The sequence below is a fragment of the Demequina sp. NBRC 110051 genome, assembly GCF_002090055.1.
Classification (GTDB): domain Bacteria; phylum Actinomycetota; class Actinomycetes; order Actinomycetales; family Demequinaceae; genus Demequina.
Window position 1 is genome coordinate 1 of record NZ_BBRH01000010.1, and the last position, 57671, is coordinate 57671.

Genomic DNA, 57671 nt, shown 5'->3' on the forward strand with positions numbered 1-57671 from the left:
ACCTAGAGGCGGCGCTCAAGCCGGGCGGCGAGGGCCGCGCGCGCGGCGGGCCACTCCGCCGCGATGATCGAGAACACCACCGTGTCGCGCAAAGTGCCGTCCCTCCAGACCTGATGCGCGCGTAGGACGCCGTCCTGCTTGGCGCCCAGCCGTGCGATGGCGGCGCGGGACTGGTGGTTGTGCCAATGGGTGCGGAATTCGACCGCGTGACAGCCCAGGTCCTCGAAGGCGCGGCTGAGGAGCAGCATCTTCGCCGCCGGGTTCACGCCGGTGCCCTGGACCTCACGCCCGATCCAGGTGGAGCCGATCTCGAGGCGGCGGTTGGGCTCGTCGAGGTGCAGGTACGTCGTCATGCCGACGGCTCTATCGCTGCGCGGGTCGACGATGGCCCACGCGGCGATCTCGCCCGCCCGCTGCCGCGCGATCCTGGCCGCGACCTCGTCGCTCATCTGGTCGGGCGAGGGGACCGACGTGACCCACGTGCGCCACAGATTGCCGGCGACCACCGCATCGGCCAGGTTGCTCGAGTGAGCCTGACTCAGCGGCTCAAGGCGTGCCAGGTCGTGGATCAGCGTGGGGGAGTCGGAGAAGGACATGCGCACACGCTAGCGGGCGACGCGCCCGGGGCCAGGCATGAGACGACCCCGGCGTCGCAAGGGGGGCTAGCGACACCGGGGTCGGATGCCATCGAGGCGCAGCTCGCATCGGGGGGGAAGCGGCGCGCCATTCACGCATCTGCACCATCATGTCACGAATGGGCGAATCTTGTCACGCCACGCCGCAGGATTTCGCGAGGAATTTTCGTGCCGCTCTGCCGCCACTCCACGAGGAGATCACCGACCCGCATCGCCCGCTTTACCAGACAATTCGTGCGCGATTGACGGCCCGCGGGTACACTCGGGCCTAGGTCTCGTCCGCGCGTGTCACTTCTCGCGCCGGCGATCGCGCGTCCAATGTCGCCTCGCCGACCACCCCAATCCCTCGCATCATGCCCTGAGGAGGACGCGACATGAGCACCCTGACCGCCCGTAAGGCAGCCGTTTCGTGGCTGACCTCTGCGCGCGGGCAGGACGCCATCGCGGTGTGGTCGATCGTGTTCTTGATGTCGGGGCAGGGCTTCCGATACCTGCTGGGCATGGCGCTGTACGGCGTGCTGGCGCTCGTGACGGTGGCGGCGGTCGTCATCGCCTTCCGGCCGTCCGCCGCGCGCATGAAGCTCTCGGTGGTGGTCCTCGCCTTCGTCGCATTGACGGCGGTGAGCGCGATCTGGTCGGCGACGCCCACCGTGACGGTTCTGGCCTCGATTGTCACGATCGCGACGACATACTGCGCGATCGTGACCGTGCAGCAATTCGGGACGTCGCGATTCCTTGAACTGCTGTACCGGGGCCTGCAATGGTCGCTCCTGCTCGGCATTGGCTTCGAGCTGTATGTCACGGCGTATGTCCATCACGCCGTGCGCCCCCTGGTGGGCGATCTGGACGCGATGGCGGGGCTGGACGAGAGTTCGTCACCGTTCCTGTGGTCGGAGAACAACCTCATCGACGGCGGCCCCATCCAAGGCTTTGTGGGCAACCGCAACCCGTTCGCAGCGATCGCGCTCCTCACGGCCATCCTCGCGCTGATCCTGTACCTGGAGCGTCGCGTGAGCAGGCGCAATGCCTTCATCACGCTCGCGGCGTCCGCTGCGGTGCTGCTTCTCACTCAATCCGCGACCGTCGCCGTGATGGGGCTCGTGGTGGCGGTGCTGTTCGGCTGCGCCGTCGTGGTGCGCGCCGCCGACACCCATGCACGCGCCAAGCTCTCCATGTACGTCCTGGGCGTGGCGAGCCTCGCGGGTTGGTTCGCGCTGCGCTACAAGGACCTCGTGCTCAGCATGCTCGATCGCGACTCCGACCTCACCAATCGCACCGAGATCTGGTCACGCGTCATCGACATTGCCTCGGAGCGCGTCGAGGGTTGGGGGTTCGTCGCCTACTGGCCCGTCTGGGCAGAGCCCTATTCGACAGTCGTCGACGAGACCACAGAGCGCGCCACGCACGCCCACAACGCTTTCCTCGATGCCTGGCTGCAGCTCGGTGTCGCGGGTCTAGTGATCCTGGTGTTCCTCGTCGCGTCTGTGTTCTTCAGGGCCTGGGGCGTGGTCCAGCGCGGCGAGAAGAACTCGTCGTGGATCCCCGTGGGCTGGGTGCTGCTCATCGCCGCGCTCGGCACGCAGGCCCTCTCGGAGTCCCGCCTGCTCGTCGAGGGTGGCTGGTACCTCCTGGTGGCCCTCACCTGCATGGTGCCGGGCATGGTGGCCATCACACCGCGCACGCCGCGCCTGGCCCGCACCGGTGCCGGGCAGCCGGTGCCGCGACGCACGGTGGGTCCGGTGCGGCCCCTGCCGGGGCACCGCCGTCGCCGGCGCGCGGCGCGCGGCCCTGACGACTCCAGCGAGGCTTGATCGAGCCCCGCTGCGTTTAGCGGGCGGAGGCCGCGGCCTTCTTCTCAGCCTTCTTGTCGGCCTTATCGGCCGCCTTGCGCTTGGCCTCGTCGCGCTGGAACGACTCGTGCGCGAAGGCTGCCGCGCCCACAATGCCGGCTCCATTGCGCAGCTCCGCGGGCACGATGGGTGCGCGCAGGGTGAGGTTCGGCAGGAACATGTGGTGCGACTTCGACACCCCACCACCCACGATGATGAGGTCGGGCCACAGGAGCCTCTCCATCTCGGAGTAGTACTTCTGGAGGTTCTTGGTCCAACCCTCCCAGTCGAGGCCAAAGCGATCACGGGCGGACTCCGCCGCCATGATCTCGGCGTCCTGGCCGTCGATGAGGATGTGGCCCATCTCGAGGTTGGGCACCAGCGTGCCGTTGACGATCAGCGCGGTGCCAATGCCCGTGCCGAGCGTCGTCATGAGCACCGATCCGTCGCGGCCGTGGGCGGCGCCAAAGTGGTGTTCGCCAAAGCCCGCGGCGTCGGCGTCGTTGAGCACATAGACGTCATGGCCGGAGTAGTCCCGAATGATCTGGCGCAGGTTGGTGCCGATCCACGAGTCATCCACGTTCGCGGCGGTCTTCACCACGCCGTCCTGGACCACACCAGGGAAGGCCACGCCCACCGCAGTCTTGCGGCCCGGTTCGAAGCGCGCGATGCACTTCGCGACGGTCTTCGCAATGGCCTCCGGTGTGGCGGGGTCGGGGGTGGGGATGCGGTAGCGCTCCTGGGTGAACTCGCCGGTCTTGAGGTTGACGGGGGCGGCCTTGATGCCGGTGCCGCCGATGTCGACGCCGAGTGCGATGTGCTTGCTCATGGCAGTGTCAGGACCTCCGGGCCTTCCTCAGTGATGACAATGGTGTGTTCAAACTGGGCGACCCACGAGCCGTCGTTCGTCGTGACGGTCCAGCCGTCATCCCACTCGTCGGACTCCTCGGAGCCCATGCACAGCATCGGCTCGACGGTGAAGACCATGCCGGGTTCGATGACGTCGTCGTGGTACGGCGCGGCGTCGTAATGGGGGATGACCAGGCCCGTGTGGAAGGCGGGACCCACTCCGTGGCCCGTGTAGTTGCGCACCGACTCGTAGCCGAACCGGGTCGCGTATTTTTCGATGACGCGGCCGATCACATTGACCTCGCGGCCCACGCGCGCGGCCTTGATGCCGCGCATCATCGCCTCGTGCGTGACCTCGACGAGTTGCTTGGCTTCGGGTGATCCCTCGCCGGCGATGAACGAGCCGCAGTTGTCGCCGTGCACGCCGTTCAGATAAGCCGTGATGTCGACCTTCACGATGTCGCCCTCTTCGATCACGGTCGAGTCGGGGATGCCGTGACAGATGACCTCATTCACGGACGTGCACAGCGCCTTCGGGAACGGCGGGCGACCGGCGGCACCCGGATATCCCAGCGTCGAGGGGTAGGCGCCGTGGTCCAGGACAAACTCGTGGCCTATGCGGTCCAGCTCATCGGTGGTCACGCCAGGCTCAACGTGGCGACCCACCTCGGCAAGCGCCTGCGCGGCGATCTTTGCGGAAATGCGGATCTTCTCGATGGTCTCGGGGGAGTGCACGTCGCCGCCGTCCCATGACGCCGCTCGCTTGCGACCCACGTACTCGGGGCGGGCAATGCCCTTGGGGACGTCCCTCCACGGCGACACCACGCCCTTGCTGATGTTCTCGCGCACGGGGCTCATACCTGGCAGTCTATTCATGGAGGCAGCAGACATGACAAGCGAAACCGAGTTCTGGTTCAACACGAAGACGCGCGAGGTCGAAGAGGGCAAGCGCAGCTCGTGGGAGAACCTGATGGGGCCCTACCCGACGCGCACGGAGGCCGAGCAGGCGCTCGAGAAGGCCGCGCAGCGCACCAAGGATTGGGACGAGGACGACAAGGAGTGGCGCGAGGGGTCGTAGGGCCCTCAGCGCGGCTACTCGCGCCCGTCCTCGAGAGGGATGAGCATGTCGCGGAACTCGCCGGGAACGGCGTGCAACTGCCAGACGCGCTCCGCGACATCGTCGATCCCGTTGTCGAGCTGCAGCTTGGGGATCGCGCCGGGGATCACCAGCTGGCGCACGCGGATGCCCTCGTCCGTGAGCGCCTCGTGCAGCATCTCGCCGTACGCGGTCTCCGCGGGGAACGCGATCGACGTGCCGGCGAAGCCCGCGCGCGACTTCACCGAGGTGCCGCCATTGATGAGGATGATCGAGCCGTCGCCGGTCTCGCGCATGGCGGGCAGCACCGCACGCGCGGCATGCATGAGTCCCAGCGCGGAAAAGCGCAGCGCCTCAAGGGCGAGCGCGGGGTCCGTGTCGAGCACCGGCTTGAGGTAGTCGCGCGAGGGCAGCGGGCTGTACTGCAGGGCGGTGATGGGGCCAAGCTCCTCTGCAGCGGCCGCCAACGCGGCCTCAAGCTGACGGCCGTTGCGCACGTCGGCCAGGTACGGACGCGCCTGGACGCCGTCGTGGCCGAGTTCGGCGACCAGCTCATCGAGCTTGGCCTCGTCGCGGGCGATGAGGGCGACCGAGAATCCTTCGCGCCCAAAGCGACGAGCGACCGCGGCACCGAGTCCGGGACCGGCTCCGATGATGGCGAGAGTGGGCATGATTCCTCCTTGTCCGTCGCGCGTCGATGCGCGAGCAGCGTGGGTGGGGACTACGAGTCGAACGTGTGCTCGGCGGCGGGAAATTCCCCGCCCTTGACGGCCGCGACGTAGTTCGCCGCGCCGTCGGTCATGGCCTGGCCCACGGCCGCGAATTGGCGCGAGAAGCGCGGGTGCCAGTCGCCCACGCCGAGCGCATCGAGCCACACCAGTACTTGGCCGTCCGTGCCGGAGCCGGCGCCGATGCCGATCGTAGGGATGTCGAGAGCCTCCGTCACCGCGCGAGCGGCGCCGTCGACGACCATCTCGAGCACGACCGCGAACGCGCCCGCCTCCTGGAGCGCGAGCGCATCGGCGATAAGGTCCTTAAGGCCCTGCTCGCCGCGGCCCTGGACCCGGTGACCTCCCAGGGCGTTCTCGGACTGCGGCGTGAAGCCCAGGTGGCCGCAAAAGGGGATGCCCGCATCGGTCACGGCCTTCACCTGCGCGGCGATCCGGCGGCCGCCCTCGAACTTGATGGCCTGGGCGCCGGAGAGCTTCATCATGCGGATCGAGGACGCGACCGCCTGTTCGGGGGAGACCTCGTACGTGCCGAACGGTAGGTCGGCCACCACAAAGGCGCGCTCGGCGCCGCGGGCGACCGCGCGGGCAAACGGAATCATCTCGTCGAGCTCGAGCGGAACCGTGGACTCCATGCCGAGGACGTTGTCACCCATCGAGTCACCCACGAGCAGCATGTCCACGCCGGCGGCGTCAAAGGACTTCGCGGTCGCGTAGTCGTACGCCGTGAGCATGGTGATCTTTTCGCCACGCTTCTTCATCTCGGCGAAGTGGTGAATCCTGACCTTCTTCATGGTCTCCACTCTAGGCCGCACAGGAGGGGCGGCCGATGCCGTGGTGGGCCTGGCTACACCTCTCGCCAGCGGCTCGTGATGGGCAGGCGTCGGTCGCGGCCGAACGCGAGTGCGGTGACCTTGGGGCCCGGCGGATACTGGCGGCGCTTCCACTCGGCGCGGTCCACCAGTTGCAGCACACGGTCGACGACGGCCTCGTCGAAGCCGCGGGCGAGCAGCTCCTCGCGGCCCTCGGCGTGCTCGACGTACGCGTCGAGAACCTCGTCGAGCAGGTCGTACGCGGGCAGGGAATCCTGGTCGGTCTGCCCGGGCCGGAGCTCGGCGCTCGGGGGCTTCTCGATCGAGTTGACGGGGATGGGCTCGACCTCGCCACGGGCGGCGGCGGCCGCGTTGCGCCAGCGCGCCAGCTCCCACACGCGGGACTTGTCGACGTCCTTGAGGGGAGCGAAGCCGCCAATGGAGCCCGCGTCGTAGATGGTCGCGTAGCCGGTGGCGAGCTCGGACTTGTTGCCCGGCGCGATGACCAGGTGGCCCTCGCGGTTGGAGATCCCCATGAGGATCACGCCGCGCACGCGCGCCTGCAGATTCTCCTCGGCCACACCGGTGAGCGCCAACTGCTGCTGGTAGGCGTCCACGATCGCCGCGATGGGCTCGACGCGATAGTCGGCGCCCAGGCGCTTCGCGAGGTCGGCGGCATCGTCTTTGGAGTGCTCGGACGAGAAGGACGAGGGCATGGACACGCCGACCACGTTCTCGCCGCCGATCGCGTCGGCCGCGATGGCTGCCGTGAGCGCCGAGTCGATGCCGCCGGACATCCCCAAAATGACCGAGCGGAAGCCGTTCTTGACGACATAGTCCCGCAGGCCCGTGACGCAGGCCCGGTAGACCTGCTCGGTATCCGTCGCAAACTCGACCACCTCGCCCTGGTGAGCCACGCCCGCCCCAGCCACGGCATCGGCCGCCGGAAGATCCCAGGTGAGCAGCGCGTCCTCGAAGCCGGGAGCGTTCGCCAGCCACGCGCCGTCGGCGCCCACGATGAACGAGTGCCCATCGAAGACGAGGTCGTCCTGGCCGCCCCACAGGTTGACGTACGCGAGGGGAGCGGCGACCTCGGCCGCGCGACGGCGGGCAAGGTCCGTGCGCACGCGTCCCTTGCCCTCCTCGAAGGGCGAGCCATTGAGGACGACCATGAGGTCCACGCCCTGTTGCGCGACCTGCTCGACGGGGCCGCCGTCGACCCAGATGTCCTCGCAGATCACGATGCCGACGCGCCGACCGTCGACGTCCACCACGCAGGGGTCCTCGCCCTGGGCGAAGATGCGCCGCTCATCGAAGACGCCGTAGTTGGGGAGGTGGTGCTTGTTGTAGCGGGCGATGATCTCTCCGCCACGCAGCACCGCGGCCTGATTGAACGGCCGTCCGGAGGCGGCCACACCGAGCGTGCCCACCACGACGGTCAGGTGGCCCAGGCCCTCCGCGGCGAGATCGGCGGCCAGGGATGCCACTGCGGCCGCCGCGGCGCGCTGGAAGCTCCCGCGCAGCGCGAGGTCCTCGATCGGATAGCCGGTCATCACCATCTCGGGGAACACGATCAGGCCAGCGCCGGCGGCATCGGCCGCACGCACCTGCTCGCGGATAAGCGCGGAGTTACCAGCAATGTCGCCCACACAGGGGTTGACCTGGGCGAGGGCGATGCGGAGGTCAGCCATGCGCCAACCCTATCCGCCGCGGTGCGGGCGCCACGCGCGTGCCAGGCGTTACGCGGATGTCACGTGGATAGGGCAGGATGGGCCCATGGACAAGCAGCAGGAATACGTGCTCCGCAGTGTCGAGGAGCGGGACATCCGGTTCATCCGGCTGTGGTTCACCGACGTGTTGGGTGTGCTCAAGTCGGTGGCGATCGCGCCCGCGGAACTCGAAAACGCCTTCAACGAGGGCATCGGCTTCGATGGCTCGGCCGTCGAGGGGCTGACGCGCGTGTACGAGGCGGACATGCTCGCCATCCCGGACCCGTCGACGTTCCAGATCCTGCCGTGGCGCGGCGCGCGTCAGGGCGCAGCCCGCATGTTCTGCGACATCCAGACGCCCGACGGCGAGGCGGCACTGTCCGACCCGCGTCAGGTCCTCAAGCGCACGCTGGACAAGGCCTCGGAGCAGGGCTTCACGTTCTACACGCACCCTGAGATCGAGTTCTACCTGCTCGAGAAGCCCGAGCCTGGCGAGGCCCCCAAGCCCGTCGACAAGGCCGGCTACTTCGACAACGTGCCGCGTGGCACCGCGCACAACTTCCGCCGCGAGGCGATCACGATGCTCGAGTCGATGGGCATCTCGGTGGAGTTCTCGCACCACGAGGCCGGCCCCGGCCAAAACGAGATCGACCTGCGCTACGCGGACGCGCTGTCCATGGCGGACAACATCATGACGTTCCGCACGGTCATCAAAGAGGTCGCGCTCGAACAGGGCATCTTTGCCTCCTTCATGCCCAAGCCGCTGTTCAACGGCCCGGGCTCGGGTATGCACACCCACATGAGCCTGTTCGAGGGCGACCGCAACGCGTTCTACGAGGCGGGCGCCGACCACAACCTGTCCCCGGTGGCGCGCCAGTTCATCGCGGGCCTGCTGAAGTACGCGCCCGAGATCACCGCGATCACCAACCAGTACGTCAACTCGTACAAGCGCCTGTGGGGCGGTGCGGAGGCGCCGTCGTACGTGTGCTGGGGCTCCAACAACCGTTCGGCGCTGGTGCGGATCCCGATCCACAAGCCAGGCAAGAGCCAGTCGACCCGCGTGGAGTACCGCGCGATGGACTCGGCGGCAAACCCGTACCTTGCGTTCTCGGTCCTGCTTGCCGCGGGCCTCAAGGGCATCGAGGAAGGCCTCGAACTGCCCGAGGGCGCCGAGGACGACGTGTGGGAGCTGTCTAACGCCGAGCGCAAGGCGATGGGCTACGAGCCGCTGCCGTCGTCGCTGTCGGAGGCCATCCAGGCCATGGAGCGTTCCGAGCTGGTCGCCGAGACCCTCGGCGAGCGCGTGTTCGACTTCGTCTTGCGCAATAAGCGGGCCGAGTGGGAGGAGTACCGCGCACAGGTCACTCCCTTCGAGCTCGAGCAGTACCTGCCCGTCCTCTAGGGTCGCCGTGCCCGGTTCTCGCGAGGCCTCCCCGTCCGCCCTGTTGCGCCGGGCGGGGGTGGCCGATGCGACACGCGCCTTGGACTTGATCGCCCAGATCGAGTCGATCACCGGTGCGACGATCGACAACCCGGCCCATGCACTGTCCTATCTCGCGGACCCCGACGCGGGCCTGCTGCAGATGCTCCGGCTTGCCGAGGCGGCGCGCGACGCGGGGCGGCTCGATGACCTCGTGTCCCTGCGCGACAGCGAGGCTGGGGCGCGGCTCTCCGTGGTGCTCGGCGGCTCCCTCGCGCTCGGCGACTTTCTGATCCGTCACCCCGAATACGTGGCCGACTTCGCGTCGTGGCCCCTGGGGCAATCGTTCACGGCCGTCGACTTTCGCGCCGCGCTGCTGGAAGCGGTGGGCGCCGACCCGACAAGCGACGCCCCGGTAGCGGCCCTTTCGGGGGACGAGGGCGTCAGCGCCATGCGCGTCGCCTACCGCCGCCAGCTGATGCGCGTGGCGGCAGAGGACCTGTTCCACGCGACCCCGCCGGCGATTTTTCCCGAGGTCGGTGCTGCGCTGGCCGATCTCGCGGGAGCAGCGCTCGAGGCCGGGCTGGCCATCGCGCGGGCGGACCAGCCGCACCATGAGCGCACGCGGCTCGTCATCATCGGTATGGGCAAGTGCGGCGGGCGTGAGCTCAATTACGTCTCCGATGTCGATGTGATCTTCGCGGCCGAGCCGGCAGAAGGCGTCGACGACCACGACTCTCTCAAGGTGGCCACCCGGCTCGCGGCCGCCGCCTCTCGCGCCTGCGATCGGCCCGGCGCCGAACCCCCGTTGTGGCAGGTGGACGCCAACCTGCGCCCCGAGGGCAAGGACGGTGCGCTGGTGCGCAACGTCTCCGCCCACAAGGCCTACTACGAGCGCTGGGCCGAATCGTGGGAGTTTCAGGCGCTCCTCAAGGCGCGTCCCATCGCAGGCGACCGCGAGGTGGGTGAGCATTACGTCGACGCGATGCAGCCCATGGTGTGGCAGGCCGTGGAGCGCGACGGCTTTGTCCAGGGCGCGCAGGCGATGCGTCGCCGGGTGGAGGAGCACGTGCCCGCCGAGGTCGCCGACCGGCAGATCAAGCTGGGAGCCGGCGGCCTGCGCGACGTCGAGTTCACCGTGCAGTTGCTGCAGCTGGTGCACGGTCGCCACGACGAGACGTTGCGTTCTCGCACGACCCTGACGGCGCTGAGGGCGCTGCGCGACGGCGGCTATGTGGGCCGCGCGGACGCGGCCAAGATGGAGCGCTCGTACCGCCAGCTGCGGGTGTGGGAGCACCGCTTGCAGCTGCGCAAGCTCCAGCGCACCCACCTGATGCCCGACGACGAGGACGGGCGCCGCGCTCTCGCGCGCGCCTCCGGCTTCGCCACCCTCGAATACATGGACGAGGTGTGGCACGACATCAGGCGAGACGTGCGCGCCATGCACCTCGAGATGTTCTACCGGCCCATCCTGCCCATGGTCGCCTCGCTCAGTGCCGACGAGGCCAGGCTCGACGACGCGGCCGCCCGCGCGCGCCTCACCGCCGTGGGCTTCGACGACGCCCAGGCCGCGCAGCGTCACATCGCGGCGCTCACGGAGGGGGTCAGCCGCCGCGCCGCGATTCAGCGCCAGCTCTTGCCCGCGATGATCGGCTGGTTCGCGCAGGGAGCCGAGCCCGATGCCGGTCTGCTGGCGTTCCGGAAGCTCTCGGAGAACCTCGCGGACTCGCAGTGGTATCTCAAGCTGCTGCGCGACTCCGCGGCGGCCGCCCAACGCCTGGCGCGACTGCTGTCGAACTCTGCGTATGTCACCGATGCCCTGCTCGCCTCGGCGGAGTCCATCACGTGGCTCGACAACGACGCCGACCTCGCCCCGCGCTCGCGCGAGCGGCTGTGGGCGGAGGCGGACGCGATCCTGCGCCGCAGCGACGACGCCGACCAGTGCGTCACCGCCCTCAGGGGGCTGAGACGGCGAGAACTGGCGCGCGTGGCATCGGCCGACGTCCTGGGCCTCATTACGCCTGTCGAGGCGGCCTCGTCCGTCTCTGACGCGGCCGATGTCCTCATCGAGGGCGCGGTGCGCATCGCGACGGCTGAGGTCGCTCGCGAGGCGGGACTCGACGCCCTGCCCATCCGCTTCCTGGTAGTCGCGATGGGTCGTTACGGCGGGTCCGAGATGGGCTACACGTCCGATGCCGACGTCCAGTTCGTCTGGGATGCGCTGCCAGACGCGGAACCGGTCGACGACGGACAGAAACTGGCGGTCAAGGTCGCACAGCGTATTCGCAAGCTCCTCCAAACCGTGTCGAGCCAACCGGGTCTGGAGATCGACGCGGACCTGCGGCCCGAGGGCCGGAACGGGCCCCTCGCACGCTCGCTCGCCAGCTGCACCGAGTACTACGGCCGCTGGTCCGACCCGTGGGAGGCGCAGGCGTTGCTGCGCGCACGCCCGTGCGCCGGGAACGAGGACCTGGCCGCCGCCTTCGTCGACATGATCGACACGGTCCGCTACCCGCCCCAGTTGCCCACGGGGGCGCTGCGGCAGATGCGCACCCTCAAGGCGCGCATGGAGTCCGAACGGCTTCCGCGCGGCCTTGACCCGCGCCGTCACCTCAAGCTGGGCCCGGGGGGCCTCAGCGACGTGGAATGGTCGGTGCAGCGGCTGCAGCTGGAGCATGCGCACGCCCATCCGGCGCTCAAGACGACCCGCACGCTGGCCGCACTCGATGCGGCGAGCGAGGCCGAGTTGATTGCGCCCGCCGACGCCGCGGTGCTCGCCGAGGCCTGGCGCCTCGCTACCGACCTGCGAGGAGCGATCGCGCTCAGGGGCCGCACGCGCGACCGTGACGTCCTGCCGGGCGACTCCCGCGAGCTCAGCGTGCTTGCGGGCATCCTGTCCCTGCGGCTCTCCGGTGCTCAGCTGGCCGACCGCTACGAGAGGGTCACCCGCCGCGCGCGCGGCGTCACCGAGCGCGTGTTCTTCGGATGGACGGACACCGAGTGAGGGCGCTGCGCACGCTCATCTCCGCGCTGTGCATCCTCGCAGGGGCCCTCACGATCCTTGGATGGGCAGCCTCTGGGCTGGTGGTGCGAGCGGTCGAGGAGGGTACGGCGCTAGGCGCCGTCACGCGCACCGCGTTCACCATGCCCGGCGTCGTCACCGACATCTCTGAGGGCGCACAAGATCAGGTGCTGGCGAGTCTGTCCGAGCGCGGCATCGACCCGAGCGCCGTCGGACTCGACGACGAGGTGCGCGACGTGGTCGACGGCGCCGTGCGTTCCCCCCAATTCGAGGACGCGATGGTAGCCGCCGCCGATGACGCCCAGGAGCGCTTCGCGCTCGCCCTGACCGAGCCCGATCGCGAGCCCGCGCCGTTCACCCTCGCCGTCGACGTCTCCGACGTGGTCAACGCGCGGATCGATGACGTCCCGGCCGTCGGCGCGCTTGCGCCCGATGTCGCGCTCGCGCCCGTGCCCATCGCCGTGATCGAGGCCGACACGTTCGAGGACGTCCGCGCCACCTACGGCGCGATGCGGTGGCTTGCCGACTGGGGCCTGTGGGCGGGCCTCGCGCTGCTCGCGGTAGGCATGCTCGTCAGCCACCGGCGCCGGTGGTTCATTGCCAAGGCGCTGGGTGCCGTGGGCGTCCTGACGCTCGGCTTCGGGCTGATGGTGAGGTTCGTCGACCCCGCTGCAGTGATGGGCATCCTTCCGGGAGGCGAGGAGGGGACCCTCGGCACCCTGTGGGCGGCGGTCATCACCGAGGATGCCGCGCCGCAGATCACTCAAAGGGCGATGACCATCGGTGCCGTCGCGCTGGTGGCCGCGCTTGTCGCCGCGGGGCTCGGCAAGGCTGTCGCGCGCCGCTAGCCTGGGACCACCACCGGAGGGATCCACACGTGAAATACCTGCGCGTCATCGCATCGGCCTTTCTAGTCTTGCTGGGCTCCATGCTCATCGTGGCGTGGGCGCTATCGCTCCAGGCCGTGAAGTCGATCGAGAACGGCACCGCGGCAGAGAAGCTGGTCACGACCACGCTCGAGGCTCCCCAGACCGCCGAGTTCGTCGCCGATCAGGTCCAGGCGGCGCTCGCCGAGCAGGTCGAAAGCCAGGCGGGCGATATCGCCCTGGTGTTGCTCGACGACCAGATCCACGGCGGTCTGGTCGCGGTGCTCCAGTCGGACGCCTTTCTGGGCACCATCACCACCGCCGGCAACGCCGCCCAGGATCGTCTCCTCGCCGCGATCTCCGATCCCGATAGGGAGCCCGGCCCGCTTGCGATCGACATCGACCTGGGCACGCGCATCAACACCGCCATCGATCAGATCCCGGTCGTCGGAGCGTTCATCCCCGACATCGAGTTCCCCGAATACTCGGTTGAGATCGTCGATGCGGACACGTTTGAGGACGTGCGCAGCGGCTACGCGGCGATGGAGTGGGTCGCGACGTGGTTCGTGTGGATCGGCGTGACCCTTATCGCGGCGGGCGTGGCCGTCGCGCCGCGCTGGCGCCGGTTCCTTCCGCGCGCACTACTCGCCGCGGGCCTGTTCGGCATCGCCGTCGCGTTCGTGCTGGGGTCCATGGGTCCGCGCACCATTGCCAGCTTCATGCCGGGAGGGCGCGACGGGGGGTTGGGCACGCTCATCGAGGACGTCATCGGTGACACGGCCCTCGCGCCGGTGACCAACGTGTTGCTGACGCTCGGCCTGGTCGCGCTCGGCCTCGCGCTCATCTGGGCCTTGGTGATGCGGTTCGTGCCGGGCATGGCCGGCCGTGACGACCCGGCGCCGGTCGACGCGGAGGAGGCCGATGCCGTGGTTGCCGATGAGGACGACGAGTCGTCGGCCGAGGTGACGGACACGACCGAGTTCGAGTCGGTGCCGCCGACGGCGGCGACGGCGGTGGCCCAGCCGACGACGGATGGCGCGCAGCCTCCGTCGATCCAGCCGACCGAGGAGCGCCGGCCCGACTAGGCCAGGCGTGCGGTGGTGCGGCGCACCACCAACTCGTATGGCAGGTCCTCGTCGATGGCGTCGGGCTTGTTGCCCGTGAGTTCGTCGACGATCATCTGGGCGACGTGGCGCCCTTGTGCCTCGGGGAACTGGTCGATGGTGGTGAGGCCAAAGAAGTCCGCCAGGTCGTGGCCGTCGATGCCGATCACGGACAGGTCAGCGGGCACGGAGCGCCCCAGGTCTCGCGCGGCGAGGAGGGCGCCGATGGCCATCTCGTCGGACGCCGCGAAGATCGCGGTGGGGTGCACGCGCGGGTCGCCCAGGAGCTGCAGGGTCGCCTCGTAGCCGCCCTCGATGGTGAAGTTGGCGCCGCGCACCAGCAGCGGGTCGGCCTCGATCCCCGCGTTCGCCAGCGCGGCCTCGTAGCCCGCGCGCCGTGTCGCGGGCATCTGAAAGTCGCGCTCGAAGTCGGGGTCGCCGGTGATGTGGGCGATGTGGCGGTGGCCCAGGGACACCAGGTGGTCGGTCGCGAGCCGCGCGACGCCCGTGTCGTCGAGGCTCAGCGTGTGGAGGCCGGGAATCGGGCCGCCCAGGCCCACGACGGGCCGGGAGAGGTCGGCGAGGGCCGCGCGCTCGTGGTCGTCGAGTTCGAGGTTGACGGCGATCAGAGCGTCCACGCGCTGGCGACGCAGAAACTCGTCGAAGAGGCGAGCGCGCCGGTGCGCCACATCGGAGTCCATCTCGAGCCCGTCCGCGGGAGCGAGATGGTAGAGCGTGACGTCGTAGCCCGCGTCCGTGAGGGTGCGCTGCGCACCCTTCAGCACGGCCATGAAGAACCAGCTGTCGAGGTACGGCAGCACCACCCCCACGTTGCGTGTGCGCCCCGACGCGAGCGAGGAGGCCGCGGCAGAAACCACATAACCAAGCTGCTTGGCCGCGGCCTCGACGCGAGCGCGCGTGGCGGGCGAGACGGAGGACTTTCCCGACAGCGCGCGCGACACCGTGGCGGTGGACACGCCAGCGAGTTCCGCGACCTTCTGGATCTTGGCCAACGTGGCGCCTCCTTCGCGGGCGGTCCGTGGATGGTTTAGCGGCGCACCCAGACCGTGGTGTCCGGAGGAATCGTAGCGGCCACCTCACTCGAGGCGAGCAGCACCTCGCCGTCGGGTAGCGGGACCTCGACGCCGGGATCGATCGTGGTCCACACCTCGAGGTCGCCCGTGCGGAACGCGAGGGCGCCGGCAGGGGCCTCGGAGATCCACTCGATGGCGTTGCTCGCGAGGCCCAGGTCGCGCCGCAGGCCCAGCGCCTTGCGGTACAGCGACAGGGTCGACGACGGCGAGTTCTCCTGGGCGTCGCGGGCCAAGAGCGCCCACTCGGATGGCTGGGGAAGCCAGGTCTCGCCCGTGGGGGAGAAGCCATAGGCGGGCTCGTCCGCGCTCCACGGCAGCGGAACGCGGCAGCCGTCGCGGCCGTAGCGTTCGCCCTCGGTGCGGAACCAGGTGGGGTCCTGGCGGGCCTCGTCGGGGATGTCGATCGCCTCGGGCAGGCCCAGCTCTTCTCCCTGGTACACGTAGGCGGAGCCGGGAAGCGCAAGCATCAGGGCGGAGGCGGCGCGACCGCGACGGAGGCCCACCACGGGGTCGGGAAGGCCCGCGGAGTGGGGGCCGATGCCGTGGCCTTGCGGGTTCTCGGCCGTCAGCGCGAGGCGGCTTGCGTGGCGCACCACGTCGTGGTTGGAGAGCACCCAGGTGGAGGGCGCGCCCACGGCGCCGAACTCCTCGATGGATTCGTCGATGACGGCGCGCAGGTCCGCGGCCTTCCAGTCGGTCTCGAGGTAGGCGAAATTGAACGCCTGGTGCATCTCGTCCGAGCGCACCCACTTGGCCATCTTGGACAGCGGCACCACCCAGGCCTCGGCGGCGAGGATGCGCTCGCCCTCGTACTCATCGACCACGCTTCGCCACCGGCGCCACACGTCGTGCACACCTTCCTGCGCCCAATAGGGCGACTGCGGGCCCTCGTCGCCACCCATCGAATTGGCGTCCTCGGCGACGGCGAAGTCGGGCAGGCCGTCGGCCTTGATGAGGCCGTGGGCGACGTCGACACGGAAGCCGTCGGCGCCGCGGTCGAGCCAGAAGCGCAGCACACGGTCAAACTCGTCGAGCACCTCGGGGTTGGACCAGTCGAAGTCCGGCTGGCTCGAGTCGAACAGGTGCAGGAACCACTGGCCGGGCGTGCCGTCTTGGTTGGCGGTGCGGGTCCACGCCGGGCCGCCGAACACCGACTCCCAGTTGTTCGGCGGCAGTTCGCCGGCCTCGCCCTTGCCATCACGGAAGATGTAGCGCGCACGCTCGGACGATCCCTCGGGAGCCGCCAGCGCCGCCTGGAACCACGCGTGCTGATCGGAGCTGTGGTTGGGGACGATGTCGACGATGACCCTGAGCCCCAGTTCGTGGGCGCGTGCCACCATCGCGTCGAAGTCGGCGAGGGTGCCGAACAGAGGATCCACGTCCGTGAAGTCTGCGACGTCGTAGCCGGCGTCCTTCTGGGGAGACGTGTAGAAGGGTGACAGCCAGATGGCATCCACGCCCAGCGCGGCGAGGTCTCCCAGGCGCGTCGTGATGCCGCCGAGGTCACCGATACCGTCGCCGGAGGAGTCCGCGAACGAGCGCGGGTAGATCTGGTAAATGACGGCGGTGCGCCACCAGGCGTCGGCTGCGGTGCTCATCGGGGTCCTTTCGGCAGGAAGGACGACGCGCAGCGGCTGCGGTGCCGTCCGGGAGACGTGGGGTCTGCGCCCCGGGCATGCCTCCCAATGTAAACGTTTGCAGGTGGCGCGCGCAAACGCGCGGTGGGGGACGTTCGTCCCGCGAGCGAGCCCGGCACCGGCCCTAGCCTGAAGGCAGTCGGGCGACGCGGACGGGACATACGCGCCGCCCGACTTTTTTCCTCGGAGGTGTGCGATGGCGAACGACAGCGACAGGCTCCTCGACGACGTGGACCTCATCACCATGGGCCATGTGCCCGGAGGCGCGGCGCTCGCCCGCGAGGCCGCCCCCGCCCACCTCGACCTGACCGCCACGCACCCGGCTCAGTGGGGCGCGTGCGTCATTGGTGAGGCCTGCGCCATGGTTCCCGGCGACTGCGCGGTGGTTGTCACCCCGGCGCCGCCGTTCGCCATGCTCGACGCCCTGTACGCCGTGACCGGTGATGCGGTCATGATCGAATACCTCGCCACGGGCCCGGACGCCTGGGTGAGCGCCATCACCCGGATCGACTAGAGGGCCCTGACGGTCGCGCTGCAGCGCGGGAACGTGCTGCAGCCATAGAAGTCACCGTACTTTCCCCGTCGCCTCACCAGGGTGCCCTCGCCGCATGTACGGCACGGCTCCACCCGCGCTGCCTGGCCTCCGGCGTCGGTGACCTCCACGTCGGGATCGTCGAGGAGCTCCAAGATGAAGGGCGACTCGCGGCCCGCGACGGTGACGAGGGTCACGGTGTGCCGCGCGCGAGTGAGCGCCACATACAGGAGTCGACGTTCCTCTGCGAAGGGGTACGGGTCCGGCTCGGCCATGGCGAGCGCGAGGACAGGATCGTCCTCGACGGTGCTGGGAAGACTCGAGCGTCCGCTCGTGACGCGCGGCACCACGATGTGGTCGGCCTCGAGCCCCTTCGAGCCATGGATGGTGCGAAATGCCGTGCGCAGCCCGGCCGGGACGTCGCGCGGCAGCACGCTCCGGTCGTGGCGGTAGCGGCCCAGCACGTCCACGGAGGCGCCGCGATGCTCGCGCGCGATGGCGCGAAGCCGCTCACCGATGGCGCCGGCGATCGCGTCATCGCTGTCGACCCGCATCACGGTGATCGCGGGCCCGCCCGGGCCCGCGAAAGAACGCACTGTCTTGGGCAACTGGGCCGGATTGCGCGAGACGAACCTGCCCGCGACATCGGCCGTCGTCTGCGTGCAGCGGAAGGTGGTCTCTAGCCGGCGGGTGAGGGCCGGACCAAAGAACTCCGCGAATCCGGTCATCACCTCCAGGTCCGCGCCGGCGAAGCGATTGATCGCCTGCCAATCGTCGCCCACGGCCAGCAGGTGCTTACCGGGCCCATGCGTGAGCGCCTTGGCGATCCGTGCCCGCGTGCGGCTGGTGTCCTGGAATTCGTCGACCATGACGAGGTCCCATCGGGCCAGGGCAGGGTCGCGCTCGAGCACGGTGGCGGCGCGCGCGAGCATGTCGTCGAAGTCCACCGCGTCCGCGGCGCGGAGGTCCGCCTCCCACTCGTCGTGCAGCGGCCAGTACAGGTCGAGGAACAGGCGAGTGCGGAGCGTGTCGAGCGCCGGGCGCTCGCGTACGCGCTGCTCGACGTCGGCGCGGGACAGCGACGCGCCCTTGACGTGTGCCATGAACGTGCGCACTAGTTGGGACAGGCGTTCGTGGGCGAGGGGCTCGGCGCCCGGCGGCGAGCGGTCCGGGTTCCAGTCGAGCGCGACGCCCAGCCCCTCGAGCGTCCTCGCAAGCTCCTCGAACCCGGAGTGGTCGAGGATGGCGTGGGATGCCGTCTCGATCAGCGTGGTCCCGTAGCGCGCATGAAGGTCCCGCTTCCACCGCATGGAGTCGGCGTATCCCGTGAACTCCTCGGGCACGGTGCCGTCGGCCTGCAGCGCCCAGTGCTCGTGCCACGCGTCGATCGCGGGGTAGTAGAAGTCGGGTCGGTACTGGCCGTGCTCGGCATCGGCAACATCGTGTGCGTAGGGATGCTCGTAGCGGTAGTCGACTCCGTGGAGGTACAGCCAGTCGGCGATGAGTCGCTCGCCCTCGCTCTTGACCGTCTCGCCGCGGTAGGTCGCGAAACCCGTGGCGCCGGTGCGCGGGTCATAGCTGTCCGGGCCCGCGGTGGACGGCGACGCTAACGCCTTGCCGTGGAGCAGCCGGAACAGGTCCCAGCGGAACCGGAAGGCAAGGTCGCGGTCGCGCAGGCGGTCGACGAGCTCCTCGATCTTCGCGGACTCCTTGCCCTGCTCCACCCACGGAGCGACCCGGGGCTTGCGCCCGGTCGCGGCTCCGATGACCTTGAGCCCGAACGCGTGGAAGGTGCTCACCTCGATACCCGTGGAGTCGAGCCCCAGGGCTCCCATGCGGGTCTCGACGCGTGTTCGCAGTTCGCGCGCGGCATCCGCGTTGAACGCGAGCATGAGGATGCGTTCGGGGGGAACAAAGCCCCGGTGAACGACGTATGCGGCGCGCGCGACCATCACGGAGGTCTTGCCCGATCCGGCCGCGGCGATGACCCGCACGCGGCTGTCGTGGGAGACCACGGCGTGGGCCTGTTCTGTGGTCAGCGGCGAGCGCTCGACCCGCGCGAAGAAGTCGGCCTCGGCCGCGAGTTCGCTGTCCAGGATGGCCTTGTTGGTGCGGCTCAGCGTGGCCAGGTGGTCGGCGGACAGGAACGCGAGCGCCTCATTTTCGGCGGGGCTGAGCAGCCTCGGCAGCGTCGCGCGCTCCAGGTCGCTGAACGGCGCCAGCGCATCGTCAAGCGACGGCAGCCCCGCCAGGATCGGAGCGATGTCGTCATACGCGACCCATTGTCGATGGGCGATGCCGTGGCCGAGCCGGCGCTCGAACGCCGCCTTGGCTGCGGCGCCGGCGGTGAGCGCCACGCCGAGGTGGCCGCGTGCGGCCACCCGGGCGAGCGTGGAGCGCATGGCCACGGCATCGGCCCGCCTCAGGCCCCGATAGCGCCGGGGACGCGGCCCGTCGGAGACGACGAGGGCGCGTCCGAACCACCACCAGCGCACCGTCAGGCGCGCGGCGTCCGTGCCGCGAAACTCCTGGGAGGAGGCGTCGTCGGTCAGGGTGAGGAGGTTGTCGTCGTGGGTGAGCGACCACCCTCGTGCCCCGTGCCATGTGGTCGCCATCCGCACATCTTGCCCGACCGACGCGGCGGTTCGGGACACCCCGGGGACACGCTGCAGTACCGTGACCGTGCTTGGCGCGAACCGATGTGACGCAGCGCCCGTCGCGCGCACGATACGTTTGCCCTCGGCGTGTGAACGGGATGGAGGGAATCGGATGAAGATCCTGGTGCTGATGAAGGTGGTGCCGGACACCTATGTGGACCGCACCCTGAACCTCGAGACGGGTCTCGTGACCCGCACCGCCGAGGAAGCGGTCCTCGACGAGGTCGACGAGCGCGCGCTCGAGGTGGCGCTGTCCTATGCCGACGCGCACGAGGGCACCGAGGTGGTGACCCTCGCCATGGGACCGGAACTGGGACAGGCGAGCCTGCGCAAGGCACTGGCGATGGGGGCCGGCCACACGGTGCAGGTCGTCGACGATGCACTCGTGGGCGCGGACATCACCCTCACGGCCCAGGTGCTCGCCGCGGCCGCCTCGCGGCTGGGCTTTGACGTCATCCTCGCTGGCGACACGTCGACGGACGGCGGGGGAGGCGCGGTCCCGGCGGCGATCGCGGAGCTGCTGCGGCTGCCTTGCGCGAGCGCCCTGTCCGAGGTGACGCTCGCCGAGGACGCCGTGACGGGCGTGCGCGCCTCCGACGGCGCCACGATGCGCGTCAGCGCACCCCTGCCCGCGATCGTCTCCGTGACCGAGGCGCTCGGAGCGTCGCGCATGCCCAACTTCAAGGGCATCCTCGCGGCGAAGAAGAAGGAGATCGAGGTGCTGACCCTCGCGGACCTGGGCGTCGATGCCGACGACCCTGACGTCGCACGCACCATCATGATCAGCGCAGCCGCGCGCCCGCCGCGAGAGGCAGGCGTCAAGATCGTCGATGACGGGACCGCGGGCGATCAGCTCGCGGCGTTCTTGGTCGAGAACCGACTAGCGTGAGGGAGCACATCATGACCGCACCGATTCTTGTGTTGCTGGACCGCACTCCCGACGGCGCGCTCGCGTCCTCGTCCGCGGGCGTGTTGGGTGCCGCCGCGTCCGTGGGCACGCCCGTCGCCCTCATCGTGGGTGACGACGCCGCGGAGCAGGCCGAGGCCGCCGCCGCCCTGGGAGCTCACCGGGTCGTGACCGCCCCGGCGGGAGCGCCCGTGATCGCGACCGTCGACGCGCTCGCCGCCGCTGCCGATGCGGTGCGTCCCGCCGCCGTGCTCGTGTCGCACTCCGTCGAAGGTCGCGAGGCCGCTGCACGCTACGCGACCCGCGCTCGGGCGGGCCTTTCCATCGACGCAGTGGGCGTGTCTCGTGACGACCAGGGCGTGGTCGCGCACCACAGCGTCTACGGAGGCGGGTTCCTCGTCGACTCCGCGCCGACCTTCGGTGCGCCGGTGATCACGCTGCGCGAAGGAGCGGTCGAGGCCCGTGCGGAGGCGGTGGCATCCGTGACTGCCGAGCCGCTCACCGTCGAGCAGTCGGGCCTTCCCGCGCTCACCGTCGAGTCCGTCGAGCCCATCGTCGAAACCTCGTCGCGGCCCGACCTGCGCAGCGCCGCCAAGGTGGTCGCTGGTGGCCGCGGGTTGGAGTCGGCGGAGAAGTTTGCCCTCGTGGAGCAACTCGCGGATGTGCTGGGCGCGGCCGTGGGCGCATCCCGCGTGGCCGTCGACGAGGGGTTCGTCCCCTCCTCGCACCAGGTGGGCCAGACCGGCGTCTCCGTCTCGCCCGACCTCTACATCGGCCTGGGTATCTCGGGCGCCATCCAGCACCGTTCAGGTATGCAGACGGCGAAGATCATCGTGGTCATCAACACCGATGCCGAGGCTCCGCTGTTCGAGATCGCCGACTTCGGCGTGGTGGGCGACCTGTTCGACGTGGTGCCGCAGCTCATCGCGGCTCTCGAGGCGAGGACGCAGGCGTGAGTGCCATCAGGCGGGGCCTCCCGCGCGTGCCGGGCGGCGAGCCCTGGCCTCCCGCGCGCGAGGCTCCCGCGCACGTCGTCGCGGCGAGCGTCGAGGACGTGACGACGGCCGATGCAGTGGCAGGCTCAGCGACCGCCGTCGGCTCCCCGCGGGGCGACGTCCCGCTGCGCCGAGGCCTGCCGCGCGTGGCGGGCGGCGAGTCGTGGCCCGCCGAGGGTTTCGCGCCCCACTGGGTGGTGTCCGCGACAGACGCCGCGCAGGAGGCCGCGCAGGAGGCCGCGCGGGAGGCCGCGGGCGTTGAGCCTGAGGCCGCCGTTGCGGAAGACGCCCCGGTGCTCGCGGGCCCCGCGCCCACGCGCTCCCGCCTGCACCCTCATGCCCGCCGTGCGCTCATGGCAGCGGCCGCCCTCGTCGTGGTGGGTGCCCTTGCGGTGCTGGTATCTCGCTGGTTCCTCGGCACGGATGCCGGCGAGGGCTTCGTGGCCGATCACCCCGGGACGTATCCGCTGCCTGCGGACGCTCCCGTCGGTATCCCCGCGTGGCTGTCGTGGACCCACTTCTTCAACGTGTTCCTCATGGTGCTGATCGTGCGCACCGGACTTCAGGTGCGTCGCCAAACCCGACCACCCGCGTACTGGACGTCGCGGACGGAGCCCACGTCGCGCATCGGCCTCCCGTCGTGGACCCACCAGGCGCTCGACGTGTTCTGGGTGCTCAACGGTGTGGTGTACATCGTGATGCTGTTCGCTACCGGGCAGTGGATGCGCATCGTGCCCACCAGCTGGGAGGTGCTGCCCGGGGCCGTGTCGACGACGTTGCAGTACCTGTCTCTGGACTGGCCCGCCGAGAACGGGTGGGTGTACTACAACTCGCTCCAGCAGATCGTGTACTTCCTCACGGTGTTTGTCGCGGCCCCGCTGGCGATCGCGACCGGTGTGCGCATGAGCCTGTACTGGCGCGGCGGCGAGCGCTGGGATCGCCTGTACCCCGCGAGCGTGGCTCGCAAGCTGCACTTCCCGGTGATGATCTACTTTGTCGCCTTCGTGGTCGGGCACGTCGCCTTGGTGCTCGCGACGGGCGCGCGGGAGAACCTCAACCACATGTATGCCGGACGGGACGACGTCAGCTGGGTGGGGGTGGGTATCTTCGCGCTCTCACTCGTGGTGATCGTGGCCGCGGCCGTGGCCTTGAGGCCCGTCTTCGTGGCGCCGGTCGCCGGGAAGTTCGGGACGGTCAGCTCGCGCTGATACGTGCGCGCCGCGTGCACGTATGCACGTATGCACGTATGCACGCGTGTGCCGTGCGACGGCTGCTGCGGCCGGCGGGCACGACGAAGGCCCGCCCCGGCGAGCCGGGACGGGCCTTCGGTGAAGCTACAGGGACGACTTAGCAGTCGTAGTAGAGCTCGAACTCGTGCGGGTGGGGACGGAAGCGCAGCGGGTCGATCTCGTTGGCGCGCTTGTAGTCGATCCACTCGGCGATGAGGTCCTCGGTGAACACGCCGCCCTCGGTGAGGTAGCCGTGGTCACGCTCGAGCTCGTCGAGCACCTTGGAGAGCGAGTCCGGAACGGTCGGGATCTGGGCGTGCTCCTCGGGGGGCAGCTCGTACAGGTCCTTGTCAATGGGGGCCGGCGGCTCGATCTTGTTCTTGATGCCGTCGAGGCCCGCCATGAGCAGCGCCGCGAACGCGAGGTAGGGGTTACCGGACGAGTCGGGGGCGCGGAACTCGATGCGCTTGGCCTTGGGGTTCGAGCCGGTGACCGGGATGCGGACGGCGGCCGAACGGTTACGGGCCGAGTACACCAGGTTGACCGGGGCCTCGTAGCCCGGCACCAGGCGGTGGTAGGAGTTCACGGTCGGGTTGGTGAAGGCCAGCAGCGAGGGCGCGTGCTTCAGGATGCCGCCGATGTACCAACGCGCGATGTCGGACAGGCCGCCGTAGCCGGCCTCGTCGTAGAACAGCGGCGAGCCGTCCTTCCACACCGACTGGTGCACGTGCATGCCCGAGCCGTTGTCACCGAAGAGGGGCTTCGGCATGAAGGTCGCAGTCTTGCCGTTCTTCCACGCGACGTTCTTGACGACGTACTTGAACTTCATCAGGTCGTCGGCGGCGTGCAGCAGCGTGTTGAAGCGGTAGTTGACCTCCTGCTGACCGGCGGTGCCCACCTCGTGGTGCGCGCGCTCGAGCTCGAGGCCCACCTCGCCCAGCACAGTGCACATCTCGTCGCGCAGGTCGGCGTTCTGGTCGCCGGGGGAGACGGGGAAGTAGCCGCCCTTGACACGGGTCTTGTAGCCGAGGTTGGGGGAGCCGTCGAGCTCCTTCTCCACACCGGTGTTCCACCAGCCCTCGGAGGAGTCGATGTGGTAGTAGCCCTCGTGCATGTTGGTGTCGTAGCGCACGGAGTCGAAGATGAAGAACTCGGCCTCGGGGGCGAAGAACGCGGTGTCGCCGATGCCGGTCGACTTCAGGTACTCCTGCGCCTTCATCGCGACGTTGCGCGGGTCACGGGAGTAGGGCTCGTCGGTGAACGGGTCCACCACGGAGAAGTTCACGACAAGGGTCTTCGCCTTGCGGAAGGGGTCGATGTACGCCGTCTGAAGGTCAGCGATGAGCTTCATGTCGGACTCGTTGATGGCCTGGAAGCCGCGAATCGACGAACCGTCGAACGCCGCACCGTCTTCCAGAACGGTCTCGAACTGCGACGCGGGGACATTGACGTGCTGCATCGCGCCAGGGAGGTCGCAGAAGCGGATGTCGATGTACTCGACCGCCTCATCCTTCACATACGCGAGTGCCTCTTCGGCAGTCTTGAACATCCGTGTGCTCCTTGATTTGGTCGTGCCTGTAGCTGGCGTTGGCCAGCCTAGGGTCAGGCGGTTTCCCCCAGGTTCGCCGAATGTTACAAACGCGTTTCCTGGGTCCACCGGGCGCACCCCCTCAGACGGGGCGTCGACGTCGGCGTCGCTCCTGACCCTATACCCACGCGATTACGATGGACGGGTGAGCCACTCCACGACCATGCCTCAATCCACCGGCGCGCTCGTGGGGCGTCGCCTGCTGGGCTTCGTCATCGATTGGGTGCTGTGCCTGGTGATCTCCTCGGCCTTCTTTGTGGACGCGGCCTACGCGGACGCGACCGGCATCGCCCGCATCCTGTCCGCGGGTGACCCGATCGCCACGCTGCTGATCTGGGCTGGGCAGCACGCGATCCTGGTCGCGTCGCTCGGCACCACCATCGGGCATCGCGTGGCGGGCGTCCGCGTGGTGCGGCTCGACGGCGCGCCCATCGTGGGCGTCGCGAAGGCCCTGACACGCACGGTTTTGCTCGCGCTGGTGATCCCCGCAGTGGTGTGGGGGCCCGATGGGCGCGGCCTGCACGACCGCGCGGCCGGGACGGCCGTCGTGCAGACCAGGGGAGCGGCGGCATGAGTGGGGCCGATGCCGTGGCTGGCTCGCGCTTGCAGCTCACCGTCGCTGGCGTGCTCTTCGACATGGACGGCACCTTGGTCGACTCGAACGCGCTCGTCGACCTGATCTGGAAGGAGTTCTCCGACGCCCACGGCTTTGACGGCGTCGAGGTGCGCGCCTTCGCGCACGGGCGCCCCTCGCGCGCCACGGTCGCGACGTACCTCGACGACGAGGAACAGATCGCCCACTGGATCGACCACATTCACCACCTCGAGGCGACCGGATTCGATGCCGTGAAGGAGATTCCCGGTGCGAAGGCGCTGGTGCATGCGCTGCCGCGTGAGCGCTGGGCCGTGGTGACCTCCGCGATCCGGGAGCCCGCGAAGGCCCGCATCGCCGCAGTGGGCATCGACGTGCCGGACATCCTCATCGGCGCGGACGACGTCGCCCACGGCAAGCCGGACCCGGAGGGTTTCGCGGCGGCCGCCGCCGCGCTCGGTCTTGATCCCGCCGCATGCGTGGTGTTCGAGGACACCGATGCCGGCGCACGTGCCGGCCTCGCCGCCGGCTGTCGCGTGGTCGTCGTGGGCCATGGCAGCTCCGAGGTGCTGGATGCCCTTCCTCACGTCGACGACCTCACCCAGGTGAGCGTCACGACGCAGCCCGACGGGCGCATCGGCCTCACGATCGACTGAAGCCGGCCACGGCATCGGCCCTCCGGAGCGACGAACGGCGCCCGCGGCGCCCCGCCCCGCGCCGCAACGCTCCCCGCCGCCGCCCGCGTCACGAAGTGACGGTGATCCGGCAGACACGCCGTTGACCGCCGACTGAACCCCGGCGTGTCGACACAATGACCGTCACTTTGTAACGCGCCGGCGGCCCGGAACGAGACACGCCGCCCACCCCGAAGGGTGAGCGGCGTTCGTGAGCGCAAGTCTTAGCGGCCGCGCATGGCCTTGCGATCTGGGCGGGCCCGCATGGGGTCCACGCCCTTCGGCAGCGGCAGCTTGGCGCCGCCGATGGCGTTGAGGCGCGCGGCGACCTGGGCGCGCTGCGCCTTGGTGAGCGCCTTCTTGTGCTTCTTAATGGCCTTCACGAGGCTTTTCAGAGGCACCTGGCCCTCGCCCGTGCCCTCGTAGATCACGTGGACCGGGACACCGGGAACCAACTTGGTGATGCGGCGCTGCGTGGCCTCGACCTGCTTGCGCGCACCATTGCCGCCCTCGGCAATCAGCACCACGCCGCCCTTGCCGACGCCCTGGAAGACGATGCCCTTGCCACGCGGGTCGACCGAGATGGGCTCCTCGTTGAACTGCCAGCCCGAGCGGATCGACTGTGCGATCGAGATGGAGGCGCCGGGCTGGCCCTCCATGCGGATGTAGGCGTTGCGCTCAAAGCGACGCGTCAGCGTGTACATCGCCGCGAGGGCCGCGAGCAGCACCGAGAAGATGATCGAGTAGACCAGGATCCAGGTGGAGCCCGACAGCAGACCGATCACCACGCCGATGCCGATCACCACCAGGGGGATCGCGATCATCAGCGGCAGGAGCCACTTGTCGTAGGGGGCCGTGGACTTATAGGCCTGCGCTACGAGCTTGTACCAACGCGGCCGCTTCTCGGGTTCTTTCGCCATGATGCCGCACAGTCTAGTCGCCGTACGGGCGGCTAGGGCGCGACGTTCGCCCTCAGCAGGAAGGACGCTGCGGAGCGGCCCACGTGAGCAGCGCTGCGGCCTCCTGGCGGGCCTCCATCGGCTCGCCCAGATGGGCGAGCGACTCGGGGATGGGACGTCCCTTGGAGGTCATGGCCTGACCCCACAGGCGGCCGGCGCGGTAGCTGGAGCGCACCAGCGGGCCAGACATCACGCCCAGGAAGCCGATCTCCTCGGCCGCCTCCGACAGGTCCACGAACTCCTCGGGCTTGACCCACCGCTCCACGGGGTGATGGCGGGGGCTCGGGCGCAGGTACTGGGTGATCGTGATGAGGTCCGTGCCCGCGTCGTGCAGGTCTTGCAGCGCCTGGAGCACCTCCTCCATGGTCTCGCCCATACCCAGGATGAGGTTGGACTTCGTGACGAAGCCGTCGGCCTGTGCGCGGCTGATGACCTCGAGCGAGCGCTCGTAGCGGAAGGCGGGGCGGATGCGCTTGAAGATGCGCGGCACGGTCTCGACGTTGTGGGCGAGGACCTCGGGGCGGGAGGAGAACACCTCGGCGAGCTGGTCGGGGTCCGCGTTGAAGTCGGGGATCAGGAGCTCGACGCCCGTGCCGGGGTTGAGCTCGTGAATCTGGCGCACCGTCTCGGCATACAGCCACGCGCCGCCGTCGTCGAGGTCGTCACGCGCCACGCCGGTGACGGTCGAGTACTTGAGCCCCATCTGCTGGACGGACTTCGCGACCTTGAGCGGCTCCATGCGGTCGAGCGCGCTGGGCTTGCCGGTGTCGATCTGGCAAAAGTCGCACCGGCGGGTGCACTGGGCGCCGCCGATGAGGAACGTCGCCTCACGGTCCTCCCAGCATTCGAAGATGTTGGGACAGCCCGCCTCCTCACACACGGTGTGCAGGCCGCCGCCCTTCACGAGCGACTTGAGTTCCGTGTATTCGGGACCCATCGTGGCCTTGGTGCGGATCCATTCGGGCTTGCGCTCGATGGGGGTCTCCGCGTTGCGGGCCTCGATGCGCAGCATGCGGCGGCCTTCGGGTGCGAGGGTCACGCGAGCTCCTTATGGGGGTCGGGGACGGAGGCGGGGGTGTGCTCCTGTACGTCCCAGCGTACGGGGGCGAGGGCGTGGGCCAGGAATCGGGTGGCTTGGTCGACCACCCCGGCGATCTGGACGTCGCGTCCCAACTCGCGGCTCAGAGAGGTCACGTCCGCATCGGAAATCCCGCACGGGACGATGGAATCGAAGCGGCCCAGGTCGGGATTGCAGTTGAGGGCGAAACCGTGCATGGTGACGCCCTTGGCCACGCGCACGCCGATGGCGCAGATCTTGCGCTCCTGGCGCTCGGCGGTGGCCGGCAGCCAGACTCCCGAGCGCTCCTCGACCCGCATGGTCTCGAGCCCATAGACGGCGCACAGGTCCATCACGGCCTGCTCGAGCTGTCGCACGTAGCGCACCACGTCCACGGGTTCGGCGAGGCGCACGATGGGGTAGCCCACCAGCTGGCCCGGTCCGTGCCACGTGATGCGGCCTCCGCGATCGACGTCAACGACGGGCGTGCCGTCGGTGGGCCGGTCCCATGAGGCCGTGCGCTTGCCCGCGGTGTAGACATCCTCGTGCTCGAGGAGGACAAGGGTGTCGGGACGCTCGCCAGCCACCCGCTGGGCGTGTAGGCGCCGCTGGAGATCCCAGGCTTCGGTGTACGGAACCAGGCGTGCGCCCAGGTCGACGGGGACAATGTCCATAAGGTTCTCAGGCTAACGCGTTGACCTCCGGTCGGAAAACTCCTCCTTGAGGACGATGCCCCATCCGACATGTGTGGGAATACAGTGACGCGACCAGCGTTAGGAGCAGCATGTCAACGTCTCAGCGCACGTGGTGGCGCCCCCTCGTTCTCGTCGTCGTGATCGTCGCGTGGCTCGCCATCGGTGGCGCCGGAGGCCAGACCTTCGGCAAGCTCTCGGATGTCCAGGAGAACGACTCCGCGGCCTTCCTACCGTCGTCCGCAGAGTCGACACTGGCGGCCGAACAGCACCGCGAGTTCTCGCCCGTCACGAGCCTGCCGGGCATTTTTGTGGTGGACGGCGTGAGCGGCGAGGACGACCTCGCCCAGGTGCAGTCCTTCGTGGACGAGGTCGTCGAGGCGCCCATCGAGGGCGACCCCGAGGGCCGTACGGTGGGCGAGGTTCTCTCGCCGCCCGCAGGTGAGCAGGCGCCGCAGGTGGTGCCCAGCGAAGACGGGGAAGCGGCGCTTGTCGCCTTCTCGATCGACGCGGAACTGGCCGAATCCGCCGTGGGCGAGGGCACCCTGGGCGAGTCCGTCGCGCAGACCATCCGCGCCGTGTGGGCCGAGCAGGACACGGAGCTGGACGGCCACCTCACGGGCGCTCTGGGTATCCTCGCGGATCTGCTCGAGGCGTTCGCGGGCATCGACGGCATCCTGCTGCTCGTCGCCCTCGCCGTGGTCCTCGTGATCTTGTTGATCGTCTACCGCAGCCCTGTGCTGCCGCTCCTCGTACTGACCACCGCGATGATCGCGCTCACCGGCGCCATCCTCGCCGTCTACGCCATGGCCGACGCCGGGATCATCTCGCTGAACGGCCAGGCACAGGGCATCATGTTCATCCTGGTGGTCGGCGCGACCACCGACTATGCGCTGCTGCTCGTGGCCCGTTACCGCGAGGAACTACTGCGCACGCCGTCGCCGTATACGGCCATGGCCCACGCGTGGAAGAGGTCGGTGGAACCCATCGCCGCCTCCGCGATCACCGTGATTCTGGGACTGCTGGTGCTGCTGCTGAGCGACCTCAAGTCCAACGCCGCGCTCGGCCCGGCCGGCGCGCTCGGCATCGTCGCGGCCCTGTTCGCGGCCCTCACGCTGCTCCCCGCGTTGCTGCTCATTGGTGGCAAGCACGCGCGCGGCGTGTTCTGGCCCGCGATGCCTCGCTATCGCGAGGAGACGGCCGATGCCGTGGTCGCCGACCCGTCCGAGGGCAAGGGATTCTGGGCTCGGATTGCCAGGGGAGTGGACGCACACCCGCGTCGCACGTGGATCGCCGCCGCTGGCGGGTTGCTCATCTTGGCAGCCTTCGTGCCGACGTTTAAGGCATCCGGCCTTGGCGAGCAGGAGGTCTTCACCCGCGACACGGACTCCGTGCTCGGCACGGCCGTGTTGGAGGACCACTTCGACGCGGGCGCCACGTCGCCTATCCGCATCATCGTGCCCGAGGACCAGGCGGACGCCACCGTCGAGGCCACCGCGGGCGTCGACGGCATCGAGGACGCGTACCTGCTCACGCCCTCGGTCGCGCAGGGTGCGCCCGCGGGTGTGGGCGGTCCGGAGGACCCCATCGTGGTCGACGGCCGCGTGGAGGTCGTCGCCATCACGCAGGTGTCATCGAGCTCGAACGAGGCCGCCGACATCGTCCAGGACGTCCGCGATGTGGTGCACCCGCTGGCGGACGACGTGCTGGTGGGAGGCACCGCGGCCGAACAACTCGACACGCGTCTGACCACTCAGCGCGACACCGCCGTGATCCTGCCGACCATCCTCGCCGTCATCTTCGTGGTGCTGGTGCTGCTGCTGAGGGCCGTCGTCGCCCCGCTGCTCATCGTGCTGGCGAACATCGTGTCCTACGGCGCGACCATCGGCCTGTCGGCACTCCTGTTCAACCACGTGTTCGGCTTCCCCGGCTCCGATCCGTCCGTGCCGTTGCTGGGCTTCGTGTTCCTCGTGGCGCTGGGCGTGGACTACTCGATCTTCCTCATGTCGAGGGCGCGCGAGGAGTCCCTGGCGCACGGCAACAGGGCCGGTATTCGCCGCGCGCTGGCGGTGACCGGAGGCGTCATCACCTCGGCGGGCATCGTGCTCGCCGCGACGTTTGCGGCGCTGGGTGTCATTCCGCTGATCTTCCTCGCGCAGATCGCGGTCATTGTGGGGCTCGGCGTCCTCATCGACACCTTCGTCGTGCGCTCGCTGCTGGTGCCCGGCCTGGTCGCCGACGTGGGGCGCCGCTCGTGGTGGCCCTGGAGCTCGCGCATCGCGGACTAACCCTGTGGAAAACGTCCAGCCTGTCGCATGGCGCGGCAGGCTGGACGTATGTCACCGACCGTTGCCGCTCCCGCCAGTGAGGGAGGGCCGCCCGCCCCTAGTGGGGTGCTGACGCGCAGGCTCGGCTCGGGCGCCGGCTTGGGCGAGCGGGTGAGGGCACGCGCCCGCACGCTCGTCGCCCTGGGCCGCGACGACGTCCTCGCCCCCTGGGATGTCGACGATGACGGCACGGCCGTGTCCGTCACGTTGCCCGTCGTCGCGGGGATGGATCTCGCCCAGGTCGCGGCGTCGAGGCCGCCCCTCGCAGACGCCGAGGTGCGCTGGTTGGGAGCACGCATTGCCGCCGCGCTCGCCGCCATGCATGCGGCGGGGCTGGCGCATGGCGACGTGTCGCCGGCGAACGTGGTGCTGCGGCGAGGTGGCGTGACGCTCGTCGACACGCTCGGTGCGGAGGTCGAGATCGAACGCGGCACGCCGGGCTTCCGCGCACCCGAACGCGTCGGGGCTGCTGCGACCCCCGCCGGCGACGTCTACTCCCTGGGACGCCTGCTGCGGTGGGCGGCCTGCGAGGAGGACGAGCCAACCGTGCGCCGCTGGACGGCGCCTCTGGTCGCTTCCCGCGCCGCCGCGCGCCCCAGCGCAGCCGCGGCGGCGGATCTGCTCGCTCGTGCCGGGCGCCGCAAGACGATCGAGTTGCCGCGTGACGACGTGGCCGTCGCGTTCCGTTCCAGGGCCCTGGAACGCACCGAGCGGGTCAGGGAGGGACGCTGGTGGCGGCTCAGGCGGCTAGCGTTGCGGGCCGTGACGGTCGCGGCGGCGCTCGGGGCCGCCGGGTGGCTCACAGTCTCGGTACCGCCGCTGCTCGACGCCGCGGCGGGACCCGCCGCTGCGCATACCCCCGCCGCAGACGCCGCAGAAGTGCACGTCGCGGAGGTGTCCCTCGCCGCGCCCCCACGCCGCTCCTCGCCCGAGGCTGCCGCCACCGCGCTGACTCAGCGGCGGATTGAGGCCCTCGCGACGGCGGACGCGACATTGCTCGAGTCCACGGTGAGTGGCAGGAGTGACGTGGCCCAGGCGGCCGCGCACACCGCGCGCCAGCTCGCCACGGGCGCCCTGCGCTATGACGGCATCGACGTCGACGTGGAGTGGGCGCGCCTGGTGCGCGAGGACCGCGGCGGCGCGACCGTGCGGGTCGTCTATGTGATCGGCGACCACCGCCGGATCGACGAGGAAGGAGCGCATGACGTGGCGCCGGCTCGTGAGGCGGTGCTCATGGAGCTGGGGTGGGCAGGCGGTGCGTGGACGGTGACGGACGCCCGCGCGGCGTAGGTGGCGCAGTCACCGGCGGAGGTGACCCGCGTCAGTGTGCGGAGGCGAGCACGTGCTGAGCGGCGGCGGTGATCTCGGGGTACTGCCACTCGAAGCCCAGGCGCGTCAGCACGCCAGGAGTCGCGAGCTGGCTGGACAGCAGGTCCTCGATGGCGGGGCCGATGGCCAGGCGCAGCGCGGTCGCGGGGACGGGCAGGCCGGGAGACTTGCCCGCGGCCTCGCTCATCACCCGGATGAGGTCGCGGTCGCGCACGGCGATGGGCGCGATGATATTGGCCGGTCCGGCGTGGTCGGATTCGAGGAGGAAGCGCTGGGCCCTGATCTGGTCGTCCAGGGTGATCCACGCGTGCCAGGCATCGCCGGTCCCGAGTGAGCGCAGCAGACCGCGCTTGACGAGCGGTAGCAGGCGCTCCGCGAAGCCGCCGTGGCCGGCCAGGACCAGTCCTGTGCGGCAGACCACGGTGCGGATGCCGGCCTCGACGGCGGGGCGGGACGCCGCCTCCCACTGGGTGACGATGCGGGCCAGCAGCGTGTCGCCGGGACCGGAGCGCTCCGAGAGCCGCTCCTCGCCGCGTGCGCCGTAGTAGCCCATGGCCGAGCCTTGGAGCAGGACCCCCGAGTATTCGGCGGCGATGAGGCCGTTGACGAGCGTCGAGGTCGAGTCGAGGCGTGACTGCAGCACCACGTCCGCATAGGAGGAGGTGAGCCGCTTGGAACCGATGGAGGCGCCCGCCAGGTTGACCACGGCATCGGCCGTCTGAAGCAGGTCGATATCGACCTTGCCGCGCTGGGGATCCCATGAGGATTCCCGCGGGCCGTGCGCCTCGCGGCGCACGAGCGAGACGACATCGTGGCCGTCCGACCTCAGCGACTGCTGCAGGGCAGTGCCGATGAGGCCGGACGAGCCAGCGATGACGACGCGCATGGGGTGTTACAGGCCCAGCTCGGACTCGAACTCGCCGGCCTCGATGATGCGCTTGACCGTCTGCAGGAAGCGGGCGGCGTCGGCACCGTCGACGATGCGGTGGTCGTAGCTGAGGGGCAGGTAGCACATGGGGCGCACGGAGATGACGTCCTCGCCGTCCGGACCCTTCACAACGACCGGCTTCTTGACGATCGCGCAGGTGGCGAGGATGCCGACCTGAGGGGAGGGGACGATGGGGGTGTCGAACAGGGTGCCGCCCGAGCCGGTGTTGGTCACCGAGAACGTGCCGCCCGAGATCTCGTCCGACTTCAGGCCGCCGGAGCGGGCCTTGCCGGCGAGGTCGACGATGCCCTGAGCGTGCTCGACGATGGTCTTCGAGTCGGCGTCACGCAGCGTGGGCAGCATGAGGCCCTTCTCGGTGTCGACCGCGAGGGACAGGTTCACCGACGGGTGGTAGACGATCGAGTCGCCGTCTACCGAGGCGTTAAGGAACGCGTGCTCCTGCAGCGCGATCGCGACCGCACGGGTGAAGAACGGCAGGAACGTGAGGTTCACGCCGTGCTTCTCGGAGAACGCGGCCTTGTTCTTGGCACGCAGCGCCCAGATCTTGGTGCAGTCGACCTCGACGACGGAGGTGAGCTGCGCCATACCGTGCAGCGACTCCATCATCTTGTCCGCGGTGATCTTGCGGATGCGGGTCATCTTGACCGTCTGTCCGCGCAGTTCCGACACCTCGACCTCGTTGGCCGAGGCCTTGGGGGCGGGGGCCGATGCTGCGGCGGGTGCCGCTGCCGGGGCGGCGGGGGCTTTCTCAGCGGCCGCGAGGACGTCTTCCTTGCGGATGCGGCCACCCACGCCGGTGCCGGTCACGGACGCGAGGTCCACGCCGCGCTCCTTGGCGAGCTTGCGCACGATCGGGGTGACGTAGCCCGAACCCTCACCCTGCGAGGCGGCGGGAGCCTCGGTCTGGGGCTGAGGGGCCGGCGGTGCGGCCGGAGCAGGCGTGGGCGCCGGCGCGGACGCAACGGCGGGGGCCGACGCGACCGAGGCAGGCTGGATCGCCGGGGCGGAAGCGGCCGCGGGTGCGGACGCGGGTGCGGACGCCTGCGCCGGGGCAGATTCCTGCGCGGGGGCGGACGGCGTCGCGGGGGCAGACTGCTCGGCCGGGGCAGACTGCGCAGCGGGGGCCGCGCCAGCCTCGCCGATACGGGCCAGAACGGCACCCACCTCGGCCTCCTCGTCCTCGTTCACGAGGATCTCGGTCAGCGTGCCCGCGAAGGGCGACGGGATCTCGGTGTCGACCTTGTCGGTCGAGACCTCGAGCAGGGGCTCGTCGACCTCGACCTCTTCGCCCACCGACTTCAGCCAGCGGGTGACGGTGCCCTCGGTCACGGACTCACCTAGCGCGGGGAGGACGACGTCCTGCCCGGCACCGCCGGAGGCGGCGGGAGCCGAAGGCTCGGCGGGCGCTGCCTGCTCCTGCTGGGCCGGGGCGGCGGCCTCGGCGGCAGGGGTGGCGGCCGGCTCGGCCTGAGCGGGCGTGGGCTCGGCGGGGGCGGACTCGGCCGCGGGGGCCGATCCGCCCGAGGGCGCCTCGCCGGCCTCACCGATGCGGGCCAGGACCGCGCCGACCTCGGCCTCCTCGTCCTCGTTCACGAGGATCTCGAGGAGGGTGCCAGCGACGGGCGAGGGGATCTCGGTGTCGACCTTGTCGGTCGAGACCTCGAGGAGGGGCTCGTCGACCTCGACGGTGTCGCCGATGTTCTTCAGCCAGCGGGTGACGGTGCCCTCGGTGACGGACTCGCCAAGGGCGGGAAGAGTGACGTCGTTGCTCATATGAGTGATCTTCTCCGTTGAATCAGTCGTGCGCGTGCAGCGGCTTACCGGCGAGCGCAAGGTGCGCCTCGCCGAGGGCCTCGTTCTGGGTGGGGTGGGCGTGGATCAGCGGAGCGACGTCCTCGGGGTGCGCGTCCCAGTTCACGATGAGCTGCGCCTCGCCGATCTGCTCGCCGACGCGAGCACCAAGCATGTGAACGCCGACCACGGGGCCGTCCTTGACACGCACGAGCTTGACGAAGCCCTGCGTTCCCAGGATCTGGCTCTTGCCGTTGCCGCCAAGGTTGTACTCGAGGGTTTCGACGGCGTTCTCGCCGTGGGTCTCCTTGGCCTTTGCCTCGGTGAGACCCACCGAGGCAACCTCGGGCTCGCAGTACGTGACGCGGGGGATGCCCGACTCGACGATGGGCTGGGGGCTGAGGCCGGCGATGGTCTCGGCCACGAAGATGCCCTGGCCAAAGCCGCGGTGCGCGAGCTGCAGTCCGGGAACGATGTCGCCCACGGCGTAGATGTTGCCCACGCCGGTGTGGAGCTTCTCGTCGGTGAGGACAAAGCCGCGGTCCATCCGGATGCCCTGCTCCTCGTAGCCCAGGCCGGTGGTGCGGGGGCCACGGCCCACGGCGACCAGCAGCAGCTCGGCCTCGAGGACCGTGCCGTCGGCCAGCTTGACCTTGACGCCGGAGTCGGTCTGCTCGACGCTCTCGAAGAACACGCCCAGCTTGAAGTTGATCTTGCGCTTGCGGAATGCGCGCTCGAGGCCCTTCGACAGCGCCTCGTCCTCGTTGGGAACGAGGTGGGGCAGGCCCTCGACGATGGTCACGTCGGAACCGAACGAGTTCCACACCGAAGCAAACTCGACACCGATGACGCCGCCGCCGAGGATGATCGCGGAGGCGGGCACCACGTCGAGCTCGAGCGCCTGGTCCGAGGTCATGACGCGGCCGCCGATCTCGAGACCGGGAAGGCTACGCGAGTAGGAGCCGGTGCCCAGCACGATCGACTTACCGGTGTAGCGCTCGCCGCGCACCTCGATCGCGTCGGGACCCACGAGCGTGCCGTGGCCCTCGATGACGGTGACCTTGCGCGACTTGATGAGACCCTGGAGGCCCTTGTACAGGCGGTCGATGACGCCCTGCTTGTACTGGTTCACGACGGTCATGTCGATCGACTCGAGCGTGGTGTTGACGCCGAACTTCGCGCCCTCACGCGCGTTGTCGGCGAGTTCAGCGGCGTGCAGGAGCGCCTTGGTGGGGATACAGCCGTTGTGCAAGCAGGTTCCGCCGACCTTGGACTCTTCGATGAGTCCCACGGTCAGGCCGAGCTGCGCGGCGCGCAGGGCAGCGGCATAGCCACCGGAGCCGCCGCCAAGAATGAGTAGGTCGTACGAGCGTGGGGTGGACTCGGTCACTATGTGTACTCCTTGTGGGTGTCGGTCCCTCCCATCTTGCCACTCGTGGCCGTCGCCGCGAACCGCGACGCGTGACTAACCTGGGGCCATGGGGATGTTCTCGCGCATGTTCGGGTCCAAGAAGTCCGAGTCGTCGGGCGGCACGTCGTCGAGCCAGGCGCGCGCGGAGACGCTCGCGCACCTGAAGGACTTCGTCGCGACGCGTCCCGGCTGCGAGGCCTTCATCGAGCCGCCCACGCGCGTCACGCAGACCACGATGGTCGTCGTCGCTGAGTCCGGCGAGTGGACCCGTCGCCGTGTGCCCGACCAGGCCACCGCGAAGAAGGTCGCGAGCCAGTTGGGCGTCCCGGCTTTCGATGTGAACCTCTCGGGCTACCCGTCGCGCATGCGCGAGTGGAACGAAAAGCAGCGCAAGAAGCGCTAGAACGCCACGAGGGCCGGTCGCCACGTGGCGACCGGCCCTCGCCGTGTTTCCCTGCGCTGGGTTAGGCACCCGCGCGCTTCTCCAGGAAGCGGAACAGCGTGCGCACGCCCGCTCCGGTGGCGCCGGCGGGGGTGTAGCCCCACGGTGCGCCCTCGTTGAACGCGGGGCGCGCGATGTCGAGGTGTGCCCACGGGGTCTCGCCCACGAACTCCTGCAGGAACGCGCCCGCGGCGAGCATGCCGCCGCCCGCGCCAGCGTCGCCGATGTTCTGAATGTCGGCCACCTTCGACTTGATGCCGTCGTGGATGTGCTGCGGCAGCGGCATGGGCCAGAACAGCTCGTCGACGTCGCCGGCGGCGTCCGTGATCTCGGTGCGGATCGCCTCATCGCCCATGACGCCGGACGTGCGCGAGCCGAGCGCGACGCCCTGCGCGCCGGTCAGCGTCGCGATGTCGAGCACCACGTCGGGGTTGTCCTCGACGGCGCGGGCCAGGCCGTCGGCCATGACCAGGCGGCCCTCGGCGTCCGTGTTCAGCACCTCGACCGTCTTGCCGCCGTAGATACGGATGACGTCGGAGGGGCGCTGAGCGGTGCCGGACGGCATGTTCTCGGCCAGGCACAGCCAACCGGTGACCTTCACGGGCAGCTTGGCCTGGGCGGCGGCGATGACGGTGTGGAGGACGGCGGCGGAGCCGGACATGTCCGACTTCATGGTCTCCATCGACTTCGACGGCTTGAGCGAGATGCCGCCGGTGTCGAACGTGATGCCCTTACCGATGATGGCGACGTGCTGCGACGCACCCTCGGGGGCCCACTCGACCTTGACCAGGCGCGGCAGGCGCGACGAGCCCATGCCGACGGCGAGGATGCCGCCGAAGCCCTCTTCGGCCAGACGCTGCGGCTCCCACACCTCGACGTCGACGCCGTGAGCCTCGCCGTACTGCTGGGCGACCTCCGCAACGGCGGCGGGGAACATGTCCAGCGGCGGAGTGTTGACCAGGTCGCGCGCGCTGGCCACGGCACCCGCGATGATGCGGGCGCGGGCGATGGCGGCGTCCGAGGCTCCCGCGATCAGCCAGTCGGGGCCGTGGTACGCGGCGACCTCGTCGTCCGACTTGTAGGCGTTGAACGTGTACGCACCCAGGACCGCGCCCTCGGCGATCGCGGCGAACTCAGCGTCGGTGGCGGCGGGCAGGGCGACGACCACGGTGCCGGGACGGGTACCGATGGCGCGTCCCGCGGCGCCGGCGGCCTCGCGCAGCTCGCCCTCGGAGCCGCCGCCGATGCCGACGACGACGACGCGCTTGGCCTCGACGCCCGCACCGGGCAGGACCACGGTCGAGCCGAGCTTCTTCGAGGCCTCGAGGGAGGCGGCGGCCTCGGTCAGGGAGGCGCGGACGGAGTCGTCGAGGAGGTCGTGGGCGGTGATCTCCCCGTCGAAGCCCAGGATGAGGGCGTCGGCGGCGAGCGTGGACACAGCAGTGCTCGTGGCATTCATAGAGGTCATGCCTCGAGCCTACGCCGCGCTACCGTGGTCGCGTGTACCGCGGCTTTTATGACTACGTGCTGAAGCGCTTCGATGCGGAGCGTGCCCACCGCATCGGCGTTCTTGGCTTCCGCTATGGGGACTGGGTGTTCCGAGCCGGGCGCTCCCTCGGCACCATCCCCCCAGCAAAGACGCGGGTTGAGGCCATGGGCCTGACCTTCCCGGGCCGCGTAGGACTGGCGGCCGGCATGGACAAGAACGCCGAGGCCGCGCAGGGACTGTCCGATGCCGGCTTCGCGTTCGTCGAGATCGGCACGGTGACCGCCCAGGGCCAACCGGGCAACGAGAAGCCGCGCTCGTGGCGCGAGCCTCAGGTGCGCGGGCTGCGCAACCGCATGGGTTTCAACAACGAGGGCGCCGATGCCGTCGCCGAGCGCCTGCGCCACCTCCGGTCCTCCGCGCGCGGCCGGCACATCGTGCTTGGTGTCAATATCGGCAAGACCAAGGTGACGGCGCCCGAGGCCGCCGCGGCCGACTACGCCTACTCGGCCACGCGGCTCGCCCCCTACGCGTCCTACCTGGTCGTCAACGTCTCGTCTCCCAACACCCCCGGCCTGCGCGATCTCCAGTCCACCGAGGCGCTGCGCCCCATCCTGACCGCCGTCCGTGAGGCGGCCGATGCCGTGGTCACCGACCGCGGTCTGCCTCTCTTGGTGAAGATCGCCCCCGACCTCGCCGACGAGGACGTGGACGCGGTCGCCGACCTTGCGCTCGAACTGGGCCTGGACGGCATCATCGCGACGAATACGACCATCAACCACGACCTCGGTGAGGGCGGCCTGTCGGGTGCACCCGTCCGGATGCGCGCCGTCGAGGTCGTGTCGCGGCTCAAGGCCCGCGTCGGCGACAAGGTCACCATCATCGGCGTGGGCGGCGTGGAGTCGGTGGCCGATGCCCAGGCCCTGCTGGCCGCGGGCGCCACGCTCCTGCAGGTCTACACGGCCTTCGTCTACCAGGGTCCTGGCTGGGTCGCGCGGCTCAACGCCGCGCTCGACTAAACAGCGACGCGCTCGCGCAGGCCCTGCGCGATCTGAGCCTCCGCCTGGGCGAAGTCGAGCTCCTGACCGGCCGCCGCGCCGCCCGAAAGGTCGACGCCGACGACACCGGGAATGTCGAGCATCCTGAGCGATAGCTCGATCGCCGCGGCGATGCCGGCCTCGCGCACGTCGTCGGCCGCGAGGATGGAGTCGAGGAAGCCCTCGGGTAGTGCGAGCGACGTGAAGCCGCGAATCAACGCCGCGCTGCCCGCGTCGACGATGACGGGCACGCAGGGGATGAAGCCCATGGTCACGCCGAGGGTGCGAGCCTCAGCGACGAACCTTGCCACGTTGTCGACGCCGCCTGCGTGGTTGACGAAGCAGATCTCTGCGCCCGCCTGCTGCTTGACGAGGAGCCGGCCGGGCCGCGCCTCGACGGGAGGGGACAGGGGCGCCTCGGCCACGGACACTAACTGGCCGGCGCGACGCATCAGGGCGGCAAGTTCGGTCGAGTCGAGGTCGAAGACCGGGGCGGCGTCGGGCCGGGAGCCGATGCGGGTGTGGTCGCCCGTGATGCAGTGCACGCCGGCGGCGTCGGCGTGGGCGAGTGCCGCCGCCTCGGCCTCGAGCGCCACGCGGTTGCGGTCGCGGGTGTTCACGCCCATCCACGGCTCCACGCCCGCGGCGCGCAGGAGCGCCGCCCGGTAGGCGGGAGGGAACTGCACGCGTGCCGTCCCCGCGTCGCCCGCGAGCACCGCGTCGACCGAGGCGGCGACCGCCGCCGCGCACTCCGATAGGGACGCGGCGTCGAGGGCGCGCGCGGGGAAGTCGGCGACGACGATGGGGCGTTCGCGCACGAGGTCCCGCATGCGCTGGGCCGCCCCGGGAGGCGACGGCACACCGGCCGGGTCCGCCTCCATGCGGGCGCGCTCGGTCGAGGCCGCGGGGGAGCCGTGCCACGCGACCGGTGCGAGAGTCAGAAACGAGCACGCGTGGTCGGCGACCTCGCACCGCCCCGTCGACTCCACGCCTCCGCAGGGCCCGTACTCCATGTGCTTGGGGCAACCCGCAGTGCCGGGCGCCGGGGGAGCCGCGAGGTCACCCCGCACGGAGGCTCGTCTCCCATCCGCCCGGACCGCGGCGGTACTCGAGCCTGCGCGACGCCGTGTCCGGCGCACCCGACCAGAACGACACCCGCGTGGGGGTGACGCGGAAGCCGATCCACCCGGGAGCCGGAGCGAGGTCGTCGCCGTGCTCGGCGGCGAATGCCGCCCACCGGTCTTGCCGTTCGTCCTCGGGCAGTGCCGCGAACGCGTGCGTATTGAGCCATGCCAACTGCTTGAGGTAGGGCGAGCGGTCGGCGTAAGCCTGGGCGGCCTCGTCACTCGTCACCCGCGCGGCGGTGCCCTGCACCACGATCTGGCGAGACTGCTCGGCCAGCAGGATCGTGAGAGCCACGCGCGGGTCGGCGGCGATATGCGCGACCTTGCGCGAGGCCGCATCGGTGTGGAAGTGGAAGCCCTCGGTGTCGATCAGCGACAGGACCACGGTGCGCGCGTCCGGCGCCCCGTCGTCAAGGGTTGACAGGGTCATGAGGCTGCCGTTGGGTCCCTCGGGCAGCCACTCGGCCGCGAGCATCATGGGCTCGGCCGGCGACGAGGCAGGCTCGGTCATGCGACCCCGCCTGCGGGGTCGAAGGTCGAGATCTCCGTGAGCGCCGCGACGCCGCTATCCACGAGGTCCGCAGCGATACGCGAGCCAGCCGCGGCATCGGCCCCCGTGGGGTCGCCCAGCACCCCGCCGTAGCCGAAGTCATCGCTCAGCCACCCAAACTGCACCGGCGCACCGGCGAAGCCGATCTGGTCGCGCTGGACAAGCGCGGGTGGGATGGCACGGGCGAACCGATCCTCGTGGACCAACTCGGGGCGCAGGTGCATCAGCAGAGAGGTCTCTCCCCAGCCACCGTGGATACCCAGGCCGTGCTCATCGGGGCCACCCGTGCCGTTGGGATCACCGTCGCCGGCCGGGACCGCGACGTTCATCGCGAAGGTCCTGAGGCCGAACCGGCGGCGCAGGTCGCGCAGCGCGATCCCCATGGGTGCCACGTTGCCGCCGTGACCGTTGTACAGGACCAGGGTGCGGGCGGGGGTGGCGGCGAGCGAACGGCCGATGCCACGGAAGGTCGCGAGCAATTCCTCGCCATCGATCCAGAACGTCCCCGGCGCCCAGGCGTGCTCGTCCGACTTCGTGTACGCGAGCGGGGGCAGGCGCCACACGTCGAGACCGGACTCGGCCGCGCCGGCCACCACCCGGCGCGACATCTCGTCGGCCATGATCAGGTCGGTCGCGAGCGGAAGGTAGTCGCCGTGGTGCTCGATGGACCCCACGGGCAGGACCACGATCGAGTCCTCGGTGAGGGTGGAGGCGGCCTGGGGCCCCGTCAGCTCCGCCAGTTCGCGGCTCACGGGGGCGCTCACATCTGGGTCCCGGTGTGCGTGTGGACCTTGGCGCCCAGCTTGCCGGGGTTGAGCAGACCCTGGGGGTCGGTCACGGCGGCCAGGGCCGCAGTGCGCTCGGGCTCGAAGTCCACCGCCCACTGGTGAGGGTTGTGGGTCGAGACACCCAGGGCGGCCAGGCGGTCGAAGCCGGCGAGGACATCGGCGGCATTCTCGTAGGGCGCCGCCAGCATGCCGATGGGCCGGCCGCGCTGCGCCTCGATGTGCAGCATGCCGCCAGGGTAGACCGCCTGGACCTCGTCGAGGTGCTCGACGAGCGCGTCGCCGAGCACCTCGACGTGGAAGTACGGCACAGGAGCGGTCTTCTGGAGCCACTCGATGGGGTGGTTGTACGAGTTCATCGACAACTTCACGGTGTGCTGCGCGCCCTCGCGCACGTCATCGACGCGCCCACCCGCCGCCTCGATCATGCGGGTCGCCTCGTCCACCGTGGACTCGTCGAGGATGGCGCGCAGGGAGGCGCGACCGGCCGGGATGCCCAGCTCCGCGGGCAGGCATGCGGCGACCTCGGCACGGTCGCCCGAGACCAGCCGTGGGGTGGGAGTGAGGGACGCGAGCGGCTTCATGAGCTTGACGACGGCGTCGTACGAGTCGAGGGACGCGAGCACGGCGCGCCACGGTTGCAGGGGCTCGAGTGCCACGCGCACCGTGGTGATGATGCCCGCGGTGCCGTAGTTGTGCAGGTACGGCACGGCGTCCTCACCCTCGACGCGCACCGCGGTGGCGTCGCCGGTGGCGTGGACCACCTCGACGGCCTTGACGAAGCCCTGGTGGATCATGCCATTGGCGATGGAGCCGGTGCCCCCGGAGCCGCCGGAGACGAACCCGCCCACGGTCGACTGCGCCGTCGACGGGTACATCCACAACTGCTGGCCCGCGCGGTTCGCGGCCTGTTCAAGGGCCCAGATGACGGCGCCGGCCTCGGCCTCGATCCAGCCGTCGCCGACCTCGACGATGCGTCGCGCCTTGCTGGTGTCGAGCACCAGGCCACCGTTCATCGGAATGCCCTGGCCGTAGTTGCCGGTGCCCTTGCCGCGCGGGGTGACGGGCACGCCATGGCGGACGGCCGCGGCGACGGTGGCGACGATCTGCTCGGCGGAAGCCGGCATCGCGAGCACCTGGGCGCGGCCCAGCGGCAGGAGTTCCTTGATGAGGGGCGACATTCCCGAGCCGTCCACGGACGCACGCTCGAGGCGGGCGTCATCGGTCGCGACCGCGGCCTCGCCGAGAATCTCGACGAGCTCGGCGGTGAGAGCGTCGATGCGGGATGTGTCGATGGCGCCGAGAGGGGACATCGTGGCCTCCTTGAGGGGGAAGGGCGGCATTAGTGCATCACCATGCCGCCGGTGAGATTGACTGCCTGGCCGGTCATATACGAGGACTCGTCGCTGGCCAGGAAGGCGACGAGATCCGCGACGTCTGAGGGGCTGGCGAGACGTCCCAGGGGGGACATCTGCGACCAGCCCGCGATCTGCTCGGGGGAGCGGGTGTCGGCTCCCATCTCGGTGAGCACGTATCCAGGGCACACGGCGTTGGCGCGGATGCCGTGGGTGCCCCACTCCTGGGCGGCGGCGCGGGTGAGTGCGACGACGGCCGCCTTGGACGCGGCGTAGTGCGCCTCGAGTCCGCCGCCCTTCTTGGCGGCCATCGAGGCCATGTTGATGATGGTGCCGCTTCCGGCGGCGATCATGGCCGCTGCCGCACGCTGCATCGTGATGAGGGTCGCCTTCGCGTTGATGTCCAGCATCGCGTCCCAGCTCTCGCTCGTGATATCGAGCAGAGGAGTCTTGGCGAAGATCCCCGCGCAATTGACGAGGATGTCGACGCCGCCGAGCGACGCGATCGCCGTATCCATCGCGCGAGCGGTATCCACGGCATCGGCCAGATTGACCGTCACCGAGCGTCCGCCGCAGGCGGCCGCGGAGGCGGCGGACTCGGACTCGAGTCGGTCGAGGATCACCACGTGGGCGCCCTCGCCAGCCAGGCGGGCCGCGATGGCGGCGCCGATGCCACGCGCCCCTCCGGTGACGATGGCCTTCCTGCCTGCGAGGCGGGAGATGGTCGTCACCGGAGGGGTCGTCATGGGTGATTCCTTACCTGTGGTGCTTGAGAAGCGGTGGTGCTTAGAAGCCCAGCGAGATCGACTCGTCGACAAACTCGTTGGTGTAGAGGTCCTCGGGGGTGAGGCCCTCGGCGATGTCGATGCCCTGCTCGCCGTAGATCGGCTCGACGATCTCGAACAGCTCCGCCACGCGGTCGGTGTCGAAGTTGCCCAGCACGCCGTCGCCGCCGTCCGAGGCGATGCCGTCGGCGATCATCGTGTCGAACGAGTAGTCCGCGACCTCGGCGGAGTAGACCCAGCCGGTGTCATACGCGTCGACGAGCTCCAGGACGAGGTCCTTGACCGAGTCCTTGAGGGTGCCGTCGTAGTAGTCGACCTCGGCCTGCTGCATGACGGGCACGAGCAGCTCGAGGCAGTCGGCGTACTCGGTGACGTCCTCGGGACGCAGCGACATCGACGCCGCGTACTTGGGGAAGCCCGCGTCGTTGATGAGCTCGTAGCCCACGGGCTTGCCCCAGGCGTCGACCTCGTTCTCGTAGATGAAGGGCTCGGCGGAGGCGAAGCCCTGCTGAGCGATCGCGCCGGCCTCCGACACGAACACCGCGGGGGTGCCGTCGTAGGTGGTGTCGATCTGGTCGGCCGAGAGGATGCCGGCGCCCACGAAGTAGTCGATGTACACGCCGCCGGGGAACACACGCACGGTGGTGCCCTCTTCGCCCAGGTCCGCGATGCCGGTGACATCGGGGTAGGTCTCGGGGTCCCACATGATCATCTGCGGGTCCTTCTCGAGCGGCTGGAAGACGCTCACCGTGGGCAGGTCGGTCGAGTGCGCGATGGCCTCATCGGTGCCGACGTACGCCATGAAGATCGACGTGTCGGAGTACAGCTGCGCGTTGGGCTGTGCGAAGCCCACCGCGGGGCCACCCGCGAGGATCGTGACGTCGACCCCGGTGGGCTCGCCCGAGGCCATCAGGGGACCGGTGACCGACTTGTTGTCCGAGTCGATCTCGTACTCGTCGCCGAGCATGGCGTACAGGTGGCCGTGCTCCATCTCGGGGTTCCAGTCGGTCTGGATCTTGATGTCCGCCGGGCACACACCCGACAGGTCGATGCCGCCGGCCGAGGCCGATGCCGTGGCAGACGACGTTGCCGAGGACTCGGGTGCGTCGCTCGACTCGGGCTCCGCGTCTGACGAACACGCCGACAGCGTGACGGCGGTCGCCGCCAGCCCCGCGATGACCGAGGCGGACTTGAAGTGGACTCGCATACTGCGCTCCTTCATGGATGGGTGAGGACATGCCCCTCAGGGCGGAGGCGACTGCGGCGAATCAGCCGAAGTCGTACCACTTGCCGACCGCTCGCTTGCCGAGCCAGCCGAAGAACAGGAAGATCGCGACGCCGAGCAGGGACGCGACGAGGACCGAGGCGAACAGCTCCTCGGACAGCAGGCGGGCGCTGTACTTGTTGATCAGCGAGCCGATGCCAGGCGTGCCGCGCTGGAAGAAGAACTCGCCCACGATGGCGCCGACCACCGAGAGGCCGGCCGAGATGCGCATGCCGGCGAAGATGGCCGGCATGGCGGCGGGAAGCTCAAGCTTGCGCAGCACCGTGCCGCGCGAGGCGCCCTGCAGTTGGAACAGCTCTCGCATGCCGCGCTCGACCGATTGCAGGCCGAACAGCGTGTTCGAGACCATCGGGAACAGCGCGATGATCACGCAGACCACCACGCGGGCCGTGAAGTCGTAGCCGAACCAGAAGCCGATCAGCGGCGTGATGGCCAGAATCGGGATCGCCTGCAGCATGACCGCGTAGGGGAACAGTGCGCGTTCCATCCACTTGGTCTGGTTCATGATGATGGCCCACGAGACGCCGATGACCATCGCGATGGCCAGTCCCGTGAGCGACACGACCGTGGTGCGCCACATCGCCGTCCAGATGTCGGGCGCCGATGACGGGTCCCACAGTTTGGACAGGACGGCGTGGGGCGCGGGAAGGAGGAAGGACCGGTCTCCGAGTGCCGCGTTCGCGATGTAGGCCGCGGCGACCAGGAGGGCCGCGATCCCCAGGGGAGGTCCCCAGGTGAGCCAGCGCGACTGGCCCTTCTTGCGCGCCTTCGTCGCGGCGGGCGCGGCCGATGCCGTGGCCGGGTTGTCGCTCGTGGCGGCCCCCGTGCCGGCGGTGTCGTCAGCGACGGCCGATGTCGTGGTTGCCTCGTCAGTAGCCATCAGTGGGCCTCCCTCAGGGCGTGCGATACCTCGCCGACCAGTTCGGCGAACTCGGGGGTGAAGCGGATCTCGGGGTCGCGAGGCATGTCGAAGGGGACGTCGAACTCGGCGACGAACTTGCCGGGCCGGCCCGACATGACGATCACGCGGGTGGACAGGTAGACGGCCTCTGAGACCGAGTGCGTAATAAACAGTCCCGCGAACTTCTTCTCGGTGAACAGGCGCAGCACCTCGTCGTTCAGGCGCTCGCGGGTAATCTCGTCGAGCGCACCGAACGGCTCGTCGAACAAGAACACCTCGGGGTCGAGGGTGAGGGAGCGTGCGAGCGAGGCTCGCATCCTCATGCCTCCTGACAGCTGGCGGGGCAGGTGGTCCTCGAACCCCGTGAGCCCCACCAGGTCGATGGTCTCTTGGGCCGCGGCGGCGCGGCGGTCCTTCGCCTCGCCGTGCAGTTCCGCGAGCAACTCGACGTTGCGTCGCGTAGTGCGCCAGGGCAGCAGGGTCGCGTCCTGGAAGACGTAGCCGATGCGGTCGGTGGCGAGGGCGACCTCGCCGTGCGACGGGGTCTCGAGGCCGGAGGCGATGCGCAGCAGGGTGGACTTGCCGCAGCCGGAGGGGCCCACGACGGTGACGAATTCGCCGCGCTTGAGGTCGAGATTGACCGAGTGGAGGGCGACGGTGCCGTCGGGGAACGTCATCTCAACGTCGTCGAACGACAACAAAGAGGCGGCGCGCGTGTGCACGCTGGTGGTGTCGGTGGTGGTCATGACCTCGCCTTCACGGGTTCGGGGACCTGGGTGGGGAAGTGGACGGAGGACGTGGTGCGGGCCACGATCCGTCCTTGGTGGAGGACGATGCGGTCGCCAGGGGCTTCCGCGATGGCTTGTGTGAGGTGTTGGGCGCGGATCGCGACGAGGTCGGCCTGGGCACCCGGCGTGGGTCCTGCGGGGGCGAGGCCCATGACGTCGCGAGCCCCGGCGGAGACAGCGTGGAACGCCTCATCGGCGGTGACGTGTCCGGCCACCACCAGCAACATGGCGGTCTCGAGCGCGTCGGAACGGCCCATGGGGTTGAAGGGGTCGCGCACGTTGTCCGCGCCCGCGGCGAAGCGGGCACCGGCATCGATGAGCGCGCGAGCCGCGGTCAGTCCACGAGGCGTGGCGACCTCGTGCTCCCAGCCCTGCAGGTAAAGGTTGGTGATGGGGTTCGCGATCATGCCGATGCGGGCATCGACTGCCTTCGCGATCAGGTCGTCCCGCTCGGCGACGGAGAGGGTGCCCAGTCGGACACAGTGGCCGGCGGAGACGTTCTGAGCCCAGTGGTGCGTGCGGTCGGCGAGCGCGCCGAGGGTGACGACCTCGTCGAGCGATTCGTCGGTGTGCATGTCGACCACGCAGCCACGCCGCTCGGCGATGTCGAGCAGGCGGGTGAGCTCCGCAAAGGGGTCCGGCGCGAGGTGGGGTGCGGCACCGACGCCGTCCGCTCCAGCGTCGAGTGCCGCCTCGATCACCGCGGTGGGGATGTCGTCGGGACTGAGCGTGATGATCTCGATGTCCGCGACGTCGCGCAGGTCCTCACGTACGGCGACGAGCGCTCGGATGCCCCGCAGGGGGTCGTCGCCGCGCAGCACGTCGACGTGGGTGCGGATCGCGGTGGTGCCGTGAGCGACATTGCGCAGCACCTGTGCGCGAGCCCGCTCGAACACGTCCTGTTCGGTCATGGTGTCCGCGTAGGCGCGCCAGCTGACGATGGCCGCGCGGAGATCACCCATGGGAGGGTGGATGCGATCCCACGAGCCGGCCTTGTCGAGGTGAGCGTGCGGCTCGGCCATGGCGCCGACCAGCAGGTAGCCGTCGAGGTCCAGCACGGCGGCGGGGTCGGAGGGGATGGGAGCGGTGCCGGCCGGCAGGACCTCGCGCACCTTGCCGTCCTCGAGTTGGACGTCGACCGGGCCCGCGCCGGGCACGTTCGCGCCCCGCAGAAGTTCCGGTGTGCCGCCTTCAATTCCCATCCTGGATGGCCTCCCTGACCTGGTGACGAATGTTGATACGATCAACATCCGTCACAGTAGGGAGCGTTCGTTTCCGGCGCGTGACGTCGTGATTACCTACCGTAAATTCGCGATCACAGTTCGGGACCAAGGTCCCCGCTGCGGCCGCCATGCAGGACGAGGACAGGAGGCAGGCGTGAGCAACGCGGTGACCGAAACCCCTGGTAACCAGGGGTCTCCCGCTGCCGTCGCGACGGAGTCGCTGGGCGCCCGTGTCAGGGACTTGCGCCGTGCGCGCGGCCTTACCCTCGTCGAATTGGCGCAGCGGTGTGGGCTGTCGCACCCCTTCCTGTCACAGGTGGAGCGCGACCTCGCGAACCCCAGCATCCGGTCGCTCGGCCAGATCGCCCGCGCGCTCGGGACCTCTCAACTCGAACTTCTCGCCCCGCCGGGAGAAGCGGGCGCTGCACCCGTGAGCGTGGTCGCCGCGGAGGATGCCGCCCGCGGTTTCTACGGCGCCGAGGAGGCACTCTTGCTCGTGGGGCGCCAGGACACGCGCTTCCTCCCACTCATGATCCGCGGCACCGTGCGCGACTTCGGCGACCCCTTCACCCACGATGAGCACGAGTTTGTCCATCTGGTCTCTGGCCGCATCGAGATCGAACTCGACGGCGAGAGCACGATCCTTACCCCGGGCGGGTCGGTGTATTACGGCGCGGGAGTCGCCCACCGGTGGCGCGCTATCGACGACGAGGGATTCCACATCCTGGTCGTCAAGGAACGCCCCACCTTCGCCGCCACCGGTTTCTCGCCCTCGCCACCTGCGCCACACCACGACGGAGCCACGCCATGACGCACGCCGACACTATGCCCCTCGAGGTGATCGAGGTCACCCGTCACGGAGACGTGGCGCTCATCACGCTGGGCAATCCGGGTGGCGGCGCGCTTCCCGCATGGCAGCCGGGCGCGCATATCGATCTTCACCTGCCGGGTGACGTGGTGCGCCAGTACTCCCTGTGCGGGGATCCCGATGCACCCGCGTACCGCATCGCTGTGCTGCGCGAGGCTGACGGACGTGGTGGCTCGCAGTGGCTCGTGGATCACGCGGCGCCGGGGCTGACGCTTGCGGGCGCGGGGCCGCGCTGTCACTTTCCGTACGAGCCACACGAGGGAACGACGCTGTTCCTCGCCGGTGGGATCGGTGTGACCCCCATCGCCGCGATGGCCGCCCAGGCACGCGTGGCCGGCCACGACTATCGCGTGGCGTACTCGGGTCGCACCAGGGCGGGAATGGCGCTCGTCGACGAGCTCGCCGAGACCCACGCGGACCGGCTCGCGCTGCACGTCAGCGACGAGGGCACGCGCGCCGACCTCGACGGCTTGATGATGTCGGTGGGGGAGGGCGGGGCCGCGTACGCGTGTGGCCCGGCCGCGTACCTGGCTGCGGTGGAGGAGGCCGCGGAGCGCCACGCGGTCGCGCTTCGCGTGGAGCACTTCACGCCCGTGGAGCTGGCGGAGCCGGCGCGCGACGAGGCCTTCGAGGTCGAGCTCGCGATGACGGGCGTCACCGTCGAGGTGCAGCCCGGCACCAGCATCCTGCAAGCCGTCGAGGAGGCGGGCGCCTTTGTGCTGTCGAGTTGCACGGAGGGGACCTGCGGCACCTGCGAGACGCCGGTGCTCGAGGGCGAGGTCGACCACCGCGACTCGATCCTCACCGCGGACGAGCGTGCCCGCAACGACGTGATGTACGTGTGCGTGTCCCGCGCCGCGTGCCCGCGACTGGTCCTCGACCTCTAAATTCGGACGCGTCCCTACGCGGGACCGCGTTGCAGCCGTGCCTCCAGCGCCGCCACGATCCGGTCCTCGTCGTCGGTCACTAGCGCGTAATCGCGCACCACGACCTCGCCGCCCACGATCACGTGGCGCGGGCGGCGCCCGGGCGAGGCCCACAAGAGCCCGCCGACGGGGTCGGCGACCCCCGCATCGGCCACTCCGCTGACGTCCCACACGCACGCGTCCGCCCTGGACCCCGGGGTGAGGCGCCCCAGGTCGGAGCGGCCGAGCCCGTCGGCCGAGCCCGCGGTCGCCATGGCGAGGACGGAACGGGCCTCAAGCTGCTGCCCCACCAGGCCAGAGACCTGCATGGCGAGTCGCGCATCGGCCAACAGATGGCCGGCGTCGTTGGAACCGCCGCCCGAGGTACCAAGCCCCACGGTGATGCCGGCCTCAAGAAGGCGGCGGACGGGCGCGATGCCCCAGCCCATGGGCACGTCGCAGCCAGGGGCGTGGGTCGCGGTGATGCCGGCCTGGGCCAGTCTCGCGATCTCGTCTTCGGTCACGTCGCACAGGTGTGCAATCGTGACTCCGGGCTCGAGCCAGCCCCAGCCCTCCAGGAGATCAAGCGGACGGCGCCCGTAGCGCTCCAGCGCGATCTCAATGTCGACCTGCTCGTTGGCCTGCGTGCGACGGCGAAGGCCCCACTCGCGCGCCACGTCGCCCAGGAGCCTGAACGTCTCCTCCGCGTCCGAGTGGACGCCCGCGGGCCCCACGGCGAACTGGAGCATGCCGTCGGCCGTGACGCCGCCGTGGTGGCCGGTGGAGAGGAAGTGCTCCGCCATGGCCTGGGCGCTGTCGGCAGCGGTGCGTGGATCGTCGCGGGCAGAGCCCCGCACGTACACCAGGCGCGAGCCGAGCCCGCGCGCGGAGGCGGCGATGGCATCGGCGATCTCGACCGTCTGCTCCGCGGAGGCGCCCGCCGGCCAATTGAGGTGGTGGTCGGCCACGGTCGTGACGCCCGTGAGCAGGCCCTCGGCCACGCCGGCAGCGGTGGTGGCGGACACGAGCGAAGGGTCGATGCCCGCGCCCGCGTACGCAGCCGCCATCCGTGGAAGCCAATCACGCATGGGTACGGCCCGCGTGCCGGGCAGCGTGCGGAACCCGCTTTGCAATAGGTGGTGATGCGCGTTCACGAGCCCGGGCGTCACCACGCAACCGGTGACATCGAGCGTGTCGTCGTCTGCAGTGGCAGGGCCGTGGTGCACCCATCCGTCGGTGAACACCAGCGGGTCTGAGTGGTCGCGAGAGGGGTCGTGCGGGTCGGCGACGACGACGGTGGCTCCGGTCAGTTGCATGACGCGAGTGTGCCACCGGAGTGTTTCGATTCTGTGGCGTCGCCCCGACGCGCCACATGGAACCACCTTCATGCTCTAAGCGCCTAGGGCATGAAAATGGTTCCAACTGGCGCGTCAGGGGCGAGCCCGACTGCGAACCATGGTGCCCTTGGCCCGAAGCGCCCGGTAGGGTGACCTGCGCAGGTATCCACAAGCCTGCGTTGTGGGAGGTGACGATGGCGCAGCCGTCGCTCGACGAATTGCGCATGCTGGTCTCCGTGCGGGATCACGGCTCCCTCACCGCGGCGGCAGACCATCTCCTGGTCAGCCAGCAGGCCGTCTCCCAGCGCATGCGGGCCCTGGAGCGGCGCTTGGGGCTGGCGCTCTTTGAGCGCACGGCTCGTGGCACGAGCCTGACGTCAGACGGGGCCGCCATCGCGCATGCCGCCGAGGACATTCTCGAACGCGTCGCCGCGCTGTCCGACACCGCCGCTCAGTTGCGCGAGAGCCGCGACGCCCACCTCAGCATCGCGGCGTCCATGACGATCGCCGAACACCTGATGCCAGGCTGGCTCATCGAGGGCCGTCGGCGGGGGACCCGTGCGCGCATCGAACTGACCGCCGTGAACTCGACGACGGTCGTGGAGCGGGTGCGCGCTAAGGACGCAGAACTGGGGTTCATCGAGAGTCCCGACGTGCCTGCCCGCCTCGCGTCTCGCACCCTGGGCACCGATGAGGTCATCGTGGTGGTCGCGCCGGATCACCGTTGGGCCCGCCGATCGGTCGTGGCGCTCGAGGAGATTGCGTCGACGGCCCTGGTGGTGCGCGAGGCCGGTTCAGGCACGCGCGAGACTCTCGAGCGTGCCCTCGCCGCACGCGACCTGACGCCCGTGACGCCCGCGGCTGAGCTCTCGACGACCGCGGCGATCCGCGCTGTCGTCATGGCGGGCTCCGGCGCGGCCGCCGTGAGCGAGCTGGCCGTCCACGACGACCTGGAGTCGCGCGCCTTGGTGCGGGTCGCGGTGGATGCCGCACCGTTTACTAGGCCACTGACCGCGATCTGGGATGGCGCACGTGCGCTGTCGCCCGCGGCGGCGGCGTTCCTGAGCCTCGCAACGGAAAGCCCGCTCTCGTAGTGCCGATAGGGACATCGGCGTCACGAGAGCGGGCTGACGCGTGGGTGCCGCTAGCGGTGCACACGCACCGTGGCTGAGGCGTCCGTGCCGGTGGCCGATGCCGTGGCCGCCCCTGCCTGACCTGTCACCTCGAACGTCACGCGCCGGCCGTCGACGGTGACCACGTCGACCGAGGCGTCGATCGCGTCGCCCGCGGGGAACGCGTCGAGGACGAGTCCGTCGAGGTAGTCGTAGTCGGGACGGTCGGAGCGAGCGCCCCGCGCGATCACGGCATCCGGACGCACGTACAGCGGCAGGGAGTCGAAGCCGTGCTTCTCGCGCACCCAACGCCCGCCCTCGACACGCTCGCCCGTGAGTAGCGACGTCCACGTGCCCGCGGGCAGGTAGAAGTCGACCACGCCGTCGGCGCTCATCACGGGCGCGACGAGCAGGTCAGAACCCAGCATGTACTGGCGGTCGAGGTATGTCACCGCGGGGTCGTCGGGGAACTCGAAGAACATGGGTCGCGCGACCGAGACGCCGGTGGCGGCGGCATCGGCCCCCGCCGTGAGCAGGTACGGCATCAGGGTGTTCTTGAGGTGGGCGAACTGGCGCGTGATCGCGACGGCCTCATCGTCGAAGGCCCACGGCACACGGTACGAATCCGAACCGTGTAGGCGCGAGTGCGACGACAACAGGCCGAATGCGACCCAGCGCTTGAAGACGCCAGGATCCGGTGTGCCTTCGAAGCCGCCGATGTCGTGGCTCCAGTAGCCAAAGCCGCTCGCCGCGAGGGACAGCCCGCCGCGCAGTGTCTCCGCCATCGAGGGGTATGTCGACGTGTTGTCGCCGCCCCAGTGGACGGGGAACTGCTGGCCGCCGGCGGTGGCCGAGCGGGCGAACAGCACCGCCTCGCCCTCGCCGCGCTCCTGCTTGAGGACCTCGAACACCGCGTCGTTGTACAGCTGCGTATAGAGGTTGTGCATCACCTGCGGGTCGGAGCCGTCGAAGTACACGACGTCGGTGGGGATGCGCTCACCGAAGTCGGTCTTGAGCGCATCCACGCCTTGCTGGAGCAGCCCGCGCAGGCGCTCCTGGAACCACTCGCGCGCGGCGGGGTTGGTGAAGTCGACCAGCGCCATCCCGGCCACCCACAGATCCCACTGCCACACCGAGCCGTCGGGGTTCTTGACGAAGTAGTCGTTGGCGAGGCCCTCCTCGAACAGGTCCGAGGCCTGGGCGATATAAGGATTGATCCACGCACACACCTTGAGGTCCCGCTCGTGGTGCATGCGGTGCAGCATCGCCTTGGGGTCGGGGAAGGTGCGCTCGTCCCACGTGAGGTTCGTCCACTCGAACTCGCGCATCCAGAAGCAATCGAAGTGGAACACCGACAGCGGGATATCCCGCTCGCGCATGCCATCGACGAACGAGTTCACGGTGGCCTCGTCGTACTCGGTGGTGAACGAGGTGGACAGCCACAGCCCGTACGACCATGCCGGCACCGAGGCCGGGCGACCCAACAGGGCGGTGTAGCGATCGATGACCTCGCGCGGCGTGGGGCCCGCGAACACCAGGTACTCCAGCGACTGACCCGGCACCGAGAACTGCACGCGCTCCACGGTCTCCGAGCCCACCTCGAACGACACATGCTCGGGGTGGTTCACCAGCACGCCGTAGCCGCGATTGGTGAGGTAGAACGGGATGTTCTTGTACGCCTGCTCGGAACTGGTGCCGCCATCGGCGTTCCAGATGTCGACGCTCTGGCCGTTCTTCACAAAAGGCCCGAAACGCTCGCCCAGGCCATAGATGACCTCGCCCACGCCCAGGTCGAGCTGCTCGTGTGTATACGCGCGGGACGGTGCCCGGCCATCGGCCGCCACGCCCGTCTCGCCCGCGGGCTCCGCGGCGACCGCGGCATCGGCGCCCAGCACCATGTGGCCGGGGCCCTTCTCGCCCGAGCCGGTGAGCCGCGTCTCGCCGTCGAAGAACTCGAGGCTCCACGGCGTGCCGGCCGTCACGATCGCGCGAAGGCGACCGGCCGTGACCGTACCCGCCTCCTCGGTGAGATCGATCTGCCCGCTGAAGCCGGCATCGGCCGCCAGCGTGAAGCCGGGGGAGCGGCGAGCGCCCCGATGGTGATCGATGCGCACGCGGATGACGCCCTCCGCGACCGGCGCGACGGTGACCTCCAACGCGGGCAGGTTGAGGACGTTGCCGCGCGCCTTGATCTCGCGTGTGGGCGCCAGGACGTGGAGGGTGCCATCGCGCTCGGTGAGCCGATACGCCTCGCGGGCGTAGAGCGCCTCGACGCCGGGGCGGCGCTGCCAGAATCCGTCGGTGAACTTCACTTCACTGCTCCTGCCGTGATGCCTCGGGTCAGCGTGCGCTGGAAGATGAGGAAGAAGATGATGGTGGGGATGATCGAGATCAGCGTGCCCGCCACCAGGGTGGTCGTGTCCGTCTGGCGCTCGCCGTTGAGCTGCTCGAGGATGAGCGGCACCGTCAGCGAGTCGGGGGAGTTAAGGAACGCCAGCGGCAGCAGGAACTCGTTCCACGTCCAGATGAAGAAGAACACCATCAGCACGCTCAGCGTGGGCTTGATGACGGGCACGATGACCGAGCGCAGCGAGCGCCACCGGGTCGCGCCGTCCATCGCTGCCGCCTCGAGGATCTCCTTGGGGAACGTGCCCAGGAGGCTCGACAACAAGTACGTGCCGAAGGCCGCCTGGATCACGGTGAAGGTGATGATGACGGACCAGGGGTTCGACAGCAGACCCAGGTCGTCATAGAGCTGGAAGAGCGGGTCGAACAGCATCTCCTGCGGCACCAGGTTGGCCATCAAGAACAGCAGCACGATCCAGGTACGTCCCTTGACGCGGCCGATGCCGATGGCGAAAGAGTTCAGCACGGACAGGATCACCGCGAAGACCGCGACGAGGGTCGAGATGAAGATCGAGTTCCACAGCGCGCGCGGGAAGTTCTGCTGCTCCCAGAAGGTCTGGATTCCGGTGAAATCGAGGGCTTCGGGGAAGTCCAGCGGCGACGAGTTCGCGTAGTCCGTGGGGGACTTGAAGGCGTTCATGAGCAGCAGCAGGACGGGGAAGATGATCACGAGTGCGCCGAGCACGGCGAGCACCATGAGGATCCACTCGGCCGCCGTACGCGGGCGGGCCTTGTTGCGGCTGGTGGGGTCCGGGTTCGCCTTGCGGCGCGGCTTGGCTGCGGCCGATGCCTGGGTGACGTCGGTCATGTCAGGCGTCCTTTCGCTCGGCGCGGCTTTGCACGCGGATGAAGATGACGGCGACGATGAACACGACGATGGTCACGGCGGTTGCGATCGTCGCGGCGTAGCCCTTGTCCTGGCCGTTGATGAACTCGTTGTACGCGTAGAACGAGGGCACATACGTGGACTTGTTGGGACCGCCCTGGGTGAGGATGAACACGGGTGCGAAGACCTTTAGCGCCGCGATGGTGGTGGTGAGCGATACTACGAAGACCTCGGGCCGGATCATCGGCAGCGTGATCGCGCGGAAGCGCTCGAACCAATTAGCCCCATCGAGTTCGCTGGCCTCATAGAGTTCGGGGTCCACGCGCTGCAGGGCGGCCATGAAGATGACGATGGGGTAGCCGATCTGAATCCAGATCATCAGGACCATGACCGATGCCATGGCGGTGCCGTACGAACCGCCGAGCCAGTTGATGGTGACCTCGTCGCCCGTGATGGTGGTGAGGAACTGGTTGACCACTCCGTCAGAGTTGGGCTTGAGGAGCCACCCGAACAGCACGCCGGCGACGGCGATGGGCAGGATCTGCGGGATGTAGTAGGTGGCGCGCAGGAAGCTCGAGAGCTTGCCGCCGAAGCGGCGGCCGACCACGTCGAACAGCAGCGCCGCGATGACGAGGCCCAGCAGGGTGGGGACGATCACCATGGCGATGATGACCAGGAAGATGTTCTGGAAGGACTGCAGGAACTCGTGGTCCTGGAACAGTGCGGTCCAGTTCTCGAGGCCGGCGAATTGTTCCTCGGCGCGGCCGCCGCGCCAGTGGAAGAAGCTCAAACGCACGTTGCGCACGATGGGGTAGAAGATGATCGCGGCCATGAGCAGCAGGCCGGGGATGAAGTAGAGCCAGTAGCCCCACTTGTGGCCGCCGCGCTGGGGGATGCGCGCGGCATCGGCCGGACTCACGGTCCGTCGCCGGGTGGGTGTCGTCGTCATGGTGTTCTTCCTCTCGGGTGCGGCCCGGGTGAAAACCCGGGCCGCACCGGTGAGATCAGTCCGTTATCGCAGGTCCGCGACGTAGGACTCGTAGTACTCCTCGAGCTGCGCCTGAGCCTCGGCGGCGTTGTAGTCGCCGTTGACCAGGCCCTGCAGCACCGCGTTGAGGTCGCCGTAGAAGTCGGGCGTGGGCCAGTCGGGGTAGAACGCGAGGCCGTCGCGCTCGTTGACCTCGTTGAACAGGCCGATGAGCTGCTGTGCGTCCTCATCGGTGATGTCGTCGGTGTTGGCCGCGACGGGCAGGCCGCCGGACTCACCCAGCAGCGCCTGGACCTCGGGTCGCATGGTGACGTCGATGAAGATGCGGGCGAGTTCGGGCTGCTGCGACTCGACGGGGACCACCCACATGTTGCCGCCCGAACCAGGGGTCAGCGTGGTGTCGGGCCAGTTGGTGGTGCCCAGCTCGAATCCGGTGATGTCGCTCAGGAAGCGGCCGTACCACCACGAACCCGAGTAGAACATGGGGGTCTCGCCATTGATGAACTGCAGGCCAGCGTCCTCGGCGGTCATGCCGGTGATGGCCGTGTCGAGGTAGCCCGACTCGACCCAGTCGGCGATGGTCTCGGTGGCGTAGGAGATCTCTTCGCCCGTCCAGTCGACGGGCTCGGTGTACAGCTGGTACGCGTCGACGAACTCGCGGTCGGCCTTGCTCAGTGCCAACTGGTACCAGAGCTGACCCAGGGGGTACTCCTGAGCCGACTCGGCAAACGGCGTGATGCCCTGCTCGGCGAACGCCGCGGCCGCGGCCTCGACATCGGCGAGCGTGGTGGGCTCGGCGAGGCCGGCCTCCTCGAACATGTCCTTGTTGTAGTAGAGGAACACGAACTCGCCGTAGTTCGGCACGCCGTAGTACGAGCCGGAGCCCATCACTCCGTCCTCGTTGTACTGGGCGGTGGTGGCGACCGAGTCCGAGAGCTTGTCGGACCAGCCGTACTCCTCGTAAGCGTCGTCGAGGTTC

Annotated in this window: 50 protein-coding genes (1 of these 50 running past the window's edge); 19 read left to right on the forward strand and 31 right to left on the reverse strand. The window is 69.5% G+C overall.

The features are described from left to right. Positions 1-2: 2 nt before the first annotated feature. A complete protein-coding gene (locus B7K20_RS04750) occupies positions 3-596 on the reverse strand; it encodes a GNAT family N-acetyltransferase (protein WP_084101100.1) in 594 nt (197 codons plus the stop codon). A gap of 413 nt (positions 597-1009) precedes the next feature. Between B7K20_RS04750 and B7K20_RS04755 the strand changes: the two genes are divergently transcribed. After that, positions 1010-2446, forward strand: a complete 1437-nt coding sequence (locus B7K20_RS04755; RefSeq protein WP_084101102.1) for an O-antigen ligase — start codon at positions 1010-1012, stop codon at positions 2444-2446. Between the two features lie 16 nt (positions 2447-2462). Here B7K20_RS04755 and ppgK read toward each other — a convergent pair whose 3' ends face one another. Both ppgK and map read right to left on the reverse strand, forming a co-directional pair. Further along, entirely contained in the window at positions 2463-3293 is an 831-nt protein-coding gene (ppgK, locus tag B7K20_RS04760) for a polyphosphate--glucose phosphotransferase (RefSeq protein ID WP_084101104.1), read from the reverse strand. Further along, positions 3290-4171, reverse strand: coding sequence for a type I methionyl aminopeptidase (gene map / locus B7K20_RS04765; protein WP_084101106.1), 882 nt, complete (start codon positions 4169-4171; stop codon positions 3290-3292). Before map ends, ppgK begins: the two co-directional genes overlap by 4 nt. A gap of 31 nt (positions 4172-4202) precedes the next feature. On the opposite strand from map, the gene B7K20_RS04770 reads away from it, so the two are divergent. Continuing rightward, on the forward strand, positions 4203-4391 hold the full coding sequence (locus B7K20_RS04770; RefSeq protein ID WP_084101107.1) for a hypothetical protein: 189 nt from the start codon (positions 4203-4205) through the stop codon (positions 4389-4391). 14 nt (positions 4392-4405) lie between these two features. On the opposite strand, the gene B7K20_RS04775 is transcribed toward B7K20_RS04770, so the two are convergent. The 3 genes from B7K20_RS04775 to B7K20_RS04785 are packed head-to-tail and all read right to left on the reverse strand — an operon-like array spanning position 4406 to position 7640. Beyond that, the gene (locus B7K20_RS04775) at positions 4406-5080 is read right to left on the reverse strand and encodes an SDR family NAD(P)-dependent oxidoreductase (RefSeq protein WP_084101109.1); all 675 of its coding nucleotides are present in this window, start codon (positions 5078-5080) and stop codon (positions 4406-4408) included. A gap of 50 nt (positions 5081-5130) precedes the next feature. Further along, a complete protein-coding gene (panB, locus tag B7K20_RS04780; RefSeq protein WP_084101111.1) occupies positions 5131-5931 on the reverse strand; it encodes a 3-methyl-2-oxobutanoate hydroxymethyltransferase in 801 nt (266 codons plus the stop codon). 53 nt (positions 5932-5984) lie between these two features. Beyond that, entirely contained in the window at positions 5985-7640 is a 1656-nt protein-coding gene (locus B7K20_RS04785; RefSeq protein WP_084101113.1) for an NAD+ synthase, read from the reverse strand. Between the two features lie 85 nt (positions 7641-7725). Between B7K20_RS04785 and B7K20_RS04790 the strand changes: the two genes are divergently transcribed. The 4 genes from B7K20_RS04790 to B7K20_RS04805 are packed head-to-tail and all read left to right on the forward strand — an operon-like array spanning position 7726 to position 14051. Next, a complete protein-coding gene (locus B7K20_RS04790) occupies positions 7726-9060 on the forward strand; it encodes a glutamine synthetase family protein (protein ID WP_084101115.1) in 1335 nt (444 codons plus the stop codon). 7 nt (positions 9061-9067) lie between these two features. Next, positions 9068-12082 carry a bifunctional [glutamine synthetase] adenylyltransferase/[glutamine synthetase]-adenylyl-L-tyrosine phosphorylase gene (locus B7K20_RS04795; protein WP_084101117.1) on the forward strand — a complete coding sequence of 1005 codons (3015 nt, stop codon included), beginning with the start codon at positions 9068-9070 and terminating at the stop codon, positions 12080-12082. Further along, positions 12079-12948 (forward strand): hypothetical protein, encoded by an 870-nt coding sequence (locus B7K20_RS04800; protein WP_084101119.1) that lies wholly within the window; start codon positions 12079-12081, stop codon positions 12946-12948. The genes B7K20_RS04795 and B7K20_RS04800 overlap by 4 nt, the downstream gene beginning before the upstream one ends. A gap of 29 nt (positions 12949-12977) precedes the next feature. Further along, a complete protein-coding gene (locus B7K20_RS04805; RefSeq protein WP_084101122.1) occupies positions 12978-14051 on the forward strand; it encodes a hypothetical protein in 1074 nt (357 codons plus the stop codon). Here the strand turns inward: B7K20_RS04805 and B7K20_RS04810 are convergent. Together B7K20_RS04810 and B7K20_RS04815 are read right to left on the reverse strand one after the other, a co-directional pair. Further along, positions 14048-15082, reverse strand: a complete 1035-nt coding sequence (locus tag B7K20_RS04810) for a LacI family DNA-binding transcriptional regulator (RefSeq protein ID WP_084101124.1) — start codon at positions 15080-15082, stop codon at positions 14048-14050. The genes B7K20_RS04805 and B7K20_RS04810 overlap by 4 nt on opposite strands. A 35-nt stretch (positions 15083-15117) precedes the next feature. Continuing rightward, positions 15118-16761 carry a glycoside hydrolase family 13 protein gene (locus B7K20_RS04815; RefSeq protein WP_084101126.1) on the reverse strand — a complete coding sequence of 548 codons (1644 nt, stop codon included), beginning with the start codon at positions 16759-16761 and terminating at the stop codon, positions 15118-15120. A 235-nt stretch (positions 16762-16996) separates the two neighbouring features. Between B7K20_RS04815 and B7K20_RS04820 the strand changes: the two genes are divergently transcribed. After that, positions 16997-17314, forward strand: coding sequence for a hypothetical protein (locus B7K20_RS04820; protein WP_084101128.1), 318 nt, complete (start codon positions 16997-16999; stop codon positions 17312-17314). On the opposite strand, the gene B7K20_RS04825 is transcribed toward B7K20_RS04820, so the two are convergent. Then, the gene (locus B7K20_RS04825) at positions 17311-19947 is read right to left on the reverse strand and encodes a UvrD-helicase domain-containing protein (protein WP_084101130.1); all 2637 of its coding nucleotides are present in this window, start codon (positions 19945-19947) and stop codon (positions 17311-17313) included. The genes B7K20_RS04820 and B7K20_RS04825 overlap by 4 nt on opposite strands. A 154-nt stretch (positions 19948-20101) precedes the next feature. Between B7K20_RS04825 and B7K20_RS04830 the strand changes: the two genes are divergently transcribed. Genes B7K20_RS04830 through B7K20_RS04840 form a run of 3 tightly spaced genes read left to right on the forward strand, consistent with a single transcriptional unit; the run spans position 20102 to position 23099 of the window. After that, positions 20102-20878, forward strand: a complete 777-nt coding sequence (locus tag B7K20_RS04830) for an electron transfer flavoprotein subunit beta/FixA family protein (protein ID WP_084101132.1) — start codon at positions 20102-20104, stop codon at positions 20876-20878. An 11-nt stretch (positions 20879-20889) separates the two neighbouring features. Further along, positions 20890-21852, forward strand: a complete 963-nt coding sequence (locus B7K20_RS04835) for an electron transfer flavoprotein subunit alpha/FixB family protein (protein WP_084101134.1) — start codon at positions 20890-20892, stop codon at positions 21850-21852. Beyond that, positions 21849-23099: a cytochrome b/b6 domain-containing protein gene (locus B7K20_RS04840; protein ID WP_084101136.1), complete on the forward strand. Its 1251-nt coding sequence runs from the start codon at positions 21849-21851 to the stop codon at positions 23097-23099. The genes B7K20_RS04835 and B7K20_RS04840 overlap by 4 nt, the downstream gene beginning before the upstream one ends. 139 nt (positions 23100-23238) lie before the next feature. Here B7K20_RS04840 and glnA read toward each other — a convergent pair whose 3' ends face one another. Continuing rightward, a complete protein-coding gene (glnA, locus tag B7K20_RS04845; protein ID WP_084101138.1) occupies positions 23239-24669 on the reverse strand; it encodes a type I glutamate--ammonia ligase in 1431 nt (476 codons plus the stop codon). Positions 24670-24853: 184 nt separating this feature from the next. Here glnA and B7K20_RS04850 point away from each other — a divergent pair, with 184 nt between their 5' ends. Beyond that, entirely contained in the window at positions 24854-25282 is a 429-nt protein-coding gene (locus B7K20_RS04850) for an RDD family protein (protein WP_234985722.1), read from the forward strand. After that, positions 25279-25956 (forward strand): HAD-IA family hydrolase, encoded by a 678-nt coding sequence (locus B7K20_RS04855; protein WP_084101140.1) that lies wholly within the window; start codon positions 25279-25281, stop codon positions 25954-25956. Before B7K20_RS04850 ends, B7K20_RS04855 begins: the two co-directional genes overlap by 4 nt. Before the next feature lie 242 nt (positions 25957-26198). Here the strand turns inward: B7K20_RS04855 and B7K20_RS04860 are convergent, their stop codons facing one another. The 3 genes from B7K20_RS04860 to lipB are packed head-to-tail and all read right to left on the reverse strand — an operon-like array spanning position 26199 to position 28664. Then, on the reverse strand, positions 26199-26894 hold the full coding sequence (locus B7K20_RS04860; RefSeq protein WP_084101142.1) for a DUF4191 domain-containing protein: 696 nt from the start codon (positions 26892-26894) through the stop codon (positions 26199-26201). Positions 26895-26946: 52 nt separating this feature from the next. After that, a complete protein-coding gene (gene lipA / locus B7K20_RS04865) occupies positions 26947-27972 on the reverse strand; it encodes a lipoyl synthase (RefSeq protein WP_084101144.1) in 1026 nt (341 codons plus the stop codon). Further along, positions 27969-28664, reverse strand: coding sequence for a lipoyl(octanoyl) transferase LipB (gene lipB, locus B7K20_RS04870; protein ID WP_084101146.1), 696 nt, complete (start codon positions 28662-28664; stop codon positions 27969-27971). Before lipB ends, lipA begins: the two co-directional genes overlap by 4 nt. Positions 28665-28774: 110 nt before the next feature. Between lipB and B7K20_RS04875 the strand changes: the two genes are divergently transcribed. Both B7K20_RS04875 and B7K20_RS04880 read left to right on the forward strand, forming a co-directional pair. Then, entirely contained in the window at positions 28775-30970 is a 2196-nt protein-coding gene (locus B7K20_RS04875; protein ID WP_084101148.1) for an MMPL family transporter, read from the forward strand. A 48-nt stretch (positions 30971-31018) separates the two neighbouring features. Next, positions 31019-32299: a hypothetical protein gene (locus B7K20_RS04880; RefSeq protein WP_159449326.1), complete on the forward strand. Its 1281-nt coding sequence runs from the start codon at positions 31019-31021 to the stop codon at positions 32297-32299. A 31-nt stretch (positions 32300-32330) separates the two neighbouring features. On the opposite strand, the gene B7K20_RS04885 is transcribed toward B7K20_RS04880, so the two are convergent. The 3 genes from B7K20_RS04885 to lpdA are packed head-to-tail and all read right to left on the reverse strand — an operon-like array spanning position 32331 to position 36468. After that, positions 32331-33224 (reverse strand): TIGR01777 family oxidoreductase, encoded by an 894-nt coding sequence (locus B7K20_RS04885; RefSeq protein WP_084101152.1) that lies wholly within the window; start codon positions 33222-33224, stop codon positions 32331-32333. A gap of 6 nt (positions 33225-33230) precedes the next feature. Further along, the gene (gene sucB, locus B7K20_RS04890; RefSeq protein WP_084101154.1) at positions 33231-35060 is read right to left on the reverse strand and encodes a 2-oxoglutarate dehydrogenase, E2 component, dihydrolipoamide succinyltransferase; all 1830 of its coding nucleotides are present in this window, start codon (positions 35058-35060) and stop codon (positions 33231-33233) included. 22 nt (positions 35061-35082) lie between these two features. After that, the gene (gene lpdA / locus B7K20_RS04895) at positions 35083-36468 is read right to left on the reverse strand and encodes a dihydrolipoyl dehydrogenase (RefSeq protein ID WP_084101156.1); all 1386 of its coding nucleotides are present in this window, start codon (positions 36466-36468) and stop codon (positions 35083-35085) included. 88 nt (positions 36469-36556) lie between these two features. Here lpdA and B7K20_RS04900 point away from each other — a divergent pair, with 88 nt between their 5' ends. Beyond that, positions 36557-36892: an oxidoreductase gene (locus B7K20_RS04900; RefSeq protein ID WP_234985723.1), complete on the forward strand. Its 336-nt coding sequence runs from the start codon at positions 36557-36559 to the stop codon at positions 36890-36892. A 61-nt stretch (positions 36893-36953) separates the two neighbouring features. On the opposite strand, the gene B7K20_RS04905 is transcribed toward B7K20_RS04900, so the two are convergent. Further along, a complete protein-coding gene (locus B7K20_RS04905; RefSeq protein WP_084101159.1) occupies positions 36954-38399 on the reverse strand; it encodes a leucyl aminopeptidase in 1446 nt (481 codons plus the stop codon). Positions 38400-38431: 32 nt separating this feature from the next. Between B7K20_RS04905 and B7K20_RS04910 the strand changes: the two genes are divergently transcribed. After that, positions 38432-39436, forward strand: a complete 1005-nt coding sequence (locus B7K20_RS04910; RefSeq protein WP_084101160.1) for a quinone-dependent dihydroorotate dehydrogenase — start codon at positions 38432-38434, stop codon at positions 39434-39436. On the opposite strand, the gene B7K20_RS04915 is transcribed toward B7K20_RS04910, so the two are convergent. From B7K20_RS04915 to B7K20_RS04955, 9 genes are all read right to left on the reverse strand, one after another. Next, positions 39433-40524: a methylenetetrahydrofolate reductase C-terminal domain-containing protein gene (locus B7K20_RS04915; protein ID WP_084101161.1), complete on the reverse strand. Its 1092-nt coding sequence runs from the start codon at positions 40522-40524 to the stop codon at positions 39433-39435. The two genes, B7K20_RS04910 and B7K20_RS04915, sit on opposite strands and share 4 nt — an antisense overlap. Further along, the gene (locus tag B7K20_RS04920) at positions 40514-41089 is read right to left on the reverse strand and encodes a pyridoxal 5'-phosphate synthase (RefSeq protein WP_084101162.1); all 576 of its coding nucleotides are present in this window, start codon (positions 41087-41089) and stop codon (positions 40514-40516) included. The genes B7K20_RS04915 and B7K20_RS04920 overlap by 11 nt, the downstream gene beginning before the upstream one ends. Further along, entirely contained in the window at positions 41086-41880 is a 795-nt protein-coding gene (locus B7K20_RS04925) for a creatininase family protein (RefSeq protein WP_084101432.1), read from the reverse strand. The genes B7K20_RS04920 and B7K20_RS04925 overlap by 4 nt, the downstream gene beginning before the upstream one ends. Before the next feature lie 8 nt (positions 41881-41888). After that, the gene (locus B7K20_RS04930; protein ID WP_144018538.1) at positions 41889-43226 is read right to left on the reverse strand and encodes an FAD-binding oxidoreductase; all 1338 of its coding nucleotides are present in this window, start codon (positions 43224-43226) and stop codon (positions 41889-41891) included. Positions 43227-43255: 29 nt separating this feature from the next. Then, positions 43256-44014 carry an SDR family NAD(P)-dependent oxidoreductase gene (locus tag B7K20_RS04935; protein ID WP_084101164.1) on the reverse strand — a complete coding sequence of 253 codons (759 nt, stop codon included), beginning with the start codon at positions 44012-44014 and terminating at the stop codon, positions 43256-43258. Between the two features lie 40 nt (positions 44015-44054). Beyond that, positions 44055-45260 (reverse strand): nitrate ABC transporter substrate-binding protein, encoded by a 1206-nt coding sequence (locus B7K20_RS04940; protein ID WP_084101165.1) that lies wholly within the window; start codon positions 45258-45260, stop codon positions 44055-44057. Between the two features lie 61 nt (positions 45261-45321). Further along, positions 45322-46218, reverse strand: a complete 897-nt coding sequence (locus tag B7K20_RS04945) for an ABC transporter permease (protein ID WP_084101166.1) — start codon at positions 46216-46218, stop codon at positions 45322-45324. After that, entirely contained in the window at positions 46218-46985 is a 768-nt protein-coding gene (locus B7K20_RS04950; RefSeq protein ID WP_084101167.1) for an ABC transporter ATP-binding protein, read from the reverse strand. Before B7K20_RS04950 ends, B7K20_RS04945 begins: the two co-directional genes overlap by 1 nt. After that, complete coding sequence (locus tag B7K20_RS04955; protein WP_084101168.1) at positions 46982-48229, reverse strand: amidohydrolase family protein; 1248 nt, start codon at positions 48227-48229, stop codon at positions 46982-46984. Before B7K20_RS04955 ends, B7K20_RS04950 begins: the two co-directional genes overlap by 4 nt. 175 nt (positions 48230-48404) lie before the next feature. Here B7K20_RS04955 and B7K20_RS12855 point away from each other — a divergent pair, with 175 nt between their 5' ends. Further along, a complete protein-coding gene (locus B7K20_RS12855) occupies positions 48405-49061 on the forward strand; it encodes a helix-turn-helix domain-containing protein (RefSeq protein WP_159449327.1) in 657 nt (218 codons plus the stop codon). After that, positions 49058-50005, forward strand: a complete 948-nt coding sequence (locus tag B7K20_RS04970; protein WP_084101170.1) for a PDR/VanB family oxidoreductase — start codon at positions 49058-49060, stop codon at positions 50003-50005. The genes B7K20_RS12855 and B7K20_RS04970 overlap by 4 nt, the downstream gene beginning before the upstream one ends. 14 nt (positions 50006-50019) lie before the next feature. Here the strand turns inward: B7K20_RS04970 and B7K20_RS04975 are convergent, their stop codons facing one another. Continuing rightward, complete coding sequence (locus tag B7K20_RS04975) at positions 50020-51339, reverse strand: amidohydrolase family protein (protein ID WP_084101173.1); 1320 nt, start codon at positions 51337-51339, stop codon at positions 50020-50022. A 215-nt stretch (positions 51340-51554) separates the two neighbouring features. Between B7K20_RS04975 and B7K20_RS04980 the strand changes: the two genes are divergently transcribed. Beyond that, positions 51555-52454: a LysR family transcriptional regulator gene (locus B7K20_RS04980; protein ID WP_159449328.1), complete on the forward strand. Its 900-nt coding sequence runs from the start codon at positions 51555-51557 to the stop codon at positions 52452-52454. 50 nt (positions 52455-52504) lie between these two features. On the opposite strand, the gene yicI is transcribed toward B7K20_RS04980, so the two are convergent. The 4 genes from yicI to B7K20_RS05000 all read right to left on the reverse strand — a co-directional run. Continuing rightward, complete coding sequence (yicI, locus tag B7K20_RS04985) at positions 52505-54784, reverse strand: alpha-xylosidase (RefSeq protein ID WP_084101177.1); 2280 nt, start codon at positions 54782-54784, stop codon at positions 52505-52507. Beyond that, positions 54781-55686: a carbohydrate ABC transporter permease gene (locus B7K20_RS04990; protein ID WP_084101179.1), complete on the reverse strand. Its 906-nt coding sequence runs from the start codon at positions 55684-55686 to the stop codon at positions 54781-54783. Before B7K20_RS04990 ends, yicI begins: the two co-directional genes overlap by 4 nt. A 1-nt stretch (position 55687) precedes the next feature. Continuing rightward, on the reverse strand, positions 55688-56653 hold the full coding sequence (locus B7K20_RS04995; RefSeq protein ID WP_084101181.1) for a carbohydrate ABC transporter permease: 966 nt from the start codon (positions 56651-56653) through the stop codon (positions 55688-55690). Between the two features lie 63 nt (positions 56654-56716). Beyond that, positions 56717-57671: the 3' portion of an ABC transporter substrate-binding protein gene (locus tag B7K20_RS05000; RefSeq protein WP_084101183.1), read on the reverse strand. The gene runs 362 nt beyond the window's last position; only the last 955 of its 1317 coding nucleotides appear in the window; its start codon lies beyond the right edge, outside the window — the gene reads right to left on this strand; the stop codon is at positions 56717-56719.

Coding starts and splice junctions, on each gene's coding strand:
- map (WP_084101106.1), bottom strand. CDS start 4,171: ATGAGCCCCGTGCGCGAGAACATCAGCAAGGGCGTGGTGTCGCCGTGG.
- B7K20_RS04935 (WP_084101164.1), bottom strand. CDS start 44,014: ATGACGACCCCTCCGGTGACGACCATCTCCCGCCTCGCAGGCAGGAAG.
- B7K20_RS04860 (WP_084101142.1), bottom strand. CDS start 26,894: ATGGCGAAAGAACCCGAGAAGCGGCCGCGTTGGTACAAGCTCGTAGCG.
- B7K20_RS04750 (WP_084101100.1), bottom strand. CDS start 596: ATGTCCTTCTCCGACTCCCCCACGCTGATCCACGACCTGGCACGCCTT.
- ppgK (WP_084101104.1), bottom strand. CDS start 3,293: ATGAGCAAGCACATCGCACTCGGCGTCGACATCGGCGGCACCGGCATC.
- B7K20_RS04920 (WP_084101162.1), bottom strand. CDS start 41,089: ATGACCGAGCCTGCCTCGTCGCCGGCCGAGCCCATGATGCTCGCGGCC.
- B7K20_RS04945 (WP_084101166.1), bottom strand. CDS start 46,218: ATGGCTACTGACGAGGCAACCACGACATCGGCCGTCGCTGACGACACC.
- B7K20_RS04785 (WP_084101113.1), bottom strand. CDS start 7,640: ATGGCTGACCTCCGCATCGCCCTCGCCCAGGTCAACCCCTGTGTGGGC.
- B7K20_RS04970 (WP_084101170.1), top strand. CDS start 49,058: ATGACGCACGCCGACACTATGCCCCTCGAGGTGATCGAGGTCACCCGT.
- B7K20_RS04875 (WP_084101148.1), top strand. CDS start 28,775: ATGTCAACGTCTCAGCGCACGTGGTGGCGCCCCCTCGTTCTCGTCGTC.
- panB (WP_084101111.1), bottom strand. CDS start 5,931: ATGAAGAAGGTCAGGATTCACCACTTCGCCGAGATGAAGAAGCGTGGC.
- B7K20_RS04835 (WP_084101134.1), top strand. CDS start 20,890: ATGACCGCACCGATTCTTGTGTTGCTGGACCGCACTCCCGACGGCGCG.
- glnA (WP_084101138.1), bottom strand. CDS start 24,669: ATGTTCAAGACTGCCGAAGAGGCACTCGCGTATGTGAAGGATGAGGCG.
- B7K20_RS04900 (WP_234985723.1), top strand. CDS start 36,557: ATGGGGATGTTCTCGCGCATGTTCGGGTCCAAGAAGTCCGAGTCGTCG.
- B7K20_RS04815 (WP_084101126.1), bottom strand. CDS start 16,761: ATGAGCACCGCAGCCGACGCCTGGTGGCGCACCGCCGTCATTTACCAG.
- B7K20_RS04980 (WP_159449328.1), top strand. CDS start 51,555: ATGGCGCAGCCGTCGCTCGACGAATTGCGCATGCTGGTCTCCGTGCGG.
- B7K20_RS04830 (WP_084101132.1), top strand. CDS start 20,102: ATGAAGATCCTGGTGCTGATGAAGGTGGTGCCGGACACCTATGTGGAC.
- B7K20_RS04955 (WP_084101168.1), bottom strand. CDS start 48,229: ATGGGAATTGAAGGCGGCACACCGGAACTTCTGCGGGGCGCGAACGTG.
- B7K20_RS04855 (WP_084101140.1), top strand. CDS start 25,279: ATGAGTGGGGCCGATGCCGTGGCTGGCTCGCGCTTGCAGCTCACCGTC.
- B7K20_RS04990 (WP_084101179.1), bottom strand. CDS start 55,686: ATGACCGACGTCACCCAGGCATCGGCCGCAGCCAAGCCGCGCCGCAAG.
- B7K20_RS04770 (WP_084101107.1), top strand. CDS start 4,203: ATGACAAGCGAAACCGAGTTCTGGTTCAACACGAAGACGCGCGAGGTC.
- B7K20_RS04885 (WP_084101152.1), bottom strand. CDS start 33,224: ATGCGCGTCGTCATCGCTGGCTCGTCCGGCCTCATCGGCACTGCCCTG.
- B7K20_RS04930 (WP_144018538.1), bottom strand. CDS start 43,226: ATGTCCCCTCTCGGCGCCATCGACACATCCCGCATCGACGCTCTCACC.
- B7K20_RS04995 (WP_084101181.1), bottom strand. CDS start 56,653: ATGACGACGACACCCACCCGGCGACGGACCGTGAGTCCGGCCGATGCC.
- B7K20_RS04950 (WP_084101167.1), bottom strand. CDS start 46,985: ATGACCACCACCGACACCACCAGCGTGCACACGCGCGCCGCCTCTTTG.
- B7K20_RS04755 (WP_084101102.1), top strand. CDS start 1,010: ATGAGCACCCTGACCGCCCGTAAGGCAGCCGTTTCGTGGCTGACCTCT.
- B7K20_RS04905 (WP_084101159.1), bottom strand. CDS start 38,399: ATGACCTCTATGAATGCCACGAGCACTGCTGTGTCCACGCTCGCCGCC.
- sucB (WP_084101154.1), bottom strand. CDS start 35,060: ATGAGCAACGACGTCACTCTTCCCGCCCTTGGCGAGTCCGTCACCGAG.
- lipB (WP_084101146.1), bottom strand. CDS start 28,664: ATGGACATTGTCCCCGTCGACCTGGGCGCACGCCTGGTTCCGTACACC.
- B7K20_RS04825 (WP_084101130.1), bottom strand. CDS start 19,947: ATGGCGACCACATGGCACGGGGCACGAGGGTGGTCGCTCACCCACGAC.
- B7K20_RS04940 (WP_084101165.1), bottom strand. CDS start 45,260: ATGCGAGTCCACTTCAAGTCCGCCTCGGTCATCGCGGGGCTGGCGGCG.
- B7K20_RS04775 (WP_084101109.1), bottom strand. CDS start 5,080: ATGCCCACTCTCGCCATCATCGGAGCCGGTCCCGGACTCGGTGCCGCG.
- B7K20_RS04880 (WP_159449326.1), top strand. CDS start 31,019: ATGTCACCGACCGTTGCCGCTCCCGCCAGTGAGGGAGGGCCGCCCGCC.
- B7K20_RS04790 (WP_084101115.1), top strand. CDS start 7,726: ATGGACAAGCAGCAGGAATACGTGCTCCGCAGTGTCGAGGAGCGGGAC.
- B7K20_RS04820 (WP_084101128.1), top strand. CDS start 16,997: ATGGCGAACGACAGCGACAGGCTCCTCGACGACGTGGACCTCATCACC.
- B7K20_RS04975 (WP_084101173.1), bottom strand. CDS start 51,339: ATGCAACTGACCGGAGCCACCGTCGTCGTCGCCGACCCGCACGACCCC.